The organism is Aureimonas glaciei (assembly GCF_014643375.1).
GTDB lineage: Bacteria > Pseudomonadota > Alphaproteobacteria > Rhizobiales > Rhizobiaceae > Plantimonas > Plantimonas glaciei.
The window spans coordinates 280,703-336,697 of record NZ_BMJJ01000001.1 but is presented as its reverse complement, the minus strand read 5'-3'; the positions used below and the strand labels follow the sequence as shown (position 1 = coordinate 336,697).

Genomic DNA, 55,995 nt, shown 5'->3' with positions numbered 1-55,995 from the left:
GGGCTATCTCCGCCAGAACGACATCTGGGGCGTCTATCCCGACGAGCGCCTGTAGGCGGCGCGATTGCGGCAGCGCCGAAAGGCGCGCGCTCTCTTCAAGACGGCAGAAACAAAAAAGGACGGACAAGCGCAGGCTTGTCCGTCCTTTTCATTGGTAGCCAGGTCATTCGTAGCCAGGTCATTCGCGGACGGGGCCATCGTCTCGGCCGGGTTCCCACCAACCCGAAACCGCCGTCCCTCGGTGGCCTCCCATGCAACAGCGATCAGGCGGCGGGGGCGGCAGCCTTGCGGCGCAGGCGCACGACGACGTCGACATTGACGATCTCCATGCCCTCGGGCGGCTCCGGCAGCTGATGAAGCCGCAGTCCCTCGCCGGGAATGTCGATCATCTGGTTTTCTTCCTCGATGAAGAAATGGTGATGATCGGACGTGTTGGTGTCGAAATAGGTGCGCTGGCCCTCGCCGGTCAGCGGCCGGATGATGCCGACATCGGTGAACTGGTGCAGCGTGTTGTAGACAGTGGCGAGCGACACGGGCTCGCCGGCGCGATGGGCCTCGGCGTAGAGCTCCTCGGCCGACAAATGCCGGTCGCCCGAACCGAAGATCAGGTTGCACAGCGCCACGCGCTGGCGCGTCGGACGCAAGCCCGCGGCGCGAAGGCGCTCAAAGACGCAATATGAATTCAACCGGGCCCGATTTTCCATCGTCTCCCCCACTCTACCGACCAACTGATCATCTCACTCCTTCTTTAACGGAATGACGAAGGTCCGTGCAAGACTTAGTGATGGGCGGTGCCGGTCGCAATGCCGCGGCCTCTAGGCGCCGCAGCCGCCGTCGAGGGCGGCGAGGGCCTTGCCCGAGCCGCGCAGCGGCAGGCGGTAGCGGCCGCGCGGCGTCGACACCTCCGCCACCGCCCCGCTCTTCAACGCCGCGATCAGCGGGGCAAAGGTCTCGAAGGCGGCGGTCCGCACGAGCGCCGCGTCGCCCCCATCGGCGGAACCCGGCCGTGCCACCCCGACGAAAGCGGTGTCGTCGACCGCGATGACGACGGTGTAGTCGCCGTCGCGCGGCAGCCCGGACCCGCCGGCCACGACCACCGCCAGCCGCCCGCCCCCCGCGCAGCGCAGCAGCAAGGCCGGCGTGCGGTCGCCCAGAAAATAGCCGGCGCCCCGCGCCGGACCGGTCTCGCCCGTCCAGCCCGCCGCCGCGCCGACGGCCGGCTGGATCAGGGCGCCGGCCAGAAGAAGGGCCAGCATCCCGACGCGCCTGGTGCTGATGATCATGGGCGGCCCCCGGCTAAAATCCGTGCCGCGGCGGCGGCGCAGGCTGACAATTCGGCACCGGGACCCTAGCTTTCCCCCCGGCGGGCGACAAGCACGGGTAGACCGAATGGCGACGCACGGGTTTGTCTCGGGCCCGACCCGTGCTAAGGGCGACGCCGAAACCGGCGGCGACCGGACGGGTTTGGATGATCATGGCACCTGGCAAAGCGCACTACGACTACGACGAACTGATCAGCTGCGGCCACGGCCAGCTGTTCGGCCCTGGCAACGCGCAGCTTCCGCTGCCGCCGATGCTGATGTTCAACCGCATCACCGAGGTGACCACCGACGGTGGCCAGTTCGGCAAGGGCTCGATCAAGGCCGAGTTCGACGTCGATCCCGATCTCTGGTTCTTCAAGTGCCATTTCGAGGGCGATCCGGTGATGCCGGGCTGCCTCGGGCTCGACGCGCTCTGGCAGCTCACCGGCTTCTATCTCGGCTGGCTCGGCGAGCCGGGCCGCGGCCGGGCGCTCGGCGTCGGCGAGGTGAAGTTCACCGGCCAGGTGACGCCGAAGGTCAAGCTCGTGGAATACGGCGTCGAGTTCAAGCGGGTGATGCGCTCGCGCCTGAAGCTCGGCATCGCCGAGGGCTGGATGAAAGCCGACGGCGAGGTCATCTATACGGCCAGCAGCCTGAGGGTCGGCCTGTTCTCGGACGAAGAGCCCGTCGTCGAATAAAGGCCGCGCGGGCAGCGCCAAACCCGCGGCCTGAGCCGCGGGAGCAAAATCTTTTGGAGGAAGTGCGATGAGACGTGTCGTGGTCACCGGAATGGGGATCGTGTCGTCGATCGGCAACGATGTCGGAGAAGTCCTGGAATCGCTGATGGAGGCCCGCTCGGGCGTCTCCTTCGCCGAGGACTATGCCAGCCATGGCTTCAAGTGCCAGGTGCAGGGCGAGCCGCGGCTCGATCCCTTCGCCGTGCTCGACCGCCGGACCGCGCGCTTCATGAGCAAGGGCACGGCCTGGAACTACATCGCCATGGACCAGGCGATCAAGGATTCCGGCCTCGAAGAGTCCGACATCGTCAATCCGCGCACCGGCATCATCATGGGCTCGGGCGGCCCGTCGACGCGCATCATCGTGGAAGCTGCCGCGATCACCGAAAAGGGCGGCCCGCGCCGCATCGGCCCGACGGCCGTGCCGAAGGCGATGAGCTCGACCGCCTCGGCCGTGCTCGCCACCCAGTTCAAGATCAAGGGCGTGAACTACTCGATCTCGTCGGCCTGCGCGACGTCGAACCATTGCATCGGCAATGCCTACGAGACGATCCAGATCGGCAAGCAGGACATCATCTTCGCCGGCGGCTCGGAAGATCTCGACTGGACCATGTCGAACCTCTTCGACGCGATGGGCGCCATGTCGTCGAACTTCAACGACAAGCCGACCTCCGCCAGCCGCGCCTACGACAAGGACCGCGACGGGTTTGTCATCGCCGGCGGCGCGGGCGTCCTCGTGCTCGAGGAATACGAGCACGCCAAGGCGCGCGGGGCGAAAATCCTCGCCGAGATCGTCGGCTACGGCGCGACCTCGGACGGCCACGACATGGTCGCCCCGTCGGGCGAGGGCGCGGCGCGCTGCATGCGCATGGCGCTCGAGACCGTCGACACCCCGATCGACTACATCAACCCGCATGCCACCTCGACGCCGGTCGGCGACAAGATGGAGATCCAGGCGATCCGCGAAGTGTTCGGCGACAAGATCCCGGCGATCTCGGCGACGAAGTCGCTGACCGGCCATTCGCTGGGCGCCACGGGCGTGCAGGAGGCGATCTACTCGATCCTGATGATGCAGAACGACTTCATCGTGAAGTCCGCCCACATCGACGAGATCGATCCGGAATTCGCCGACCTGCCGATCGCCCGGGAGCGCATCGACAATGCCGGCCTCAACACCGTCCTGTCGAACTCCTTCGGCTTCGGCGGCACGAATGCGACTCTCGTCTTCCGGCGGGTGAACGGCTGAGGCCACCGAAGCGGTAACAGCCCGATACATGACGTGTCATCAGCGGCTTGCCCGATATGCTATGGCCCGCAGACGAGGCGGGAAGCCATGACGGACAAGACAAGCGAAGGGAATGCTCGATGGGCGATCTGATGAAGGGCAAGCGCGGCCTGGTGATGGGCGTGGCCAACCACAACTCCATCGCCTGGGGCGCCGCCAAGGCCCTGTCGAACCAGGGCGCGGAGATCGCCCTGACCTATCAGGGCGAGGCTTTCGGCAAGCGGGTGAGACCGCTCGCCGAGGAGATCGGCTCGACGCTCTTGATGGACTGCGACGTCGAGGACATTGCCTCGGTCGACCGGGTGTTCGAGACGCTGAAGGCGGAATGGGGCACGATCGACTTCCTCGTCCACGCCCTCGCCTTCTCCGACAAGAACGAGCTGAAGGGCCTCTACGCCGACACCTCGCGCGACAATTTTGCGCGCACCATGCTGATCTCCTGCTTCTCCTTCACGGAAATCACGCGGCGGGCGACCGACATCATGACCTCGGGCGGCTCGCTCTTGACGCTGACCTATGGCGGCGCGACGCGCGTGATGCCGAACTACAACGTCATGGGCGTCGCCAAGGCGGCGCTGGAGGCCTCGGTGCGGTATCTCGCCGCCGACTACGGTCCGCGCAATATCCGCGTCAACGCCGTCTCGGCGGGCCCGGTGCGCACGCTCGCCGGTGCCGGCGTCTCGGATGCCAGGCTGATGCTGAACTACCAGCGCAAGAATGCGCCGCTCCGGCGCAGCGTCTCGGTCGACGAGGTCGGCGGCTCGATCCTCTATCTCCTGTCGGACCTCGCCAATGGCGTCACCGGCGAGATCCACTATGTCGATTCCGGCTACAGCATCATGTCAATGCCGGCGCTCGACGAATTGAAGACGCAGGAGCGGCGCGCAGCGAGCCTCGGCGACGATCCGCTCGCCGAAGCGGCGAAGTAGGCAGCGCGCCCTTCGCAACGGATGCGCGCGTCCTGGAGGCCCCCAGAGGGGCCCCGGCGGGCCGGTCGGCCGTATGGCGTGATCAGAGCGGCCTTTGGGCCGCCGTCTGCCGACGCGCGGCCCTGCGGCGGCGCATGCCCATCGCCCCGGCGATCCCGGCACCACTGGCCCAGCCAGCCGCAAAGCCCAAGACAGTCAGGAACAGGCCGTCGCCCGTGATCGGCAGCGCCGGCCTGAAATCCCCGAGGGTTCGCTTCAGCAGGGCCCCGTCGGGGCTGCCGAGCGCCAGGAAGGGCCGCAGGATCGGCGGATTGCGCGTCAGCGTGTCATAGCGCTCCCGCAGGTCCGCATACTGTGTGATGGTCGCCTCGGCATCCGCGCCCTGCCGCGCGACGAACGTGTCCGGCGCCTGGCGCAGGCGGGCGACGGCCGATTCGCGCGACAGGCCGGCGGCCGCCGCGCTCGCATCGAAGCGCTGCACGACCGCGGCGAGGGCATCCACGGCGCCGCCCAGCCGCTGCAGATATTGCTGCGTGAGTTCGCTGGCCTGGCTGACCATGCCGCCGAGGAAAAGCGCTGCGACGACGCGGAGCAGGAGCCCGGTCATACCGGCCGCGCCGGGTCATGGGGCGCCCCGCCGTCGCCGGCCGTCGGCGACCGGTGGCGGGCCAAGGCCCAGCCTGCGATCACAACCGTCATTTCCCCGACCCTCCCGCTGCGCCGCAACCTCGCATGCCCCTGTGGCGGAGAAAAGACGCGCAAGGCGCGCTCGGCGTTCCCACAAGGGCAGCCACCAACGCGGCAGGCCGCCCGAGCACCGGGCCTGCGAACCGCCCCGCGCAGGAGCGATCCGTCGCTTTGCCCGACGTGCCCAGCATGACCCCGAGGCGTCCCCGCGTCAGAGCTGCTCGACATGGTCGGGATGGACGATCTCGATCCGCCCCTCCAGCTTGTGCGGGGCGAGGCCGGCGCGCCAGGCGAGGAGATGCGGCGTGGCGAAATGCGCGTCGAGCGCCTCGCGGGTCTCCCACTGCTCGACGAAGACGAGCGTCTCCGGCTCCAGCACGCTGGCGAGAAGGTCGTAGCGCAGGCATCCCGCCTCCTGCCGCGTCGCATGGATGCACGGGGTCGCCGCGGCGACGACGGCCGCCTGCGAGCCGGGACGGATCTTCAGGGTCGCGATCAGGTAAATCAAATGGTCTCTCCCGTGGCGCTGTCGGTCCTCCCCGACGCGCGCCCTTCATGCCGTGCCGGCGGGTCCCGCGTCCAGCAGGGCCCATGAAAAAGGCGCGCCCCTTGCGGGAGCGCGCCTCGATCGATCGGCGGTGGAAGAAGACGCGTTACGCGGCTTCCTCGCCGCCCTTGATCTCTTCGCCGGTGGCCTGGTCGACGACCTTCATCGACAGGCGGACCTTGCCGCGCTCGTCGAAGCCCATCAGCTTGACCCAGACCTTCTGGCCTTCCTTGACGACGTCGGTCGTCTTGGAGACGCGCTCGGCGCCGAGCTGCGAGATGTGGACGAGGCCGTCGCGCGAACCGAAGAAGTTGACGAAGGCGCCGAACTCGACGGTCTTCACCACGGTGCCCTCGTAGATCACGCCGACTTCCGGCTCGGCGACGATGGAGTGGATCCACTTCTTCGCCGCTTCGATCTCCTTGGCCGAGGACGAGGCGATCTTGACCGTGCCGTCGTCCTCGATGTTGATCTTGGCGCCGGTCTTTTCGACGATCTCGCGGATGACCTTGCCGCCCGAACCGATGACGTCACGGATCTTGTCGGTCGGCACCATCATCACTTCGATGCGCGGCGCGAACTCGCCGAGCTCGGCGCGGTTGGTCGACAGGGCCTTCGCCATTTCGTCGAGGATGGTCAGGCGACCGCCCTTGGCCTGGTTGAGGGCGACCTTCATGATCTCCTCGGTGATGCCCTGGATCTTGATGTCCATCTGCAGCGAGGTGATGCCCTCGGAGGTGCCGGCGACCTTGAAGTCCATGTCGCCGAGGTGATCTTCGTCACCCAGGATGTCGGAAAGGACGGCAAAGCGCTCGTCTTCCTTGATCAGGCCCATGGCGATGCCCGCGACCGGACGGCCGAGCGGCACGCCCGCATCCATCAGCGCCAGCGAGGTGCCGCAGACGGTGGCCATCGAGGACGAGCCGTTCGACTCGGTCACTTCGGAGACGGCGCGGATCGTGTAGGGGAAGGTTTCCTTGCCGGGCAGCATCGGACGGATGGCGCGCCAGGCGAGCTTGCCATGGCCGATTTCGCGGCGGCCGGGCGAACCCATGCGGCCGGTCTCGCCGACCGAGTAGGGAGGAAAGTTGTAGTGGAGGAGGAAGCTCTCCTTGTAGGTGCCGGTCAGGGCGTCGACGAACTGCTCGTCCTCGCCGGTGCCGAGCGTGGCGACGACCAGCGCCTGGGTCTCGCCGCGAGTGAACAGCGCCGAGCCGTGGGTGCGCGGCAGGATGCCGGCCTCGGCGACGATCTGGCGGACCGTCGAGAGGTCACGGCCGTCGATGCGGCTGCCGGTGTCGAGGATGTTCCAGCGGACGATCTTCGCCTGCAGGTCCTTGAACACGGCGACGACGACTTCCTTGGGCGCCTTCGGGTCCTGGCCCTCGGGCAGGAAGTGCGCCATCACCTTCGTCTTCACCGCATCGACGGCGGCGTAGCGGGCCATCTTGTCGGTGTTCTTGTAGGCATCGCGCAGCTCGCCTTCGACGAGGGCGAGCATGTCCTTCTCGAGGCCGGAATTGTCGGCGGTGACGTGCTCGCGCGGCTCCTTGGCGGCGTGCTCGGCCAGCTGGATGATCGCGTCGATCACCGGCTGCAAGCCGCGATGGCCGAACATGACGGCGCCCAGCATGATGTCCTCGGACAGCTCGTGAGCCTCCGACTCCACCATCAGCACGGCGTCCTGCGTGCCGGCGACGACGAGGTCGAGCTCCGACTCCGGCATTTCGTCGACATGCGGGTTCAGCTTGTACTCGCCGTTGATGTAGCCGACGCGCGCGCCGCCGATCGGGCCCATGAAGGGCACGCCCGAGAGCGTCAGCGCGGCCGAGGCGGCGACCAGCGCGACCATGTCCGGATCGTTCTCGAGGTCATGCTGCAGGACAGTGAGGACGACCTGGGTGTCGTTCTTGTAGCCGGCGGCGAAGAGCGGGCGGATCGGCCGGTCGATGAGGCGCGAGGTCAGCGTCTCCTTCTCGGACGGACGACCTTCGCGCTTGAAGAAGCCGCCCGGGATCTTGCCGGCGGCGAACGTCTTTTCCTGGTAGTTGACCGTCAGCGGGAAGAAGTCGAAGCCGACCTTCGGCTTCTTTTCCGAGACGACGGTGGCGAGGACGACGGTCTCGCCATAGGTGGCGAGAACGGCGCCGTCGGCCTGGCGGGCGATCTTGCCGGTTTCCAGAGTGAGGGTACGACCCGCCCACTCGATCTCGACTTTGTGCGTATTGAACATAATGGTGTGCCTTTGGTGGGCGCCGCTGCCGGCCGAGGGCCAAAGCGGTCGCATTCGCTTGTCAGAAGCGTGTCATGGGCAAGACGACGGGGGGCTTCGCGAAAGGGCTGTCCCTTTCGGCACGATCGCGCCCGGACGGCGATGCCGTCGCGGGCCATGCCGGGAAGCCGCCGGCAATCCTGCCCCATGACCGTTTCGGTTCATCCCGGCGACTTTGCAGCCGCCGGAGGGGGCAGGGCCTCGCCGGGATCAGCGAGGCTCCTGATAGAGAACCGGCGGGATCGTCCCTCAGGACGCCCGCCGGGCAGTGATTTTCCTAGCGGCGCAGGCCGAGACGCGCGACGAGCGCGGTGTAACGCGGCTCTTCGACGCGCTTCAGGTAGTCGAGCAGGCTGCGGCGGGTCGCGACCATGCGCAGAAGGCCACGACGCGAGTGGTTGTCCTTCTTGTGCGACTTGAAATGGTCGGTCAGGTTGTTGATGCGCTCGGAGAGCAGCGCGACCTGGACTTCCGGCGAACCGCTGTCGCCTTCCTTGGTCGCGAATTCTTTGATGACTTCGGTCTTGCGCTCAGGCGTGATCGACATCGTCTAGCCCTTTCTGATGATGGGTTTGGGGTCGCCCGAAGCAGGGATGTCGTCCAGCCTGGGCCATGAAAGCGCGTTGACAGGGCGAAAAGCCCGTCGGCGCTGGCGCGGGTATAGTCCAATTCCACGGGGAATGCCAGTCTCGTGCCGGAAGCGGCCTCGAACCGCCGATGGGCGGTGCGCCGATCGCCTGCCGCCCGCTTCTTCCTCCCGCCCTGGCTTGGCCGCACGCTGCAGAACGCGCCCAGCCGCGCGCTCCCGCTCCTGCCGGGGGCGGAAAACTGGGGGCGCCGGCTTGAGGGATTCTTCAGACCGCGGGCGCTATCGAGGAGGGGAAAGTTGCCACGGGTCCCATGTCCAGCTCAGCGCTCATCTACCGTCAGGTGCTGTTGAAGTTTACCGTCCCGGTGGCGATCCTCCTGGCCGTGGTTCTGGCCGTTTCGCTGATCGCGGTCTTCGCCATCGCCGAGCAGGAGACCCGCGTGACGCGGGAGCATGAGGCCCGTCTCGCCGAAAGCGCCGTCGCGGTCCGCCGCCGGCAGATGGAAACGACGGTTCTCGACTATGGCGCCTGGGACGACGCCGTGGATCGCCTGGCCACCCGGCTCGATCCGGCCTGGGCCGATGCCAATATCGGTGCCTGGACCTTCCAGTCCCTCGGCTTCGACATGGCCTTCGTCATCGCCCCGGACGGCAGCACCCGCTATGCCTCGATCGACGGGAAGCGCTCTGACCGTGCGGTCAACGCGGCGCTCACGGCGGGCTTCGGCGCCCTCGTCGCCAGCCAGCGCGCCGGCGAGCGCGACAGCGCGGCGTCGGGACTGGTCCTGGCCGACGGGCTTCCGGCCATCGTCGCCGTCGCGCCGATCCGCTACTTCACGCCGGGCCGGGAGAGCCCCGGGCCGCCTTTGCTGTTGGTCGTTGTCGACCGCCTTCTCCCCGGCAAGCTCGATCAGATCGAAAAGGCCTATCTCCTGCCCGGCATGCACGCTGTGTCGGTCGGCCAGTTTGCCGAAGCCGAGGTCAAGCTGGTGACCGCCGGCGGCGTCGCGATCGGTGGGCTCAGCTGGGACGGCGAACAGCCGGGAAAGGCGTTGCTCCGGACGGTCCTGCCGATCTGGCTGGCCCTGACGGGGCTGTTCGTCCTGCTGGCGGTCATGATGCTGAAGCAGGCGCAGTCAGCCGCCACGATGATCGCCGAAAGCGAATGGCGCGCCAACCACGACGCCCTGACGCGCCTGCCCAACCGCGTGCTGTTCTTCAACTACCTTGACGCGGCCTCTCGCCTTGTCGCGGACGGCGGGCCCCGTTTCGCCCTGCTCTATCTCGATCTCGATGGCTTCAAGCTGATCAACGACGTGCACGGCCATCCGGCCGGCGACACCGTGCTGAAGGTCATTGCCGAACGGATGTCCGGCGAGGTCGGTCCGTCCGACATGGTGGCCCGCCTCGGCGGCGACGAGTTTGCCCTGGTCCTCGACGGCCACGAGCAGCCCGCGGCGATCCAGGCCATCGGTCAGCGGATGATCCGGGCCTTGCACATTCCGATCCGACTGGAATCCGGTCAGGACGTCACGGTCGGCGCCACCATCGGCGTCGCCATCGCCGAGGACGACAGCACCGACCCGCTCGTGCTGCTGCGCCAGGCCGACGAGGCCCTGTTCCTCGGCAAGCGCGCCGGCAAGGGCCAGGTTCGGTTCCACGCCGCGCTGGCGATGCAGCAGGCGGTTTGATCGAGGAGATCGACACAGGCGCGTTTCCGGCGCCGAGGATCTGGTAGAAGCACGTTCAAGGGGAAGAGGACGGCGACTCGGGGGAATCGCCGTCCTCAAAAGGACCGTCAGCCGCGGCCGCCGAACACCCGTTTCGGGCGGAACTCGCCCTCCTCGACGGCGCCGAGCGCCACGAGACGGCCGCCGCCGGTGGCATAGGCTTCCTCGCAGAAGGCCGGCGCGTCGCGGCCGCGCAGGAGGACGGGATTGCCGGAGCGCACCCTCCCCGCCTGCTCGTCGGTCAGCGGCACCTCGTAGAGGTCCGTCAGCGCCAGAGCGGGATCGAGGACATATTCGTCGAGACCGGAGAAATCGACGACGCGCGGCTTGGCGCCGGCCTCGACCTCTTCCTCGGTCAGCGTCTCGCGCCCCTCGTCGGCGGCCATTTCGAGATCCTCGAGCGTCACCATGTCGGCTTCGTCGAACGCGCCGACGACGATGCGCCGGAGATCGACGATGTGGCCGAAGCAGCCGAGATCGCGCCCCATGTCGCGGGCGATCGAGCGGACATAGGTGCCCTTGCCGCATTCGGCCTCGAACACGGTGGTGTCCTCGGTCATCTCGACGAGGTCGAGACTGTGCACGGTGACGGTGCGGGCGGCGATCTCGAAGACCTCGCCCTCGCGCGCCAGGTCATAGGCGCGGTTGCCGTCGATCTTGATCGCCGAGAACTGCGGCGGGACCTGGCTGATCTCGCCGGTATAGCGCGGCATCAGCGCCTCGACATCGGCGCGGCTCGGCCTTGTTGCGTCGGAGACGTTCACTGCCGTTCCCTCGGTGTCGTCGGTCGTCGTCTCGACGCCCCATCGCACTGCGAACTGGTAGACCTTGCGGCCGTCCATCACGTAGGGAACCGTCTTCGTCGCGTCGCCGAGCGCGATCGGCAGCATGCCGGAGGCCAGCGGGTCCAGCGTTCCCGCGTGACCCGCCTTCTGGGCGAAATACAGCCATTTGATCTTGGAGACGGCCTCGGTCGATCCCATGCCTCTCGGCTTGTCGAAGATCACCCAGCCGGAAACCGGCCGGCCCTTCGGCTTCTTGCCGCGTCGTGCTGTCATGCTACTCGGGTGCCCCCGGCCGCTTGACCATGACTTCCGCCGTCTTGGCGCGGCAGTCGGCCGGCAGCTTCTGCTTGCGTCCGACCTTCTGGTAGCCGCGCTGCATCATGCGCTCGGCCGAGATCCGGCCGGCAAAGGTGGTGGAGGAGTTGTGCGGGCCGTAATCGTCGCCGAGCGCCTGGATCAGCATGGGATCGAGGGCGGCCATCGGCGGCAGCTCGTTGCGGATCGCCTCTTCCATCGCCTTGGTGGCTTCGGCCGAATAGGCGATCTCGGCGACCTTGATCGAGATCGGATCGGGCACGCGCAGCGAGCGGTCGAGCGAATAGGGCAGGCCCGACTCCTCGATCATGGTGACGAGCGCGCGGGCGTCGTCGGAATCCATGGAACGGGCGTTCACATAGAGCTGGTGGCGCTCGCCGGGGGATTTCGCGCCCAGTTTCTCATCGGTCCAAATCATGGTCGTCGTCCTTTTCTCGTGTCTCATCAAGGTCCCTGGCGACTTCCGGCGAGCGCAAGAGCGCATCGATGCGGGCGTAGTTGTCAAAGGACGTGTCGGTCTTGAACCGGATGTCCGGCATGTATTTCATCGTCCGCAGCGCCGGGGTGATCCGGCCGCGGACGAATTTCGAATGGCGGTTCAGCGCCTCGACATAGGGCTCGACATCGGCCTGGCCGAGAACCGTGACAAAGGCGGTCGCCAGCTTTAGGTCGGTCGACATGCGCACTTCCGTCACCGAGATCACCGCTCGGTCGAGCAGCGGCTCGCTGAAGGATTCGCGCGCCAGCACCTCCGTCACCGCATGGCGGACCTTCTCGCCGATGCCGAGCTGGCGGTTGGTCGGGCCGCTGTCTTTTCTACCGGCCATGCTGACTGCGTCCCATGATGTTTCCTGTCTCTTCTGTTCCGTCCCGTTTTCCGGGTTGATGGCCAGCGGGGCCCTTGCGCCGGCAGCCCGTCCTGCCGCGATCGGCGATCGCGCAGGCGATCATGCCCTCGTCCGCCTTGGCGCGAGGACGATCCCGCCACACCCCGCTTCGAGGCACCACCGGGATGCCGGCAGGTGTCGCGCGGGCGGCCCGGCGGGCCGAATCCGAAAAACACCGGATTTCACAATAGGCAAACGGCCCGGACGGTTGATCCGGGCCGTTCGTATCTGCCGTTCGAAAAGGCCTAGAGCGTGCGGGCGAAATGCTCGACGCGGAAGCACTCGATGACGTCGCCCTGGCGCATGTCCTCGTACTTCTCGAAGGCCATGCCGCATTCCTGGCCCGACGGCACTTCCGACACTTCGTCCTTGAAGCGCTTGAGCGTCGACAGCTTGCCCTCGTGGATGACCACGCCGTCGCGGATGAGGCGGACGCCCGCGCCGCGCTCGACCTTGCCCTCGGTGACCCGGCAGCCGGCGACCTTGCCGACCTTGGTGATGTGGAAGACCTCGAGGATCTGCGCATTGCCGAGGAAGGTCTCGCGACGCTCCGGCGACAGCAGGCCCGACATCGCCTGTTTCACATCGTCCACGAGGTCGTAGATGATGTTGTAGTAGCGGATCTCGATGCCTTCGCGCTCGGAGGCCGTCCGCGCCTGGGCATTCGCCCGGACGTTGAAGCCGATGATCGCGGCATTAGACGAGGAGGCCAGCGTGATGTCGGACTCGGTGATCGCGCCGGCACCCGAATGGATGATGCGCGCCCGCACCTCGTCGGTGCCGAGCTTGTCGAGGGCGGAGATGATCGCCTCGACCGAACCCTGCACGTCGCCCTTGATGAGCAGCGGGAACTCCTTGAGCCCCGTATCCTGCAGCTGCGACATCATCTGCTCGAGCGAGCCGCGCTGGCCGGCGGACTTCGCCACCTGCTTCTCGCGCGTCAGGCGCTGACGGTATTCCGAGATCTCGCGGGCACGGGCCTCGTCGTTGACCACGGCGAAGCGATCGCCGGCCTGCGGGGTGCCCTGCATGCCCAGGACTTCCACCGGCATCGACGGCTCGGCCTTCTTCAGCTGCGCGCCCTTGTCGTTGACGATGGCGCGGACCTTGCCCCACATGTCGCCGGCGACGACGATGTCGCCGATGGCGAGCGTGCCGGACTGGACGAGCACGGTCGCGACCGGGCCGCGGCCCTTGTCGAGCTGCGCCTCGATGACGACGCCCTCGGCGGTGCGGTTCGGATCGGCCTGCAGTTCGAGCAGTTCCGCCTGCAGCTGGATGGCTTCCAGGAGCTTGTCGAGACCGAGGCCCGTCTTGGCGGAGACCTCGACGTCGAGAACCTCGCCGCCCATGGATTCGACGAAGACCTCGTGCTGCAGAAGCTGCGTGCGCACCTTCTGGGCATCGGCCGACGGCTTGTCGATCTTGTTGATCGCCACGATGATCGGAACGCCCGCCGCCTTGGCGTGGGAGATCGACTCGATCGTCTGCGGCATCACGCTGTCGTCGGCCGCGACCACGAGGATCGCGATGTCCGTCGCCTGCGCGCCACGGGCACGCATCGCCGTGAAGGCGGCGTGGCCCGGGGTGTCGATGAAGGTGATCGGGTAGCCCTCGTGGACGACCTGATAGGCACCGATGTGCTGGGTGATGCCGCCGGCCTCGCCGGTGACGACCTTGGTGTGGCGGATCGCGTCGAGCAGCGAGGTCTTGCCGTGATCGACATGGCCCATGATCGTGACGACCGGCGGCCGCGGCACGAGGTTCTCGACATTGTCGGCGACGTTGAAGATGCCTTCCTCGATGTCGGAGGCGGCGACGCGCTTCGGCTGATGACCGAATTCCGACGCGATGAGCTCGGCCAGATCGGCGTCGATGACGTCGCCCGGCTTCATCATCTGGCCCTGCGCCATCAAGAACTTGATGACGTCGACGGCCCGCTCCGACATGCGGTTGGCGAGTTCCTGGATGGTGATGGTTTCTGGGATGGTGACCTCACGCGCGATCTTCTCGCGCTGTTGATTCATTTGCGAACGCTTCAGCTTGTCCTGGCGGCGACGCATGGAGGACAGAGAGCGGCCACGGGCGCCCTCTTCCGACGTCAACGCCTTGTCCAGCGTCAGCTTGCCCTTGCGGCGATCTTCTTCGGTGCGGGCTCTTGTCGGCTTGGCGACCTCGACCTTGACCGGACGGCGGGCGCCAGCAGGGCCGCCGCGCGAACGGCCGGCGACTTCCTCGAGCTCGCCATCGGCACGGCGCGTGCCCTTGACGACTTCGCCGCGGGCCGGACGGACCAGCGGATCCTCGCCGGGGACATTGCTGACCGGCGGCTGGGCGATGTTGGCGGGACGGCGCGAGGCCTCTTCCTCGGCCTTGCGGCGAGCAGCCTGCTCGGCCTCGAGACGGGCGGCCTCCTCGGCCTGGCGACGCTCGCTCTCCTCGCGCTCGGCGCGGCGACGCTCGTCGTCGGCGATGCGGCGGGCTTCGTCGGCGAGGAACAGGCGACGCTCCTCGGCCTCGCGCTGCTTGGCAAGTTCGAGCGCCCGGCGACGGGCATCCATCTCACGCGACGACAGGTCGTTGAGGACGGCACCGCGAGGCTGGCGGCCGGTCGGCGCGGCCGTCGGACGCTGGCTCGGTGCGGCCGGACGAACCGGCTGGGCCGACGGGCCCGAGCGGTTGTTGCCGGCCTGCGGCTGACCGGAACGGCCGGCAGGCTGCGGCGCACCGGTGCGACCGGCGCCCTGGTAGCCCGTGGCGGGACGCGCCGGAGCCGGGGAGGAGGCAGCCGGACGTGGCGCCTCGACCCGCGGAGCGGGCGTTGCAGCGACCGGTGCGGCAGCTGCCGGGGCCGGCTTGGCCGCAACAACGTCGGCGGCTGCGACGGCGGGAGCCGGCGCGACGGCGGCGGGCGCCTCGACCTTGGCGGCAACGGGTGCCTCGGCCTTCGGCTCCTCGGCCTTGGCGGCGACGGGCGCTGCCACGACTTCGGGGGCCTTGACGGCTTCAGGCGCCTTGACGGCCTCGGCCGCCGGCTCGGCAGCGACGGGCGTCGCTGCAGCGGGGGCCGGGGTTGCGGCGGCAGCCGGCGCCGGCGCTGCCGGAGCGACAGCCTCGGTCACCGGCGCGGCCGGCTTCGGCGCCTCGGCGGCGGGCGCACTGGCAGCGGCCTGCAGCGAGGCGGCCAGGGCTGCGGCGCGATCGGCCGACAGGGGCGGCGTTGCCGCGTCCTTGGCGTCGTGCGGATTGACGACCCGGCGCTTCTTGGTTTCCACGACGACATTGTTCGTCCGGCCATGCGAGAAGCTCTGGCGGACGGTCGATTGCTCGACACCCGGGCGCTTCAGCGTCAGGGTCTTCTTCGTGTTCACGCTCAGCGTCTTGTCGTCGCCGGATTTCGTGTCGCTCATCTAGACTTCCGCTTCCTGTGCAGGTTCGACCCCGCACCCACCATCCATGCCGGGACCATCCGCCTGCGGATGGTCCGAATTCGTCTTCCTGGCGATCTCCCGGTCTGTCGGCTCTGGCGCCTGCGGGGAGTTCGCTTGGGTCCGGGGACCCCGATATGTCGACAGCGCTTCCAAACGCTTCAGAAGGGCCGCGCCCGCATCGCCGGCAAGGACGGCAGCATGTATCACATTCTCGCCGCCGAAGGCCAAACCCATTTCGTCCGAGGTAAACGAACGAAACACCGGGATCGGATCGGCATCCCCCAACGCCACTGCGGCGGTGCGGGCATTGTCCAGTTTGCGGATGCCGTCGGCAGCCGCGTCGGTCGCATGTACCACAGCAATCGCGCGGCCGGTGCGGATGGCGATATCCACCTTGGCCGCGCCGGTGACGAACTCGCCAGCCTTGCGGGCAAGCCCGAAAAAGCCGAGCGCGCTGCGCCGGAGCAATTCATCGACCTCGGCCCCCAGGGTCTCGGCCGCCTTCACGTCGCTTTTCAGCGCCCGCCCGAAGAGCTTGCGCTTCACCGCCAGATCCACCGCCTCGCGACGCGCCTCGACATGCGCGCCGCGGCCCGGAAGACGCCGGCGGAAGTCCGGAACGACCGAACCGTCCGGCGCCCCGACGAAGCGGATCAGGGCCTCGGGCTCGAAGGTCTGGCGCGACACGATGCACATGCGCGTGTTCACCTCGCCCCCCAGTTCGTCTTCCACCCCATCTGCCGTCGCCGGCATCCCGGCGGTGAGGTCGCCCTTTGCCGCCGTGCCGTTGCCGGTCACCGAAGAAATCCCGTCGCGCCCCTCAGACCGCAACCTCTTCTACAACCTCGTCTTCGTCGCCCGCAGGGCCGGCAAGTTCCTCCGCCGTCACCCAACCGGCCGCGACGCGGGCCTGCATGACCATGCGGTCGGCATCGACCCGGGTGATCTCGAAGGCCGAGAGCGCGCCGGGGAAACGCTTGGTCTCGCCGTCCTTGCGCTCGGTCCAGCCGATCAGATCGTCAGCGGCGCAGCCGGCGAAGTCTTCCATCGTCTTGACGCCGTCCTCACCGAGGGCGACCAGCATCGGCGTGGTCAGGCCGTCGATCTGACGCAGCGCGTCCTCGACGCCGAGTTCCTTGCGCTTGGCGTCGAATTCGCTCTCGCGGCGCTCCAGGTATTCCTGCGCCCGCGACTGGATCTCTTCCGCCGTGTCCTCGTCGAAGCCTTCGATCGCGGCCACTTCGTCGCGACCGACGAAGGCAACTTCCTCGACCGAGGTGAAGCCTTCGGAGGCCAGGAGCTGGCCGACCATTTCGTCGACGTTCAGCGCGTTCATGAAAAGATCTGACCGCTCGGCGAATTCCTTCTGCCGGCGCTCCGATTCTTCCTGCTCGGTCAGGATGTCGATATCCCAGCCGGTCAGCTGCGAGGCGAGGCGAACGTTCTGGCCGCGGCGACCGATCGCAAGAGACAATTGGTCATCCGGGACCACGACTTCAATACGCTCGGCGTCTTCGTCGAGCACGACCTTGGAGACTTCCGCCGGCTGCAACGCGTTGACGAGGAAGGAAGCGGCGTCCGGCGACCAGGGAATGATGTCGATCTTCTCGCCCTGCAATTCGGCGACGACGGCCTGCACTCGGCTGCCGCGCATGCCGACGCAGGCGCCGACCGGATCGACCGACGAGTCGCGGCTGACCACGGCGATCTTGGCGCGGGAACCCGGATCGCGGGCGACCGACTTGATCTCGATGATGCCGTCGTAGATTTCCGGCACTTCCATGGTGAAGAGCTTCGCCATGAACTGCGGATGCGTACGCGACAGGAAGATCTGCGGTCCGCGCGGCTCGCGGCGCACGTCGTAGACGAAGGCGCGGACGCGGTCGCCGTAGCGGAAGAGCTCGCGCGGGATCTGCTCGTCGCGGCGGATGATGCCTTCGCCCTTGCCCAGATCGACGATGACGTTGCCGTATTCGACGCGCTTGACCGTGCCGTTGACGATCTCGCCGAGCCGGTCCTTGTATTCCTCGAACTGCTTGTCGCGCTCGGCGTCGCGGACCTTCTGGACGATGACCTGCTTGGCCGACTGGGCGGCGATGCGGCCGAAATCCATCGGCGGCAGCTGCTCGGCAATGAAGTCGCCGGGCTCGGCGTCCGGGTTCTTGTCGCGGGCGAGGTCGAGATAGATCTGGGTGTTGGGGTCCTCGACCTCCTCCACCACTTCCAGGAGCCGCTGCAGCTTCATCTCACCGGTCTTGGTGTTGATGTCGACGCGGATGTTCGTCTCCTGGCCGTATTTCGACCGCGCAGCCTTCTGGATCGCCTCGGCCATCGCCTCGATGACGATTTCGCGGTCGATCGACTTTTCGCGCGCGACGGCATCTGCGATCTGCAGAAGCTCGAGCCGGTTCGCACTGACTGCCATCAAATCTCTCCTCAACCAAAGCCGCGTTCGGGCGCCGTGCGGGCAAAGCCTTCCGCGCCGCCGCGATTTTCGTTCGTGACGGGCGCCGCGCGCCCGCTATGCCTACTGGTCCTGCCCGGTGGCCGGATCGTTGTCGTTCTCGCCGCGTCCCTTGCGGGCCGCCTTGTCGGCCTTCAATGCCGCATCGATCAGTTCGTCCGTCAGGATCAGGCGGGCATCGCTGATCGCGTCGAGCGCGATCTCGACGACCAGCTCCTCTTCGGGATGCGCCTGGTCGCGCTCGAAGCGGATCGCGTCGCGCAACACCTCGACGATCTTACCACGAAAACGCTTGCGCCCGGAAACCAGGCGCGAGGTCTCGAGCTTGATCAGGTGATGCGTCCAGTTGGCGAAGTCGCCATGGCGCACCAGCGGGCGGTCGATGCCGGGCGAGGAAACCTCGAGATGGTACTCCTGCTCGATGGGATCCTCGACATCCAGCACCGGCGATACCGCCCGGCTGACCGCCTCGCAATCCTCGACCGCCATCGTGCCGTCGGCGCGCTCGGCCATGATCTGCAGGGTCATGCCGTTCAGCTGCGAGATCCGCACGCGCACCAGGCGATAGCCGAGCTGCGCGATCACCGGCTCGACGATTCCCGCGATCACCCCCTCGAGCCCGTCCTCGACGATGAGGCGTCGGGCATTGGCGGCTTCGGCTTCGGCATTGGCCTCGGAAGTCCCGTCGTCGTTCGTCACGCGCTCTCCGGCGTTGGGGCCGCTCGGCAGCCCTTTATGAGGTCACGCTGCCGCGCAAGGTCGATGGGAAAGCGGAGATCGTCCCCTCCCCGGGTCGGTGCGCCGTGCGAAACCGGACCCCGGTAACAAAAAAGAGCGGGACCGGCAGGCCCCACTCTCACGACGTCATCGCTGAGAATTTAAAAGCGATATAGGCCAATTTCGCCGCGGCATCAACCCGCCGCGTGCGCGACCCGTCGAAAGGCGAGATAGCGTGGGCGGCGGCCCTCGCGCAGCGCTTTCGCCTCGTAGCGCGTTCCCGGCCAACCCTCATAGGGGACGAGCCGGTCGGCGGGCGCGGCCGCGACCTCGTCGAACGCGGCATGGGCACCGCAATGCTTCAGCGTCCAGGCGACATAGGAATCGATGTCGGAGGCGAAACGGAAGAGGCCGCCGGGCACGAGCACCCGGGCGAAGCGATCGAGATTGGCCGCGCTGACGAAACGGCGCTTCCAGTGGCGCGGCTTCGGCCAGGGATCGGGATAGAGGAGATCGATGCCGGCGAGCGAGGCGTCCGGCAACCAGTCGAGGAGGCACGTCGCGTCGTCGGAGAAGAGCTTGACCCGGTCGCAGGGCTCGGCGTCCAGCGCCGCCACCATCTTCGCCATGCCGTTGACGAAAGGCTCGGCGCCGAGGAAGCCGGCGCGGGGAAAGCGCTGGAGCATCGACAGGAGATGCTCGCCGCCGCCAAAGCCGATTTCCAGCCGCACCGCCTCGACGGTGCCGGAAAAGACCTGCCGAAGATCGGCGGGGGCGGGCTCGACCAGGTCCAGGGCGAGCTGCGGCAGGAGGGTCTCGAGGCTGCGCGCCTGGCCCGGCCGCAGTGTCTTGCCGTGCAGCCGGCCGTAGAAGGCCTCCCGCAGCCTTCCCGGACGGCTCGTGTCGGATGGCGAGGCCGCGGCGGCCGAAGCCGGCCGCGGCAGGCCCTGTTCGTCAGCCGGCAAGAGCGGCCTTCAGCTTCGGCGCGAGGTCGGTCTTTTCCCAGGAGAAGGAGCCGTCGCGGCCGGGCTTGCGACCGAAATGGCCGTAGGCCGCGCTCTGCGCGTAGATCGGCTTCGACAGCTGCAGATGCTCGCGGATGCCGCGCGGGGTCAGGCTCATGACCTGGCGCAGGGCCGTCTCCATCTTGGCTTCGTCGACCTTGCCGGTGCCGTGCAGATCGACATAGACCGACAGGGGCTCGGCGACGCCGATGGCGTAGGAGAGCTGGATCGTGCAGCGGTCGGCATAGCCGGCGGCGACGACGTTCTTGGCGAGGTAGCGGGCGGCATAGGCGGCCGAGCGGTCGACCTTGGTCGGATCCTTGCCGGAGAAGGCACCGCCACCGTGCGGCGCGGCGCCACCATAGGTGTCGACGATGATCTTGCGCCCGGTGAGGCCGGCATCGCCGTCGGGACCGCCGATGACGAACTTGCCCGTCGGGTTGACGTGCCAGGCGCAGTCCTCGGCAATGGTGATATCGGCGAGCTGCTCGCGGATGAAAGGCTCGACGATGGCGCGGACATCGGTGGAGGAGAGGCTTTCGTCGAGATGCTGGGTCGACAGCACGATCGACACGACCTCGGTCGGCACGCCATTCACGTAGCGAACGGTCACCTGGCTCTTGGCGTCGGGGCCGAGCTTGCCGGCATCGCCTTCACCCGCCTTGCGGGCGCCGGCCAGGCGCTCGAGGATCTTGTGCGCGTAGTAGATCGGCGCCGGCATCAGGTCGGGCGTTTCGCGGCAGGCGTAACCGAACATGATGCCCTGGTCGCCCGCGCCCTCGTCCTTGTTGCCCGAGGCATCGACGCCCTGGGCGATGTCGGCCGACTGGGAGTGCAGCAGCACGTCGATCTTGGCATGCTTCCAGTGAAAGCCGTCCTGCTCGTAGCCGATCGCCTTCACCGCCTTGCGCGCCGCGGACTTGACCTTGGAGCGCATCGCCTTCTCGGTCATCGAGCAGCGGACCTCGCCGGCGATCACGATGCGGTTCGTCGTCGCCAGCGTCTCGCAGGCCACGCGCACCAGCGCCGGATCCATTCCGGACTTCTTGGCTTCCTTGAAGAACAGATCGACGATCTCGTCCGAAATCCGGTCGCAGACCTTGTCGGGATGTCCTTCTGAGACGCTTTCGCTCGTGAAAAGATATGCGTCGCGTGCCATGCTGATCCCTAGTCTGAGGGCCGCGAACCGCCTTGTGCAGCGGCGAGAAGCCCATCCATCACTTGCGTCGGTTGGAATTCAGTCGATCAGTGCCGCCAGCGCGTCGGCCGAAGCCGCCAGGCCGGCGGCCGGGGTTTGACGGCGGAATGGCCCGACGTCAAGCAAAAACAGCACGCCAGCCGGGGCCAAGGCGCCGGAGCGTCCGGCCCGGGCTAGCTGGCGGCCTCGCCCTCGGCGCTGTCACCGAGGGACCGGACGAGATCGATGATCCGGCGCCGCACTTTCGGGTCGCTGATCTTGACGAAGGCGCGGTTCAACTGCAGGCCTTCGGAGGTCGAGAGAAAATCCACGACATAGTCGGGCCCGGAGGGCTCGCTGAGGCCGCCCGGCCTGTCGGCCGAAGTTCCCGGAACGTCCTCGAAGAAGAACGAGACCGGCACGTTCAAGACCTCGGTGATCCGCTGCAGACGGCTGGCGCCGATGCGGTTCGAGCCCTTCTCGTATTTCTGGATCTGCTGGAAGGTGATGCCGAGCGCCTCGCCCAGCTTTTCCTGGCTCATGCCGAGCATGGTCCGGCGAAGACGCACGCGCGATCCGACATGCGTGTCGACGGGGTTGGGCTTCTTCTTATTCTCGATCATCGTCCGACCTTCGCCCTGCAGACCGGCCCAGGTTCGGCGACCGGAAAGGATGGCCCCATTTCACTTCAGCGAACGGGGATTGAACAAGAGAATGGATCTTTTGGCAAAAATTCCTCTTATCGGGTTATTCGTTGACATAATCCGCTGTCAATCAATCCCGCCGGGCATTGTTGACAACGCGCCAGCACAACAGTAACGAACCCATTGCGATTGCAGCCCAAAACAGCCCGTTGCCCCAGCGCGAAAAGACGGTGAACGGCACCTCTGCGGGCAGCAGCACCTCGATCGTTCCCGCCGAGCCGAGCGCCAGCCCGTCAACGACGCGGCCATAGGCGTCGTTGACGACCGAGACGCCGGTATTGGCGCTGCGCACCAGCGGCAGTCCGAGCGCGACGGCGGTCATTTCGGCGTGCCGGAGGTGCTGGTAGGGTCCGGGCGTCTGGCCGTACCAGGCGTCGTTGGTGACGTTGACGATGAAGCCCGGCCGCGCGGCGGGAGAGCGGTCGATCTCGTCCTGGAAGATGATCTCGTAGCAGATCAGCGGCAGGAAGGCCGGGATGTCCGGCAGGGCGACGGGGGAGCGGTCGGCGCCGGCGGAAAATCCGCCGGGCAAGGCGGCGAGCTGGCTGAATCCGAGGCTCTCGAGATAGGCCTGGAACGGCAGATATTCGCCGAAGGGGACGAGATGCGTCTTGTCGCGGGCGTCGACGATGACGCCCTCGTCGTCGATGACATAGACCGAATTGTAGTAGCGGGGCGCGGCGTCGTCGCGGCGCTCGGCCCGCGCGGCGCCGGCGACGAGGATCTCGCCCGGCTGGAGGGCCGTGGCCAGGCGACCGATGGCGTCGGGCCGGTCGGTCAGAAGGAAGGGCACCGAGGATTCCGGCCAGATGATCAGTGTCTTCGGCGCCAGCGGCGTCTCCGGCCGGGTCTCGGTCAGCTGCATCAGCCGGTCGAAATTGCGGTCGGCTTCCGCCGCGTCCCATTTTTCGGTCTGCGGAATGTTCGGCTGCAGGATGCGCAGAGCGAGCCCGGCCTCGGCTTCCCCCGTGGCGCTGGCCAGGCGAAAGGCGCCGAAGCCGACATGCGCCACGCAGAGCAAGGCCGCCAGGGCAAGCGCGGGCGCGCGTCCCCGTGGCGCCACACAGAGCGCCGGCGCGGCGAAGACGAAGACGGCGGCGAGCGTCAGCCCGTGCAGGCCGACGACGGACACCGACTGCATCAGCAGCGGCACGGGCGCGGCGAGGACGCCGATCTCGTTCCAGGAAAAGCCGGTGAAGAGCGTGCCGCGCAAGACTTCGAACAGGGAGAAGCTGACGGCGAGCGCCAGCAGCCGCAGCGGCCCCTCGACCCAGAAGGCGCGCGCCAAAGCGGCGGCGAGGCCGAAGTAAATCGATAGGATGGCCGGCAGGACGAAGACGGCGAGCGGGATCGCCCAGAGGAAGGCGTCGCCGCCGGTCAGCATGGCCGCGCCCAGCCACCACAGGCCGGCGACGAAATAGCCGAAGCCGAAGCACCAGCCGATCCGGAAGGCCGGGCCGAGGCGGCGCAGCATGCCGGCGGCCGGATTGCCGGCGGCGCCATCGAGCATCCAGACCAGAAGCGGAAAGCCGACGAAGCCGGCGGCGAAGAAGTCCACCGGCGCGAGACCGAGGGCAGTGAAGGCACCGGCGAACACGGCCAGCCCGGCGCGGCGCCAGCCGTCCATCAGCACGACCTTCGCCGCAAGCTTTCGCATCGCCAACAACCTCGTCTACCCGCCTCGTGCGGACGGCACCCACCGTCCACCGCTACCCATCCGGCCGCAACCTTTCGTCAGGCTCCCCTCGCCGTCGCCCGCGCGGGACGCCGCCGCGCCCGCGGGCACCTGCGGACAGGCCGGAGCCTTGCCGTTGCCTTTGCCTCAGGAAAGGGCGGCGCCGTCGCTGGCGGGGCTGTCGAGACGCACGATCCGCACCCGCCGCACCCGGCGCGGATCGGCGTCGAGGACATGGAACTCGAAGCCCGGGACCGCCGCGACCACTTCACCACGGGCCGGCACGCGGCCGAGGCGGGAGAACAGCAGTCCGCCGACGGTCTCGGCCTCCTCCTCGAAGTCGGAGAAGTCGAAGTCGTCGCCGATCATAATCCGGACATCGTGCAGGTCGGCCCGGGCATCGGCGACATAGACGCCGTCGCCGCGCGCCACGATCAGCGCGACCGCGTCGTCATGCTCGTCCTCGATGTTGCCGACGACCATCTCGATGATGTCTTCCAGCGAGACCAGGCCATCGGTGCCGCCATATTCGTCGATCACCAGCGCCATCTGCGTGCGCGTCGCCTGCATGCGCGCCATCAGGTTGGAGGCGAGCATCGACGGCGGCACGAACAGGACATCGCGCAGGAGGCCGAGCTCCTCGATGCTGCGGTCGAGATCGATGTGGCCGAGATCCAGCGGCGTCTCGGGCACCGGTCCGACGACCGTCTCGAGATCCGGCGCCGCCGGCGTGCCGGTCTGGGCGCAGCGGGTGATGTGTGCCAGGACGTCGCGGATGTGGATCATGCCGCGCGGATCGTCGAGATCCTCGCCGTAGACCGGCATGCGCGAATGGCCGCTGGCCTCGAACTCGCGCATCAGCTGGCCGAGGGTGACGGTGATCGCCACCGCCTCGACATCGGCCCGGGGGACCATCACGTCCTCGACGCGGACCTCGCGGAGCCTCAGAATGTTGTTCAGCATGGCGCGTTCTTCGGTGGAGAACACGCCGTCGCCGTTGCCGCGCAGGGCATCGGCGAGATCCTGGCGCAGCATGGCCGGAACCTTGGGCTTCAGGCGGGCCATGAAGCCGGACAGGAAACTCTGCCGGATGGGCGCCTGCGGCTTTTGCCGGGCGCCGGGACTTCGGTCTTCCGGCGTTCGCTCGGCCGCCGCTTCGTAACTCGTCCCGGCATGCCCGTCCTGCTCTCGGGGGATCTTCATCTGGCTCATCGTCACCGGTTCGCTTGGGTTCTGTCCGCCGTGCCGGCGGGGGCCATCATGGCATAGGGGTCGGCAATGCCGAGATCGGCGAGGATCGCGGTTTCCAGCTGTTCCATCGCCTCCGCGTCGTCGCTGTCGACATGGTCGAACCCGAGACAATGCAGGAAGCCATGCACGATCAGATGACAGAGATGGTCGTGCAGCGTCTTGTCCTCGGCGGCCGCCTCACGCTCGAGCGTCTCGCGGGCGAGGATTACGTCGCCGAGCATCGGACCGGGAAGGTCGCCCGGCTCCAGATCGACGAGCGGGAAGGACAGGACATTGGTCGGCTTGTCGATGCCGCGCCACTCGGCGTTGAGCGCCTGAACGGCGGCATCGTCGGCGAAGGTCGCGCCGAGCTCCGTGGCGAGGTCCTGCGGCAGCGACAGGCGCGCGGCCGATGCCGCGAGACACCGGAGAACCAGGGTCTCCAGATCGCCGAGGCCTTGGTCCAGCCAGGCCTCGTCGTCGACGGCGAGCGCCACGCTCAACCCGGAAAAGATCCCGGATGGGGCGGCCGCGCTCCGTGGCGGCGGCGCCGGCTGGGCGGCAGGCTGGCTCATTGTCGCTCGCTGGGCAGGACGGGGATGCGGTTGCGGGTGCTGTCGGCCTCATAGGCCTCGACGATCGCCTGGACCAGATGATGGCGGACGACGTCCTTGGCCTCGAAGCGCACGGTGACGACGTTCGGAATGTCGCCGAGCACGCGCATCGCCTCGACGAGACCGGACTTCTGGCCGGGCGGCAGATCGATCTGCGAGGGATCGCCGGTGACGACCATGCGGGCATTCTCGCCGAGCCGGGTCAGGAACATCTTCATCTGCATGGATGTGGTGTTCTGCGCCTCGTCGAGGATGACGCAGCAATTGGACAGGGTGCGGCCGCGCATGAAGGCGAGCGGGGCGATCTCGATGGCGCCGGCAGCCAGCGCCCGCTCGACCTTCTCGGCCGGCATCATGTCGTAGAGGGCGTCGTAGAGCGGCCGGAGATAGGGATCGACCTTTTCCTTCAGGTCGCCCGGCAGGAAGCCGAGCCGCTCGCCCGCTTCGACCGCGGGGCGCGACAGGACGATGCGGTCGACCTGGCCGCGCTCAAGCAGCATGGCGGCATGGGCGACGGCGAGATAGGTCTTGCCGGTGCCGGCCGGGCCGACGCCGAGCACCAGCTCGGCGCGCTCCAGCGCGCGCATGTAGGCGTCCTGCGTCGACGTGCGGGCGTGGATGGTCTTCTTGCGCGTCGAAATCTGCGCCAGCGACATGCGGCCCTTCTTCTCCAGCGTCGGCAGCACCAGCTGGTCGTCCTGAGCGATGGCCATGCGGATCGCGCCCTCGACATCCGACTTCTGGATCTCGGCACCGCCCTGCAGCCGGCCGTAGAGATGGTCGAGGGTGCGCCGCGCCTGTTCGCTCGCCATGGGATCGCCGCGCAGTTCGACCTGATTGCCGCGCGTGCGGGCATCGACGCCGAGCTTCTGCTCGATCACCGCCAGATTCTCGTCGAACTGTCCGAAGAGCGAGCTCGCCAACCGGTTGTCCTCGTAGCTGAGGACGATATGCGCCATGTCGGACGCACCGGACGAGGGAACCGCTCCACGAATGGCCTTCATGCGATCATCCTTAAAGGCTGCCTGTCCGGGGGATTGGCCCCCACGGCCACCAGCGAATTCGCGACGAGGCTGTCGATCCTGACCCTGACGACGTCGCCGATGGCGCCGGCCGAAAGGGGCAGAACGACGGGCTGCAGAAACGGCGAGCGTCCGACGAGCTGATGGGGATAGCGGCCGGGCTTCTCGACGAGAACCTCGATCTCCTGGCCGACGAGCGAGCCCATGAAGGCGAGGTTCTGTTCGCGCAGGAGCGCCTGCAGGCGCTCCAGCCGCTCCGACATCACCGCCTCCGGCACGTGGTCCGGCAGGTCGGCACCGGGCGTTCCCGGGCGGGGCGAATACCTGAAGGAATAGGCCGAGGCGTAGAAGACGGTACGCACCAGATCGAGCGTCGCCTGGAAATCCTCTTCGGTCTCGCCGGGAAAGCCGACGATGAAATCGCCCGACAAGGCGATGCCGGGGCGGCTGCGGCGGATCTTCTCGACCAGGCGCAGATAGTCCTCGGCCTTGTGGCGGCGGTTCATCGCCTTGAGAATGCGGTCGGAGCCCGACTGCACCGGCAGGTGCAGATAGGGCATCAGCGCCGGCAGGTCGCGGTGCGCCTCGATCAAATCGTCGCCCATGTCGCGCGGGTGCGAGGTCGTGTAGCGCAGCCGGGCGATGCCCGGGATTTCCGCCAGCCGGCGCAGGAGATCGCCGAGGCCGATGGGGACGCCATCCTCGCCGGCCCAGGCGTTGACGTTCTGGCCGAGCAGGGTGATCTCGCGCACGCCGGCCTCGGCCAGCCGCCTTGCTTCGCCGAGGATCTGCGCGGTCGGACGCGAAACCTCGGCGCCGCGGGTATAGGGCACGACGCAGAAGGTGCAGAACTTGTCGCAACCCTCCTGCACGGTGAGGAAGGCGGTGACGCCGCGGGCGAGGATCTGCCGCGGCTTGGCGTCGGGCAGATGGGCGAACTTGTCCTCGACGGCATAGTCGGTGTCGACGACGCGCTCGCCGGCGGCGACGCGGGCCAGCGCCTGCGGCAGGCGATGATAGGTCTGCGGCCCGATGACGAGGTCGACGACCTTCGCGCGGTCGAGAATCTCGCGCCCTTCCGCCTGCGCCACGCAGCCGGCCACGGCGACGCTGAGCGACTTGCCGACGGCGGCGCGCTCACGCTTCAGGACATTGATGCGCCCGAGCTCGGAATAGATCTTCTCGGCCGCCCGCTCGCGGATGTGGCAGGTGTTGAGGAGGATGAGGTCGGCTTCGTCGATCGCCTCTGTCGGCTCGTAGCCGTCGCCGGCCAGGGCGTCGCCCATGCGCTGCGAATCATAGACGTTCATCTGGCAGCCATAGGTCTTGATGAAGACCTTGCGGGGCGGGGCCGCAGCCGGCCCGGGTACCGTGGAGCCGCCTGTCCCTCTTAAACCATCGTCGTGACTTGAAGTCATGCGCCCTTCTGGAAGACCTGTCCTGCCAATCTCCTATATCGGCTCGGCAGGCATGGGACGCAAGCGGTGATTAACGTTTGCGGGCAAAGACTGCGGATCGGCCGCCGGACTGTGACCGGCGAGACTCTGGCCCATCAGCCGCCGCACCTCCGCCTCGGCCGCCCGGGCGACGGCCTTGCGGTCGCTGGTGGGGGTGAAGGGGATGGGCGTGCCGAAGGAAATCTCGACATCGATCGCCCCTTCCCTGAGGAAGCGGACGAGATGGGGCCCGAGCGTGACATCGCCCGGCCAGGCGGCGAGCGGCCGGTGGAAGCGGCCGAGCGGCAGGCCGTGGGCCCTGACATAGGCGATCGAGACCGGCTGCACCACGACGGCCTCGGCCCCCGACTGCTTCAGCGCCGTCTGCGCGGCGCCGAACAAAGCGGTCTTGAACGGCAGCACGGCATTGCCGTCGGAGGTCGTGCCTTCGGCAAACAGAACCATGGCGTCGCCGCGGCTGAGGCGTTCGGCGATGGCGTCGGCCTGCTCGCCGGTGCGCCGGCGCTCGTCGCGGGCGACGAAGACGGTGCGCTGCAGCCGGGCGAGTTGTCCGAAGGCCGGCCAGGTGCGGACCTCGGACTTGGCGATGAAGGAGAGCGGCACGATGCCGCCGAGCGCGATGATGTCGGCCCAGGACTGGTGGTTGGCGACGACCAGCATCGGGCGCCCTGTGGCCGGCGTGCCGTGGACGATGACCCTCAGACCCGCCAGCGGACAGGCGATGCGGTGCCAGAGCAGCGGCAGATAGCGGGCGATGGGCCATTTTAGCCAGATCGCCAGCGCCTGCAGCGGCAGCAGCACCAGCGTCGTCAGCGTCAGCACCACGATGAGGAGGGCGATGCGCAGCGAGGCCATCAAAGACGCAATCCGCGCGACCGGGCAACCGATCGCGTCAGGGCGACCAGACGGGCCGGCCGGAACAATCGACGGATCAGAGCAAGCAAGGGCATGGTATCGCTGAGGCCTCGCCGTGGAAAGACCCGCCGATGCTTACCCAAGCACCCGCTTGAGGACAAGCGCACTAGTCTTTCGCCCCCTATCATCGCTGTAGTAGGCGGGACGCCGGCCGACCTCGGCAAAGCGCAGGCGGCGATAGAGGGCGATCGCGGCGGCGTTCTCCTCGTCGACCTCGAGGAAGAGCGAGTCGGCCCTTTCCTGATGCAGGTGCTGCAGGACCTGGTCCATGAGCATGCGGCCGACCCCGCGGCCGCGAAATTTTGGCGAGACGGCGATGGTCAGGATTTCGGCCTCGCCGGCGACGAGCCTCGCCAGCACGAAGCCGGCCGGGGCGTTGCTCGGGGCCCCGACCCGCCGGGCGACGAAGCCGAAGGCTCCGGGCTGCGACAGGAGCGCGGCGAATTCGTCGCCGGACCAAGGGCGATCGAAGGCCTGGCTGTGGATGTCGGCGACGAAGTCGAGGTCTTCCGGCTGCATCGGCACGGCGACGAGCGGCAGCGTGCCGGCCCACTCGTTCCAGAAGGTCGCGGTCCAGACCCAAGGCAGATACCAGTACATCGCCTCTCCTCCCTGCTGCCGGAACCCGGCCATGCCATGGCAGGTCTTCGCCTGCTCTGGCTCAACATCGTAGCAGACGGGTCTTGCGACAAGGTTGCCGATCAGGCCGCCGACGGCGGCTCGGCGGCGTGCGAAATACCGGTCGGTGCGGCCGGCTTGGCGTCGGCGCCACGCAGATAGAGAAGGTGCAGCGGGCCCTCGGGCGCCCGCGCCGCCGCGAGACGTGTCAGGGCGTCCATGTCCGCCAGGCCTTCGGGATTGGCGATGCCGGTGAGCTGATCGCCGAGGACGTCGCGCGCGATCCCGGCGCCCGTGCCGACGGCGATCAGCGGCCTTTCGGCCAGGGTGCCGGCGACGAGCGCTGCGAGATTCCCGGGAGGCAAGGCCTGCGGCGGGGCCAGCACCGCTCCGTTCCGACCGTAGAGCGCGGCATAGACCTCGCCGCGCTTGGCGTCGCTGACGGCCAGCACGCGGCCCTCCCCGCCCCAGTGCGGTTCGGCGAGGACCTCCAGGCTGGACAGGCCGACCAGCGGCCTCGTCAGCGCCAGCGCCAGGCCCTTGGCGGCGGCGACGCCGACGCGCAGGCCGGTGAACGAGCCGGGGCCGACGACGACGGCGATCTTGGCGATGTCGGGATAGCCCGCGCCGGCCTCGCTAAGCACGTCCTCGATCAGCCCCATTAGAACTTCGGCATGGCCGCGGCCGATGTCGGGAGCGATGGCGGCGAGCCGCCGCGTGCCGCCTGCGTCATGGAGGGAGACGGCACAGCGCGGCCCTGATGTGTCGATGCACAGGAGGAGGTCGGTCATATCAGCCGGTTAGCTTCTCGCTCGCCCGGAGTCGAGGGCGGTCAGATTGCCTCGACGGATTCGACCTCGGGCACGAAGTGGCGCAGCAGGTTCTGGATGCCGTGCTTCAGCGTCGCCGTCGACGACGGGCAGCCGGCGCAGGAGCCGCGCATGTTGAGATAGACCGTGCCCTCGCGAAAGCCGCGGAAGGTGATGTCGCCGCCGTCCTGGGCGACGGCCGGGCGCACGCGGGTGTCGAGCAGTTCCTTGATCGTCGTGACGAGCGCGGCGTCGCCCTCCTCGAAGAACTCCTCGCCGCTGTCCGACACCGCGCCGGCCTGCGCCATGGTCGGCTGGTCCGACATGAAATGCTCCATCAGCCCGGCGAGGATCGCCGGCTTCAGGTGCTGCCATTCCGGGCCGTCCTTGGAAACGGTGACGAAGTCATAGCCGAAGAAGACGGCAGTGACGCCGGGCACCGCCATCAGCCGGGCGGCGAGCGGGGAACGCTCGGCCGCGTCGTCCGGGCTCAGGAACTCGGCCGTCCCCTCCTCGAGCACGACCCGGCCCGGCAGGAATTTCAGCGTGGCGGGATTGGGGGTGACTTCGGTCTGGATGAACATGGCGCGTCCTTTCGGGAGGCTTGCCGTCCGCAGGCGTGCGGAAGGCCCTTCCTGTCGAATGAGATCGGGCCTTGCGCCCGAGGACCGGCCCGGCAAACCGGTTCGGCTTCTGCCCCGTTATCTAGCGACGGCCGACGGGCAGCGAAAGGGGCAGCGGATCGAACACTGCGGTCGACGTTCAGCAGAGGCTTTCGATTTCCTCGTCGGTCAGCGTCGCCGGCACGATCGTCACCGGAATCGGGAAGGCGGCGCCCTTGCCGGCGATCGAGGAGACGAGCGGTCCCGGACCCTCGCTGGAATCGCCGGCGGCCAGGACCAGGATGGCGATCTCGCGGTCGGCCTCGATCAGCGCGGTGATCTCCTCAATGGTCTTGCCTTCGCGCACGACGAGTTCCGGCTCGACACCAACCGATTCGCGGATCTCCTCGGCGACCTTCGACAGGCGCGAATGCGCCTCCGCCTCGGCCTCGGCGCGCATGATCTTCTCGACCCCGAGCCAATGCTGGAAGTCGGCCGGCTCGATGATGTAGAGCAGCACCGCGCCGCCGCCGCTCGCCTTGGCGCGGCGCGCGGCATAGGAGGCCGCCCGCCCGCATTCGGGCGTCGCGTCGATGATCGCGAGGAATTTGCGCTTGCCGCCAGCGTCGCGGCCGATCCGTTTGGAAACCATGGCCGGACCATGGCAGGACGATCCGGGAAGGGCAAGACGTCAGCCCTTCGGCCAGCCGCCCTCCGGCCAGTCGCGACGTTGATGGACAAGGCGGATCACGACGACAGCCGCATCGGTTAGTTCGTATGCGATGGTGTAGGGCCTGCCGGTCACCGGCTTCTCAAAATAGCCTTCGGCACGGCTGCGCCTTCCAGTCGGATAATGCGCGAGACGTTCGAGGGTCGTCTTGATCTTCAATGCGAGAGCGTCGGCAGCAACTGGGTTCTGCTCGGACAGAAAGGCAAGAATCTTATCGAAGTCGTCCAGTGCCCTCGGGTCCCAGACAACCTTCCGGGTCATTCCGCGGCGGGCCTCCGCGCGCGATCTATGGTTGCCTTGAAACGTTGCACAGCTTCTTCATGCGGGATACCACCACCGCTCGCAACGCGGGCTGACGCCGCCTTCATCTCGCCGATGAGATGCAGTTCCCGCGCGGCATATTCCTCGATGATGTAGGCGGCATAAAACGTCTCGCTGCGCCCGGATGCAGCGGCAAGCTCGGCGAGTCTTTCCGCCGCCTTGCCCTCGATCGTCACCGTAGTCTTCGCCTTCGCCATGGCAGCCTCCGTCGCTCGCCGCATCCTACCGCGCGACGAGCGACGGGGCGAGTCAATCGGCGAGGAGGCCGACGATCTTCTTCACCTCGGCCATGTTCTTCGCCGCGATCTCGCGGGCGCGCGCCGCGCCCTTCGACAGCACCTGGTCGATCGCGCCGGGATCGGCGAGGATGCGGCGCATCTCCGCCGTGATCGGCCCGAGCTTGGCGACCGCCACCTCGGCCAGTGCCGGCTTGAAGGCCGAGAACTGCTGGCCGCCGAAATCCTTGAGGACGTCGGCCTTGGTGCGTCCGGCAAGGGCGGCAAAGATGCCGACGAGGTTGTCGGCCTCGGCCCGGCCGGCAAGGCCGGCGACCTCGGACGGCAGCGCGTCGGGATCGGTCTTGGCCTTGCGGATCTTGCGGGCGATGGCGTCGGCGTCGTCGGTGAGGTTGATGCGCGAGAGGTCCGAGGGGTCGGACTTCGACATCTTCTTGGTGCCGTCCTTCAGGCTCATCACCCGCGTCGCCGGACCGTCGATCAGCGGCTCGGTCATCGGGAAATAGCCCTGCGTCGCCCCCTCGGCGGCGTCCTCGCCGGTGGCGGCCACGCCGAGGCCGAGTTCGGCGATCCGGGCGGAAAAGTCGTTGTTGAATTTTGCCGCGATGTCGCGGGTCAGTTCGAGGTGCTGCTTCTGGTCCTCGCCGACGGGCACGTGGGTCGCGCGGTACAGCAAAATGTCGGCCGCCATCAGCGCGGGATAGACGAAGAGCCCGGCCGAAGCGTTCTCGCGGTCCTTGCCGGCCTTGTCCTTGAACTGCGTCATGCGGCTCAGCCAGCCCATGCGCGCCGTGCAGTTGAACACCCAGGCAAGTTCGGCGTGCTCGGCGACGCGGCTCTGGTTGAAGACGATGTGGCGCTCGGGGTCGATGCCGGAGGCGATGAAGGCCGCTGTGACCTCGCGCGTCGAGCGCATGAGCTCGGCCGGCTCCTGCCAGACGGTGATGGCGTGCATGTCGACGACGCAGAACACGCAAGGATGCGTGTCCTGCAGCTCGACGAAGCGGCGGATGGCGCCGAGATAGTTGCCGAGATGCAGGTTGCCCGTCGGCTGCACGCCGGAAAACACCCGCGGTTCGAACCCGCTCTGACCCGCTACCGGCATGCCACTCGCCCTTCATCGCGCCCCCGGCGACGGACCGGGAATCGCCGGCTATATGCACGGCGGTCCAGCGACGATCAAGCGGCGCGTCCGCGGCGGCCGGCGGGAATGCCCGTCAGGCGGCTATCCGGAGCGGTTCGGGCGGCAGCGCGGCGGCCGGCACCAGCGGTGCCGGTGCCGGGATCGGCGCCGGCACGGCGACGGCACGACGCCGCTGGACGCCGCAGGCCAGAGCGAGCGGGGCGGGCAGGCGGCGGGCAAGCTCGAAGAAGAGCAGGCAGCCGACGACCGTCGCCGCGACCACGAGCGCAAAGGTCGACCACAGTCCGAGACCTTGCGGCAGGAGATAAGAGAGGGCCGCCACGACGAGGGTCTGGTGGATGACATAGAAGGCGAAGACGCCGTCGCTGCAATAGCGCACGACACGGTTGGGCGCGCCGATGTGGCGGGCGGCAAAGCCGAGGAGCGTGAGGATCATCGACCAGGCGAGCGCCAGCGTCAGCGCCTTGAAGGGCACGGTCATCGCCTCGTAGCCGCCGATCGACCAGGCGCTGTCCGGCCCCCAGGCGAAGGCGAAGAGCAGCCCCGACAGGGCGGCGGCCATGCTCGCGCTGGTCCAGCGGCGGGCGATGACGCCGCCGATCAGCGCCTGGTGCGATCGCGCGAAGAGGTAGCCGAAGCCGAACCAGCTCGCCCAGACGGCGAACCAGGCGCCGTCGTTGTAGAGCGCATTCGTCTCACGCGGAAACCAGGGCGACAGCGCCAGATTGGCGGCGAGCGGCAGGAGGAAGAGCGCGTAGATCCAGGGCGTGTCGAACAGCCGTTCGACGGTGCGGGAAAGCGGCGCGAGGGCCGGCCGGTCGAGGAGCTTCAGGACCGGCAGGACCGTGACGACGAGCGCGATCAGATAGGCGACGAACCACATATGCGCCCAGGTGATGTTGCCGTCCGGGTATTTGCCTTCCGTAAAATAGCGGGTCAGCCAGAAGGTCGCGAGCGAGCCCTGGTAGCCCTCCTCCAACACCCGCTCGCACCAGACCTGTGGCACGATGAACAGCGCCATCGCCGCGGCGAGCGGCAGGCCGAGCCGAACCAGCCGCTGGCGGACGAAGGCGCCGAGCGCGACATGGCGCGCGGCCAGAGCGACGCCCATGCCGGAGACGAAGAAGAGAAGCGCAAGGCGCCAGGCGCGCGGATGGTTCATCACCACCTCCAGCCCCAGGCTCTTGGCAGGGCTCTCGACCAGCCAGTGCAGGCTGGGAAAGAAGGCGACGGAGGCGTGATAGAGGATCAACAGCGCGAAGGCCGAGACGCGCAAGGCGTCGATGTAATGCAGCCTTGCCCTGTCCTGCATCGCCCGGCCCTCCCTTCCTGCTTTTCACCAAAGCACAGGGAGCTAAACAAACCGCTGAGAGGAGAGGTTACGAAAACCCTAAGGACGCCGGCAAAAATCCCCCGTCAGCCGCGCTGTCGTTTGACGAGGCGCATCACCAGGCCGCGGTCGACGGCGCCGGTGGCCAGCGCCAGGACGAAATAGACCGCCATGGCGACGCCGACGAGGACGAGGATCGCGGCGATCTGCGCCAGCAGGCCGGAGGACGGCTGCATCCAGGGGGCGAGCCAGAATTCCAGCGCCACGATCGCGCCGCCCATCAGAAGGGCCGAGACGAGGACGAGCGCGCCGCGTTTCAGGAGCGGCCGGTCGAGATGCCAGAGCCCCTTGCGGCGCAGTCCCTCGAACAGCAGCAGCGCATTCAGCCAGCCGGCGAGCGTCGTCGCCAGGGCGATGCCGCGCTCGGCATAGAGGTTGAAGAGGATCAGCGACAGGATGATGTTGGCGATCGCCGAGGCGCCGGTGATCATCATCGGCGTGCGCGTGTCCTCCCGGGCGAAATAGCCGGGCGAGAAGACCTTGATGAGGACGAAGGCCGGCAGACCGAGCGCGTAGAGGCCGAGCACCGCCGCCACCGCCGTGGTCGTTGCGGCATCGAAGGCGCCGCGCTCGTAGATCAGGCGGATGATCGGCTCGGGGATCAGGAACAGCGCGACCGCCGCCGGCACCGTCAGGAACAGCGCGAACTCCAGGCTGCGGTTCTGGGTGTGCTGCGCCTCTTCGAGGCGCCCGGCCTTCAGCGCGCGGGCGAGCTCCGGCAGGAGAACGACGCCGATGGCCACGCCCACCATGCCGAGCGGCAGCTGGTAGGGCCGGTCGGCATATTGCAGGATCGATACCGCGCCCGGCTTGTAGGAGGCGATCGCCTGGCCGACGAAGAGGTTGATCTGGGTGATGCCGCCGATCAGCGCCGCGGGACCGGCGAGGATCAGGAGGCGCTTCAGCCCCTTGGTCCAGCGCGGTCGCTGCAGCGAGACGCCGAAGTCGGCCATGCGCATGGCCACCGTCACCATGGCGAGCTGGGCGATGCCGGCAAACAAGACGCCCCAGCTCATCCACAGGCCGATCGTCGTGGTGTCGGCCTCGGTCCAGAAGCACCAGGCGAGCACGCCGATCAGCACGAAGTTCAGGATCGTCGGCGCCACCGCGGCGGCAAAGAAGCGGCGGAAGGCGTTGAGGATGCCCGACACCATCGCCATCAGCGACATCGAGGCAAGATAAGGGAACATGATGCGCGAGAAGGCGACAGTGATGTCGAAGCGCTCGCCGCAGGAGATCGCCGTCCCCGCGGGATCGTCGACGCAGGCGGCAAGACCGGGCGCGATGATCGTCGACACCAGGAGGGGCATGAAGACCAGCGCCAGGATCGTCAGCCCGGTCAGGACGACGAAGAGCGTCGAGAAGATTTCCGAGGCGAAGGCCCGCGCGCCGTCCTCGCCGTCTTCCTCGAGCGAGCGGGAGAACAGCGGGATGAAGGCGGCGTTGAAGGCGCCCTCGGCAAACAGCCGGCGAAACAGGTTCGGGAAGCGGAAGGCGAGGTTGAAGGCGTCGGCGACCGGGCCGATGCCCAGCGCCGAGGCCATCATCATCTCGCGGCCGAAGCCGAAGATGCGCGAGAACAGCGTCGCGCCGCCGACGGTGGCAAACTTTCCGATGAGGCTCATTTGGCGGGAATGCCGAAGGCCTGCGGCGACGGCATGGTCCCGCGCGAGGAAATCTCGCCTTCCGGGCTGTCGAAGACCGAGGTCAGCCGGCTTTCGATGCGCTCCGTTCGGCTCGGGCTGACGATCTTCATGCCGGTGAGGTCGGTGACGTAGAAGACGTCGACGGCCCGCTCGCCATAGGTGGCGATGTGCGCCGAGCGGATGTCGAGGCTGAGGTCGGAGAGCGCGCCGGTGAGATCGGAGAGGAGGCCCGGACGATCGAGGCCCTCGACCTCGACCACAGTGAACTGGTTCGACAGCGCGTTGTCGATGAAGACGCGCGGCCGCACGGCGAACATTTTTGCGCCGCGCCCGACCTTTCGCTGCGCCATCATGTCCGGCATGTGCTGGCGGCCCTGCAGGAGGTCGCGGATGTGCCGGCCGATACGCTCGGCCCGCCGCCGCTCGTCGTCGTCGCTCTGGAATTCGCGGTTGATGGTGACGATGTCGAGGGCCCTGCCGTCGGTCATGGTGAAGATCTGCGCGTCGGCGATGTTGGCGCCGGTGGCGGCGCAGCCGCCGGCGATCATCGACAGAAGGCGCGGATGGTCGGGGGCGAGGATGGTGATCTCGGTGATCGCCTGGAAGGCGTCGGTGAGGACCATGGTCGCCAGCGGGTCGCCGCCGGCCGAGGCCTTGCGGATGAAGTCGGCGTGCCTTCGCTGCTCCTCGAGCGGCACGGTGAGAAAGTAGTTCTGGTAGTGCAGGTCGATATAGGCGTCGCGCTCGGCTTCCGGCCAGTCGGACAGGCGTTCGGCCAGATGCGCCCGGGCCTGGGTGAAGCGCTGCTTGCGCGAGGACTGCGAGAAGCCGCCGGTGATCACCGGTTCGGTCTCGTAATAGAGGTTGCGGATCAGCTGGCCCTTCCAGCCGTTCCAGACGCCGGGGCCGACGGCGCGGATATCGCAGACGGTGAGGATGGTCAGGAGCTTCAGCCGCTCCAGCGTCTGCACCTTGTCGGCGAAGTCGAGGATCGTCTTGCGGTCGTTGAGGTCGCGCTGCTGCGCCGTCATCGACATCACCAGGTGATCCTCGACCAGCCAGACGACGAGATCGGTCTGGCGCTCGTCGAGGCCGAGCCGCGGGCACAGCGTCCGCGCGATGCGGGCGCCGGCGACCGAATGGTCCTCGGGGCGGCCCTTGGCGATGTCGTGCAGGAGCAGCGCGACATAGAGCGGCACCCGGTCGTTCAGCGTCTTGACGAGGTCGCTCGAGGCCGGATGGTCGTCGAGGAGCTCGCCGCGCTCGATCCGCGACAGGATGGCGATGGAGCGCAGGAGGTGCTCGTCGACGGTGTAGTGGTGGTACATGTTGAACTGCATCATCGCGACGATGCGGCCGAATTCGGGGATGAAGCGCCCGAGCACGCCGGCCTCGTTCATGCGCCGCAGATGCAGCTCCGGATCGGTGCGGTCGGTCAGGACGTCGAGGAACAGGCTGTTGGCCTCGGGATTGTCGCGCAGCTCGGCGTTCACCAGCCGCAGCGAGCGGCGGATCAGCTTCAGCGCGTCCGGGTGGTATTCGAGGTTCAGCGCGGCCGCGAGCTTGAAGATCCGGAGAAGATTGACCGGGTCCTTCTGGAAGACGTCCCGGGCGGTGACGTTGATGCGGTTGTTGTCGATGTGGAAGTCGAGCGTGCCGGGAATCTTCTTGGCGCGGTGGCGCAGGCCCCGGACGAACCCCTTCAGGCCGGGAACATCCTTGGCCTGCTCCTCCTCCAGCGCCGCGCAGAAGATGCCGGTGAGATCGCCGACGTCCTTGGCGATGAGGAAGTAGTGCTTCATGAAGCGCTCGACGTCCTTCATGCCGGGATGGGCATTGTAGCCGAGGCGGGCGGCGATCTCCGGCTGCAGGTCGAAGGACAGGCGCTCCTCGGCCTTGCCGGTGAGGAAATGCATCTGGCAGCGCACCGCCCAGAGAAAGTCCTCCGCCTTGTGGAAGAGCCGCGCCTCGCGTCGCGAGAACACGCCGGCGGCCACGAGCTGCTCGGAGGTCTCGACGCGGTAGTGGTATTTGGCGATCCAGAACAGCGTGTTGAGGTCGCGCAGGCCGCCCTTGCCCTCCTTGACGTTGGGCTCGACGAGATAGCGCGTGTCGCCGCTCTTGGTGTGGCGGACGTCGCGCTCGGCGAGCTTGGCGGCGATGAATTCCTGGCCGGTGCCCTCCACCACTTCCTTGTCGAAGCGCGCCGACAGTTCCGCGAACAGCTGCGGCTCGCCGACGATCAGCCGGCGCTCCAGGAGGGCGGTGCGGATGGTGAAATCCTCGCCGGCGAGGCGCACGCATTCCTCGACCGAGCGCGTGGCGTGGCCGACCTTGAATCCGAGGTCCCAGAGCAGATAGAGCAGATACTCCACCAGCTGCTCGCCCAGCACGGTCTGCTTGTAGGGCAGGAGGAACAAGAGATCGATGTCCGAGCCCGGCGCCAGCGTGCCGCGGCCATAGCCGCCGACGGCGATCACCGACATCCGCTCGCCCGTCGACAGGTTGGCGGCGACGAAGACATGCTCGAGGGCGAAACGGTAGACCGCCCGGATCACCTCGTCCTGCAGGGCCGAGAGGCGGGCGGCGCACAAAAGGCCGCTGCCGTCGTCGAACAGCATGGTCTCGGCCGCCTTGCGGCCGATCGCGATCCTTTCCTTGAGGAGCGCGAGCACCCTGTCGCGCACCGCGGCCGGCGCGCCGTCGCCGGGCGCCTTGCCGGCGAGCGCGGCGAGATCCCGGGCAAGCGCCTCGGCGTCGATGATCTCGGCAAAGCGGAAACCCGGCTCGGCGACGGAGGCGATCGGGAGGATGGCGGCTTTCGGCGATTGCAGCAGCATGGCTTCTGTCCTGACGGCGCCGTCCAGCGGCGACCCGGGCGCGCTGGCCGGCCCGAAAACAAGGGAGCGGCGCCGGGCCTTTCGGCCGCGACGGCCGTCGGCCCTCCCCCGCACCGGGGCGTCATAGCCCATTTGCGGCAAAGGCACTATCGGCAGCCGGCAAGCCTCAGGCTCGGCGCAAGGTTCGCCGGCGCGTTTCACGTGAATCGCCCGCGGCCTGCCGGCTTCCCGCTCGCCAGACCCTAGCTCGCCGGCGACGCATCCCGCCCCGCGGCCCGCCTCAGTGGGCCGGGGTCACCAGCCCCTTCAGCCGGTACAGGGCCTCGAGCGCCTCGCGCGGGCTCAGGGCGTCGGGGTCCAGATCGCGCAGCGCCAAGAGCGCCGGGTCGGCCGCGTCCTTCACCGGCGCCTCGGCCTCGGCGCGGCTGCGGCGCACGGCGGCGGAAAACAGCGGCAGGTCGTCGATGAAGGCGGTGCGCTTCTCGCCCTGCTCGCCCTTTTCCAGTTCGGCGAGAACCTGCCGGGCGCGCTCGACGACCGAGGGCGGCAGGCCGGCGAGCTTGGCCACCTGCACGCCATAGGAACGGTCGGCGACGCCGGGCCTCACCTCGTGCAGAAAAATCACCTCGCCCTCCCATTCCTTCACCCGCATGGTGGCGTTCTTCAGCCGGCCGAGCCGGGCGGAAAGCGCCGTCATCTCGTGGAAATGCGTGGCGAACAGCGCCCGGCAGCGGTTCACCTCGTGCAGGTGCTCGACCGAGGCGAAGGCGATCGACAGACCGTCATAGGTCGAGGTCCCCCGGCCGATCTCGTCGAGGATGACGAGCGTCGTCGGTCCGGCCTGGTTGAGGATCGCCGCCGTCTCGACCATCTCGACCATGAAGGTCGATCGCCCTTCGGCGAGATCGTCGGAGGCGCCGACGCGCGAGAACAGCCGTTCGACGACGCCGATATGGGCCGAGGCCGCGGGAACGTAGGCGCCGGCCTGGGCCAGCACGGCGATGAGCGCGTTCTGGCGCAGGAAGGTCGACTTGCCGCCCATGTTCGGCCCGGTCAGGAGCCAGATCGCCCCGGCCTTGCCGGCGGCGCCGGACGGCGGCGACAGGTCGCAGTCGTTGGCGACGAAGGGCGTGCCGGAGCCCGCCTTCAAGGCCGCCTCGACCACGGGATGGCGGCCGCCTTCGATGGTGAAAGCGAGGCTGTCGTCGACCTCGGGCCGCGACCAGTCCTCCGCCACCGCCAGTTCCGCCAGCGCGGCGGCGACGTCGAGCACGGCCAGCGCCGCCGCGCCCGCCTGCATCGCGCCGGCCGCCGAAACCACCGCGGCGGCGGCGGTCTCGAAGGCGCCGAGCTCCAGCGCCAGCGCGTCGCTCGCCGCCCCGGCGATGCGGCTTTCCAGACCCGACAGCTCCAGCGTCGAGAAGCGCATGCAGTTCGACATGGTCTGACGGTGCTGGAAGCACGCGCGGGCCGCCTCGCTGCCCGTGAGCGCCGCCGCCTGGCCTTCCGCCACCTCGACGAAATAGCCGAGCACGTTGTTGTGCTTGATCCGGAGATTGCGCACGCCCGTCTCGGCGACGTAGCGCGCCTGCAGCTCGGCGATCACCTGGCGCGAATGGTCGCGCAGAGCGCGCGCCGCATCCAGCGCCTCGATCGCCCCGTCGCGCACGAAGCCACCGTCGCGCTTCAGGAGGGGCGCGGGATCGGCGAGGAGGGCCGTCAGTTCCGCCGCCATGGCCATGGGCAGAGCCCGCAGGCCGGCGACCGCCTCGGCCAGCTCCGCCGGCAGTTCGGCGCCGGCCAGGAGCGCGTCGATCTCGGCGGCCACCATCAGGCCGTCGCGGATGGCGGCGAGATCGCGCGGGCCGCCGCGCCCGAGCGACAGACGCGACAGCGCCCGCTCGGTATCGGGCAGCCGCTTCAGGCGCTGGCGCAACCCGTCGCGCAGCGGCCCGTCGGCGACGAAACAGGCGACGGCGTCGTGCCGGCGGCGGATCGCGGCCGTCGCGGTCAGCGGGCTGGCGATGCGCTGCGCCAGGAGGCGCGAGCCGGCGCCGGTGGCGGTGCGGTCGATGGTGCCGAGCAGGCTGCCCTTGCGCTGCCCGTCGCCGGTGCGCGTCAGTTCGAGGCTCGCCCGCGTCGCCGGATCGATCAGCATGGCCGCACCGCTCTCCAGCCGCTCGGGGCGGGCGAGCGCCGGACGGGCGGCGAACTGCGTCTTGGTGAGGTAGGAGAGGAGCGCCGCGGCCGCGGAAAGCTCCGCCCGGCCAAAACCGCCAAAACCGTCGAGCGTGGCAACGTCGTAGAAACGGCAAAGCCGGGCGGCGGCCGTCGCGCCGTCGAAGAGCACCGCCGGCTCCGGCCGCGCCAGCGCGCCGAGCCGCTGGAAGATCGGCTTCAGCACGGCATCGTGGAACACCGTGTCGGCGACGACGATCTCGGACGGCTCGATCGCCTGGATGTCGGTCAGGATCTGGTCGGCGGCGGTCACCTTGACGCAGAACTGGCCGGTCGACAGATCCGCCCAGGCCAGCGCGAATTCGGCCTGCGGGCTCGACCCGCCGAGCCGCGACAGGCTCATCAGGAAGTTCGGCTTGCCCGGATCGAGCAGCCGCTCCTCGGTGATCGTGCCGGGGGTGACGAGGCGCACGACGTCGCGGCGCACCGGCGACTTGCCGCCGCGCTTCTTGGCCTCCGCCGGATCCTCGATCTGCTCGCAGACGGCGACGCGGTGGCCGAGGCCGATCAGCTTCTGCAGATAGTCGTCGGCGGCGACCACGGGCACGCCGGCCATCGGGATGTCCTCGCCCAGATGCTTGCCGCGCCGGGTCAGCGTGATGCCGAGCGCCCGCGAGGCGACGGCCGCGTCGTCGAAGAACAGCTCGTAGAAGTCGCCCATCCGGTAGAACAGGAGGCAATCGGGATTGGCCGCCTTGATCTCGATATATTGCGCCATCATCGGCGTCGGGCCGCTCTCCGGCTCTCCCCTCATCGCAGCGATCGACCGTCTCCCTCTTGTCCCCGGTGCCGCGCGAGGGCGCCCGGCTGGCCGAGTATCGGCATAGCGGCAGCGGCCGCCGCGGAAAAGGGGTCGCCGCCCCTGTCCACCGGCGAGGCGTCCTCCCGGCCGATGCCGGGTTGCAACAGTGGTCGCGCAATCGGCCGGCGCGAAGCACAATTGCGAAACGGCCGAAAATTTGGCATTACATCGGGGGTATCGCATGCCCATGTCTGCGGTGGACGCTTTCGGCCGGTCCGGCCGGAGGTCCGAATGCGAGGATTGCATGAACTTTTCCCGGTCGCGGCCCCTTTTCTCGGCGGCGCTTCTGATCGCCGCCTGTCTCGCACCCGGCGTTTCGGCCATCGCTGCCGATGCCGCCGTCAACGTGTACCAGTTCGCCATCGACAACCCGGTCGACGACTCCCGGCTCCCGGTCGCCCCGACGCTCGGCGAGACCGTGCCGCAGTCGATCAGCCTGGTGCCGCTGCAGGACGAGGCGACCTATGCCTATTTCTACTACAATGGCCGCCCGGTGATCGTCGACACGAGCACCCGCAGCGTGGTGCGCGTCGACAAATAAAGCTGGCGTCCTCCCCATGGCGGGGCTGGCAGGTCCTGCGCATCCTTCGGATCGTCGGGGATAAAAGCGGCGACGGCGTGACGACCCGCGACAGGGTCGCCACGTGCCGACGCACCTCGTGAATCACCTGACGTCTGCCTCTGAGGGTCCAACGTCCCTTAGCCCGGCGCCGTCTGGATCCGGGAAGGCCTCGACATGGATCTCGGCGGTGCGCCCCACAGAGAGGGCGCGGCGGCCGGGGAAGGACGCGACATAGCCGGCGCAGCCGGTCGAAGCCGCCTTTTCGCAGAAGACCTGTAGGTGCTGCCGGGACCTCAGCGAAGATGCCCACGCGGCGCTGCCGAACGACCCGGAGACGACCGGGCGCTCCGCCTGCCGCGCCCGGCCCGACGACCCGCCCCGCCGGCCCTCAGGCGACGAAGCGCGAATCCGCCCCGTAATATTCGACGTAGCGCGGGTGGATGTTGCTCACCGGGACGACCACGAGCACGTCCGTCGTGCCGAACTGGTAGTCGACGACGGCGTCGGCGCCGATATAGCCGCCGATCCTCAGATAGCCCTTCAGGAGGGGCGGCAGCGCCGCCAGAGCGCGGCGCGGGTCGGCCTCGCCGTCAACGTCCTCGCCGCGCAGAACCCCCTTGCGCGGCTGCGCGCGGACCTGCCATTCGGCCGGCGCGGCGGCATGGGTCTTGAGGAAGGCGAGCGGCAGTTCCAAGGCCTTGAGATCTGTCCCGGCGAGCGAGGCGCAGCCGAACAAAACGTCGATGCGGTGCTGCTGGACATAGGCCCAGATCCCCTGCCAGAGCAGTTCGACGCTGCGCTTGCCGCGATATTCCTTAAGCACGCAGGAGCGGCCGAGCTCGAGGAAGCGCTTGCCGGGGTGCCGGGCCAGAAGCGGGCCGATCTCGAATTCCTGGGCGGTATAGAAGCTGCCGGCCATCTCGGCGCCCTCCTGCCGCATCAGGCGATAGGTGCCGACGATCTGGTTGGCGAGCGAGCCGCCTCTCGCGCCGTCGATCACCAGGAGATGGTCGCAATAGCGGTCGAAGCCGTCCTTGTCGCGCCGCGTCAGCTTCTGCAGCCGCGACGGCTGCGCCGACATTTCCTCGTAGAACACGCGGTAGCGCAGCTGCTGGGCCGCCTTCACCTCGTCGCGCGAACGCGCCAGGCGCACTTCGAGCGGGCCGAGACGGCCGAGCACGCGGCCGTTGACGTCGAAGCGACCCTTCATGCGCCGGACGGGCGCGGGAACGAAGGCCTTGACCACGGCGCCGAAGGGACTGGGGGCGCGGCCGACTGGTGCCGGCGCCAATTCGGCCATCCTCGATAGGTTCATGAACCCTCCTCGCGCCCGACGCATGCGACACGCCGTCATGCTACCGGAATTATAAGGTTTGCGCGACGCTTTCGTGACGCGCGGCCGGCCCGGCCACCCGTCGCGCGCCGCAGCGCCGTCCTCTACATGGTGACGACGAGCCGGCCGCGCACCTTGCCGTCGACGATTCGGTGCGCCGCCGCGACGATGTCGTCGAAGCCGATTTCGGTGGTCAGCGCGGCCAGCCGCTCGCGGTCGAGGTCCTCGGCGAGGCGGCACCAGGCGGCGAGGCGACGCGGTTTCGGCGCCATCACCGAATCGATGCCGACGAGTGAAACGCCGCGCAGGATGAAGGGCGCGACCGAGGCCGGCAGGTCCATGCCCTGGGCGAGGCCACAGCAGGCGACAGCGCCGTGATAGCGCGTCTGGGCGAGGACGTTGGCCAGCGTATGGCTGCCGACGGCGTCGATTCCAGCGGCCCAGCGCTCCTTGCCGAGCGGCTTGCCCGGCGCCGAGAGCTCGGCCCGGTCGATCACCTCGGCGGCGCCGAGATCCTTCAGATAGCTCGCCTCTTCCGCCCGTCCGGTCGAGGCGACGACGTGCCAGCCGAGCTTGGCGAGGAGCGCCACCGCGACCGAGCCGACGCCGCCGGCCGCGCCCGTGACGATCACCGGCCCGTCGGCCGGCGTCACGCCTGCCGCCTCGATCGCCATCACGCTCATCATCGCGGTATAGCCGGCGGTGCCGATGGCCATCGCTTCCCCGGCCGAGAAGACCTCCGGCAGCGGCACCAGCCAGTCGCCGCTGACGCGCGCCCTTCCGGCATAGGCGCCGTAATGGACCTCGCCGACGCCCCAGCCGTTCAGCACCACCTTGTCGCCGGCACGCCAGTCGGCATGGGTCGAGGAAATTACCGTGCCGGCGAGGTCGACGCCGGGGATCATCGGCCAGCGGCGCACGACAGGGGCCTTACCGGTGATCGCCAGGCCGTCCTTGTAGTTCACCGTCGTCGCCTCGACCGCGATGTCGACGTCGCCGTCCATGAGGTCGCCGGGCGTCATCGTGACGGTCTCGACGCTCTGCCGCTTGTCGGCATCGCGGGAAATCAGGATCGCCCTGAAGGTCTCGCTCATCGCTGGATTCTCCCCTCGCTGTCCGGCGCCGACCATCGCCGACGCTCAGTCCGTCCCCGGCCCGGGCTTTCCGGGCATGGTCTCGTCGGGCGCCTTGGCCCCGTCGGCCTTGGCACCCTTCTCCTCGCGCCGGCCGAGCAGGAACTCGTCGACGACGATCGCCACGGCGCCGACGGAAATGCAGGCATCGGCGAGGTTGAACACGGCAAACGACCAGACGGGCGTGTGGAAGAGGACATAGTCGACGACGTAGCCGAGGCGGACGCGGTCGATCAGATTGCCGATCGCCCCGCCGACGATGATGGCGAAGGCGACATGCGTCAACCGCCGGTCGGCCGGCGTCTTCCACCAGAGCCAGAAGACGAAGCCGAGGACGACGACGGCCATCAAGGCCAGGCCGAGATCGCCGAAGCCGGCGAACATCGAGAAGGCGATGCCGTCGTTGCGGGCATGGTAGAGCGCCAGGAACGGCAGGAGCTCGACCGAGCCGCCCAGCGCCATGGTCGCCACGACCACGGCCTTGATCGCCTGGTCGGCGACGACGGTGAGGAGGATCACCAGGGCGGCGGCCCCTCGGGTCACAGGACGAGCGCCTTGCGCCGGACCTCGAACAGCATAACGCCGGTGGCGATGGCGAGGTTCAGGCTGTCGGCACGGCCGGCCTGGGGAATGCGCAGGAGGACGTCGCAGGCCTTGGCCAGCGGCTCCGACAGGCCGGCCTGCTCGTTGCCCATCATCAGGAGCGTCGGCTTGCCCGCATAGTCGGGCGCGCGGTAGTCGGTCGTGCCCGACATGTGCGTGCCGGCGACGAGGCCGCGGAATTTCGTGCGCCAGCCGAGCAGCTGCCCCTCGCTGGCGCGCACGATCGGCACGGCGAAGATCGAGCCCATGGTGGCGCGCACCGTCTCCAGCGAAAACGGATCGACGCAGTCGCCGACGAGCACGACGCCCTTCGCGCCGACGGCGTCGGCGGTGCGCAGGATGGTGCCGAGATTGCCGGGATCGCGGACGCGGTCGAGGACGACGACGACGCCGTCCTTGCCGAGGTCGAGCTTGTCGAGCGACGTGGTCTTCTGGCGGAAGACGCCGATGGCGCTCTGCGGATTGTCGCGCCGCGTGATGACGCCGAGCACCTTTTCCGAGGCCTCGACGACGTCGGCGCCGAGCGCGACGGTGCGGGCGGCGGTCTGGGTCAAAAGCGGGTTGTGCAGCTGTGACTTCGCCACTACCAGCGTCTCGATCGCCCAGCCGGCGTCGAGCGCGTCGATGACGAGCTTCAGCCCCTCGGCGATGAAGAGGCCCGTCTCTTCGCGGTGCTTCTTCAGGCCGAGCGCGCGGATGTCCTTGATGATCGGGTTGGAGACGCTGGAGAGGTCCTTGACCCGGCCGGGGGCGGACAGATCCGGGCGCCTGGCGGGACGGGCATTCTTGTCGTCGAAATCGTCGGCCATGTCAGGGAATCCAGCGCGAGAAGAGCGAGGTCGAGAGGCATCGGGCGTCCTCGCCGGCCTCGCGGATGATCAGTTCGCCCGATTCCACCGTGCCGCCCATGCCGCGCAGCGTCTCGGTCATCAGCGCCTGCAGCGAATAGAAGGAGGAGCGGATGGAATAGGCGGTGAGGATCAGCGCCAGCGGCTTGTCCGACATTAGGCTGCGGCAGAGGTCGAGGAGATAGGGCAGATCGTCGAGCAGCTGCCAGACCTCGCCCTTCGGGCCGCGGCCGAAACGCGGCGGATCCAAGAGCACGATGTCGTAGCGGCTGCCGCGCTTCACCTCGCGCTCGGCATAGCGCACCGCATCCTCGCAGATCCAGCGGATCGGCGCCTCGGTAAGGCCGGCGAGTTCCTGGTTCTCCCGCGCCCAGAGGATCGCCTTCTTCGAAGCGTCGACATGCGTCACCTCGGCGCCGGCCCGGGCGGCGAGCAGCGAGGCGAGGCCGGTGTAGCCGAAGAGATTCAGCACCTTCACCGGTCGTTTCGCCGCCGCGATGGCGTCGGTGACGAAGGCCCAATGGCCAGCCTGCTCGGGAAAGACGCCGGTATGGCGATAGGAGGTGAAGCGGCCGAGATAGGACAGGCCCTTGTGCTCCAGCGGCCAGGTCTCACCGAGCGGCACTTTCGGAAAGCGCCAGCGGCCGAGGCCCTCCTCGTCGGTGTCGCCGGTGAAGATCGCGTCGGCCGCCTCCCAGGCGGGATCGGCGAGGCGCTTGCCCCAGATCGCCTGGTTCTCCGGGCGGCGCACGGTCAGGGGACCGTAGCGCTCGAGCTTTTCGCCGGCGCCCGAATCGAGGAGGGCGTAGTCGGCGTCCGGCTCGACCGTCAGGATCACCGGCAGGCGCTCGGCCGGCCGGGCGCCCGGGCGCTTCGGTGGGGCCGGGCGCGGGCCTGCGGCGGGCGCGGCCGCTTCGGCGGCGGGACGCGGCGTCTCGCCCGAAGCCGAAGCGGGGCGGGGCAAGGAATCCTTGCGGGGGCGGCGCGGTCCGCTCAACGGGGTGGCTCCTGGCCGATCGTGTCTGTCATGCCCGCTCCTGTATCGGTTTGGTTTGCGCTTGGCAAAACCCCGAAAATCCTGAAGGTGACGTCGGACACACCGGAAGCGTCCGGGTGGCCGCGACATCGGGAGGACAGACATGGATCTCAAAGGCGAATACCGGCTGCCGGCCCCCCGGCAGAAGGTCTGGGAAGCGCTCAACGACCCCGCCGTTCTCAAGGCCTGCATCCCCGGCTGCGAGAGCCTCGAAATGACCGGCGACAACGCCATGGCCGCGACCGTCGTCGCCAAGGTCGGCCCGGTCAAGGCGAAGTTCAACGGCGAGGTCCGGCTCGAAAACGTCAACGCGCCGGAAAGCTATTCGATCGTCGGCGAGGGCAAGGGCGGCATTGCGGGCTTTGCCAAGGGCGGCGCCGACGTGCATCTGGCCGAGGAAGGCGCGGAGACGATCCTGACCTACACCGTCGACGCGCAGGTCGGCGGCAAGATCGCCCAGCTCGGCGGCCGTCTGATCGAATCCTCGACCAAGAAACTCGCCGGCCAGTTCTTCGACAATTTCGCGGCGCATCTTTCCGGCGGCGAAGCCACAGGCGCAACGGGGACGACGGAAGCCGTCTGAACCGCCGGCAAGGAAGCGGGCGCAACGGCAACGCGCCTTCCTCGCCCCTCCGGGGAGAGGTGGCCGGCAGGCCGGAGAGGGGGTGGCGGCAGGCCGCCAGGACGCCGCGCTCCCCCTCATCCCGCTGCCGCGACCTTCTCCCCGGAGGGAGAAGAAGCCGCTTTGGCGTGGCTGGATTAAGCCGCGCGCGGCGCCGCGAGAGCGGTCGAGGGCGGCGTCGCCGTCTTTTCCTCGCGCAGCAGGCGCAGGCTGGCCTTGGCCTCCTCGGCCTCGCGGCGCAGCCGCTCGACTTCGTTGCGGCGCTTCCAGGCCTTGCGGCGGTAGTGCGACTGCGTCAGCCAGGTGCCGAGGCCGCCGAGGATCACGCCGGTAATGATCGCCCCCATCATGACGATGAACAGCGGCAGGGAGTAGGTGAACTGCGGCATGGTGCCGAAGGGATCCAGCGAGACGGTGACCGGCGCCCGGTTGGCGACGCAGAACACCACGAGCAGGATGGCCAGCGGCACGAGGATCACGAAGGACAGGATTCTGGAGATCATCGTCGGGCCCTTGACTGGCTTTGCCCGGATGACCCGGGCGCGTTCAACGTGCGTCACGTCTTCGATATGGCGGCGCCGGGCCCCGGGTCAATCGCGCCAGCGGGCGATTGCGGCGCGCCGCGCCTTTCGGTCCGCCCGCCTTCGCCCTCGACTGTCAGCCCCGGACACGGTCCGAAACGTCGCCCGCCGGGCGCCATCGCGTCGCGCGGCGGCAAGCGCGTGGCGTCAGCTGGGCTCGTTCAGGCGCTCGCGCAGCTCCTTGCCAGCCTTGAAGAAGGGCACCCACTTCTCCTCGACCTCGACCGATTCGCCGGTGCGCGGGTTGCGGCCGGCGCGCGGCGGACGATTCTTCACCGAAAAGGCGCCGAAGCCGCGCAACTCGACGCGGTTGCTCTCGCACAGCGCATCGGTGATCTCGTCGAAGATCGCGTTGACGATGGTCTCGACGTCGCGCTGGTAGAGATGCGGATTGCGGCTCGCGATGATCTGCACGAGTTCGGATTTGATCACGGGTGGGCTCCGTTCGGGTCTGGGCGATCGTCGCATTCGCCGGTGGGCCCGCCACCCGGCACGACAGGATCGTGCGCGGCTGAGGGGCGGACGGGTTCACGTACAAGGTCTTGGGTCGGCTAGGGTCTTGGGTCGGCGAAGTGTAAGGGCAGGTGGGCCGTCAGATCAATATCCCGACGCTCCGGGAACGAGATTGGCTGAAACGCTCACGGCGCCCTGCCCCCCAGCTGCGGCTCCCAGATCGACACCAGGCCGCCGGCGTGGCCGCTGCCGCGCAGCAGCGCCTCGGGGAGCGTCTCGGCACGGGGATCGAGCCCGAGGCTGGCGAAGACGAAGGAACGGGCTCTGGCGAAGATCGACCAGCCCAGCCCCTCCTCCTCGTCCGGCTTGCGCTCGACGATCGGCAGGCCAGGCGTCAGCTGGCGCTCTTCCTCGAGCCAGCGGCGGATCTCGGGCTCGCCGCCGAGCCCGTCGATCAGGCGGTTGGCGAGCGCCTGCCGGCCGCTGAACACCGAGCCGTCGGCCAGCCGCCGCGCCTCGGCGCCATCGAAGGGACGGCGCGCATCGACCAGCGTGACGAACCAGTCATAGGTGTCCATCACCAGCCGGCGGATCATGTCCTTGGCCGCCTCGGGCGCCGGGCTGAAGGGCGAAGGCTCGGCCTTCAGCGGCGAGGACTTGATCGCGTCGACCTTGACGCCGACCGTGTCGAGCAGGACCGAGGCATCGACATACTGGAAAAGGACGCCGATCGAGCCGACGATCGAGGTTTCGTGCGCGACGATGTGATCGGCGGCGACGGCGATCATGTAGCCGGCGGAAGCGGCGAGCGTGCCGACACCGGCGGCCAGCGGCTTCACCTCGGCGATCGACCTTGCGGCATTATAGAGCGTTTCGCCACCGACCGTGGTGCCGCCGGGACTGTCGATCTGCAGGATCACCGCCTTGACCGACGCGTCGTCCTTGAGGTCGGCGAGGAGGTCGAGAAGCTTGTCGTCCTCGGTGATGAGGCCCTCGACCCGGACCATGGCGATGCTGTCGCGGGCCGATCCCCGCCCATCGGCCGACCACAGCGCCAGGGAGACCCCGACCACGGCGAGCCCGACGAGGAAGAGGGCGGCGCCACGCCAGAAGCCGAGCTTCCGGCGCAGGCGTCGACGGTCGATCAGGTCCTGCGCATTGGCCATTTCGGATCCACCGTCATGATTTGCTAACCACCGGACGGATAGACTCTCGACCGGGTCTTGCCAAGCGCGGCATCGCCCGCGGGGAAGGCCACCTTTTCCCGCGGCGAAATTTCTCCATATTAGGCGGGTGAAACAAGAAGCCCGCAAGCGGCTGACGGCTTCGCCCGATCGGCGGGGTCCGCTCCGCCGGGTCCGGTGTCGTCCCGTCCACCGGCGCCTGCCCCAGACCATCGACGTCGTGCAGCATCAGGCCAACCAGATCAGGACCAGCGTTTGACCGAGACGACAGGACACATGGATCGGGCGGTGCGTGCGGGGGCTCTCGCCAGCCTGACCGACAACCGACGCTCCGACAAGGAGTTCGCCCGCGCGCGCCGACACTCCCGGCTGGTCGCCCTTTTGAAGATCGGCTTGCCGGCCATGGCGGCTCTCATCGTCGTCGGCGGCATCGCGGTGACGTGGCTCGCCCGGGCCCTGCCGGACAATGTCTCGGTCTCGGCGGCCGGCCTGCAGGACGGACGCATCGTCATGGAAGACCCGCGCATGTCGGGCTATGACAAGAACCAGCGCCCCTATTCGATGGTGGCGCAGCGTGCCATCCAGGCGCTCGATGGCAGCGGGATCGAACTGGAGGACGTCAAGGCGAACATCACCATTTCCGACAGCGCCACTGCCGACGTGCTCGCCGCCCGCGGTCACTACGAACAAAAGAGCCAGCAATTGCGCCTCTACGACGACGTCAGGGTCGACACCAGCAGCGGCATGTCGATCCGGCTCAGCGACGCGCGGATCGATATGGCCAATGGCAGCATGATCGGCGCCGGCCCCGTCACCATCAACACGCCGAACCAGACCATCGAAGCCGGCAGTCTCGACGTCAAGGAAGGCGGCAAGGTCCTGGGCTTCGGCGGCCCGGTGAAGATGACCCTCCTGCCCAGCCCGGGCGACATGCCCGCCACCAGCCCTACCGGAAAGCAACCGAGCCCATGAATGCACGCCAGTCCTTCGGCTTCGCCCCCTGCCTCCTCGTCGCGACGCTGCTCTGCGCGGTCGCGCCGCCCGCGTCTGCCCAGGCGCCGGGAACCTTCACCGGCCTGAAGGTCGGCGGCGACCAGCCGATCGCGATTGAATCCGACCAGCTCGACGTCGACGATTCCAAGGCCGTCGCGACCTTCACCGGCAATGTCTCCGTCGCCCAGGGTCCGACGCTGATGAAGTCGGGCAAGCTCGTCGTGTACTATATCAAGGCGGCGGCCGACGGTGCGGCGGCCCCGAAGCCGGCCGCGGGCGCCATGCCGGGCGGCAACAACCAGATCGACCGGCTGGAGGCGAGCGGCAAGGTCTACATCAAGTCCGAGGATCAGGTCGCCACGGCCGAGACCGCCAATTTCGACATGAAGACGCAGATCGCCGTGCTGGATGGCAACGTCGTCCTGACCCAGGGCGAGAACATCGCCCGCGGTCCGAGCCTCACCATCCACATGGATACCGGCGTCGCCCAGTTCAGCGGCGGACGCGTCAAGATGCTCATGGCACCGCAGAGCGATCAGCCCCAGCAGTAAGCATACCGGCCGTCGGCAGCGCGCCGCTGCCCGGCCGGCCGGCCGGACCGCAGGCCCGGCGCCGGGCGGCCGCCCCATGGATCAGAGACGGATGAGCATGACCGAGACGACCTTCGACTACGGCACCGGCGACGCGTCGCTGACCTTGCCTGCCGGGCTGGCCTCCGGGGCGGTGGACCCCACCGCCTCGACGGCCGGGACCCTGGTCGCCCGCGGCATCACCAAGGCCTATCGCGGCCGACGGGTGGTCGACGGCGTCGACGTGCATGTCCGGCGCGGCGAGGCGGTCGGCCTGCTCGGGCCGAACGGCGCCGGCAAGACCACCTGCTTCTACATGATCACCGGGCTCGTGCCGGTCGACAGCGGTCGCATCGAACTCGACGGCCACGACATCACGCAGATCCCGATGTACCGGCGGGCGCGCCTGGGCATCGGCTATCTGCCGCAGGAGGCCTCGATCTTTCGCGGCCTCACGGTCGAGCAGAACATCCGGGCCGTGCTCGAAGTGGTGGAGAAGGACAAGCGCGCGCGCGAGGACCAGCTGACCGCGCTGCTTGAGGAATTCCACATCGAGCACCTGCGCAAATCGCCGGCCACGGCGCTGTCGGGCGGCGAGCGGCGGCGCTGCGAGATCGCGCGGGCGCTGGCCTCGCGGCCGACCTTCATGCTGCTCGACGAACCCTTCGCCGGCATCGATCCCATCGCGGTGGCCGACATCCAGGGCCTGGTGCGCCACCTGACCCAGCGCGGCATCGGTGTCCTGATCACCGACCACAACGTCCGCGAGACGCTCGGGCTCATCGACCGCGCCTACATCATGCATGCCGGCACCGTTCTGACGCACGGCAATCCGCAGGAAATCGTCGACCATGTCGACGTCCGGCGCTTCTATCTCGGCGACCAGTTCACCTTCTGAAACGACGGTTTGGAACTGCCAACAAAATGGGCAGAGCGAGACCGGGCGCATTGACAAGCAAGTTACGGACCAGCTTTGATGCGCTGTCGCCGGCCGTGTATTAGCCGGCCATCCTTTCCGGGGATCGGTTCGTAGGGCGTCCGCCATCATGCTTTCCGCCAAGCTCCAGATGCGCCAGAGCCAGTCGCTGGTGATGACGCCGCAGCTTCTTCAGTCGATCCGGCTGCTGCAGTTCTCGCATCTCGAACTGCAGACCTTCATCGAAGGCGAGATGGAGAAGAATCCGCTCCTCTCCGTCGCCGAGACCCGCCCGGACGATCCCCGCGCCGAGCACCAGGCGCCGGCGCTCGTGCCGGACCTCGACGACGCCGCTCTCGACCAGGCCGGCGAGCGGGCCGAGATCGCCGGCTTCGACGACGGCTTCGATCCGCCCGCGGCGCGAGCCACGCCGGAGGAGGGGCGCCCGCTGCCGTCGCAACTCCCCTCTTCGGGGATCGGCGGCCAGGAGGGCGAATCCTTCATCGAGGCCCTCGCCGATACAAAGCCCTCGCTGTTTGCCCACGCGCTCAGCGAGATCCGCCAGGCGATCGTCGATCCGGCCGACCGCCGGATCGCGGAGATCCTCGCCGAGCAGCTCGACGAGGGCGGCTATCTCCGGCTCGACATCGCGGCCGCCGCGGCGGAGCTCGGCATCGACGCCCGGCGCGCCACTTCCATCCTCGACCGGCTGAAGAACGAGGCCGAGCCGGCCGGCCTGTTCGCACAGGACCTTGCCGACTGCCTCGCCATTCAGCTGCGCCGCCGCAACCGTCTCGACCCGGTCATGCAGATCGTCCTCGACAATCTCGACCTTCTCGCCCGCCGCGATTTTCAGGCGCTGAGGCGCCTCACCGGCGAGGACGAGAGCGGCCTGATGGACATGCTGGCGGAAATCCGCCGGCTCGATCCCAAGCCCGGCCAGGACTACGGCTCGGCCGTGGCCGACGTGGTGGTGCCGGACGTCATCGTCGAGGCCGCCGTCGACGGCGGCTGGCGCATCGAGCTCAATCCCGCGGCCCTGCCGCGGGTCCTGGTGGAATCGGACTATGTCCGCCGCATCGCCACGGGGCGGCTCGACAAGCAGGAACAGGCCTTCATCTCCGACTGCCACGCCTCGGCGAACTGGCTGGTGCGCTCGCTCGACCAGCGGGCCCGGACGATCCTCAAGGTCGCCACCGAGATCGTGAAGCACCAGGACGGTTTCCTGTGCGAGGGCATCACCGCCTTGCGGCCGCTGACGCTGATGACGGTGGCGGAAGCCGTCGGCATGCACGAATCGACGATCAGCCGGGTGACCGCCAACAAATACATCGCCACGCCGCGCGGCACGTTCGAGCTGAAATTCTTCTTCACCGTGGCGATCCCCGCCACGGGCGGCGGCGAGGCGCATTCGGCCGAGACCGTCAAACACCGGATCCGCTCCATGGTCGACGGCGAGAGCGCGGGCTGCGTCCTGTCCGACGACGACATCGCCGAAAGGCTGAAGCGCGAGGGCGTCGACCTCGCCCGCCGCACCGTGGCGAAATACCGCGAGGGCCTGGGCATCCGCTCCTCGATCCAGCGGCGGCGCGAAATGAAAGCGCGCCAGCTCGCCTGCTGAACCGGCCGGCCGCCGAACCCCGCCGGCGCCGGGACTTCGGGGCTCGCCGAGGGCCCGCGGCGCGCCGAAGCACCCTTCAATGGCCCGGCCGGTGGATACGCAGGCGGGGGCTTCGCGTTGACAGAGGCATCGTTCGTTTTTAGAAGGCCACACCCGACGGCCAGCGGTTCATGTCGACCAGCCGGAAACATCGTACGACGAACGATGCTGCGATTTTTCGGCCAAGACTTGCCGGTGGGTGTATCAAGCAGAGGACAGATTCGCAGAAATCGTGCGGATCGATCGTCCGAGGGAGCTTTAGTCAGATGGGTGTTCGGGTATCGGGCAGGCACATGGATGTCGGCGAGGCCTTCCGCACGCGGATCGAGGATCGCCTCGGTCAGTCGGTCGGAAAATACTACGACGGTAACTTCAGTGGCACCGTGGTCGTCTCCAAGGAGGGACCGCGGTTCGAAACCGATTGCACGCTGCATCTGGATACGGGCGTCATCTTCCAGGCCGCCGGGACCGCACACGACCCGGAGGCCTCCTTCTCAGACGCCGCCGAACGGATCGACAAGCGGCTGCGGCGCTACAAGCGGCGCCTGAAGGACCACTACGCCAACGGCAACGGCCAGCAGCGCGACGTCGCCTACACGGTGATGGCCGCGCCCTCGCCCGAGTCGGACGAGCTCGACGAAATGCCGGAGGACTATGCGCCGGCCATCATCGCCGAGACCTCGCTAAAGGTGGGGGTGATGTCCGTCGCCCATGCCGTGATGGAGCTCGACCGGCGCGACAGCCCGGTGATCGTCTTCCGCAATGCCGGCAATGGCGAGGTGAACATCGTCTACCGCCGCGCCGACGGCAATTTCGGCTGGGTCGATCCTTCGTCCTTCAAGCCGGAAAGCTGACTCATGTGGAGGGGGGGCAGGCCGCAACCTGACGGCGCGTCCTCCTTCTGCCCCGCGAAGAACTCGCCGCCCGCCTCTTCCGGCCAATCATCGGCAGGCCGGCCCGGACACGGATTTCGGCATTTATGACTTCCAGCCAGACCCTCAAGAACAGCCCCGCGGATCTCGGCAGCCTGATCGACCTGGAGTCGATCCTGCCCGCCATGAAGGCGAGTTCCAAGAAGCAGGTCCTGCAAGAACTGGCGGAGAGGGCGGCCCAGCGCACCGGTCTTTCGGAGCGCGAGATCTTCGACAAGGTGATGCAGCGCGAGCGGCTCGGATCCACCGGCGTCGGCAACGGCATCGCCATCCCGCACGGCAAGATCGAGAACCTGACGGGCCTCGTCGGCGTCTTCGGCCGGCTCTACCATCCGGTCGAGTTCGACGCCCTCGACGATCAGCCGGTGGATCTGGTCTTCCTGCTGCTGGCGCCGGAGGATGCCGGCGCCGATCATTTGAAGGCGCTGTCGAAGATCGCCCGCATGCTGCGCAATGGCGAGACGGTCACCCGCCTGCGGGCGGCGCGCGACGCCGACACCCTCTATGCCGTCATGACCGAGGCCAAGGCCGCCGGCACCTGAGCGGCCTTCGCCGCCCCTGAGGCCACAGGCCTCAGTGGATGCTGACGGTGGTGAGGGCGTTCTGCGAGGCGCTGGCCAGGATGCTGCCGCGATCGTCGGAGACGGCCAGCGGCGTGCCATCGGCGGCAAACAGAGCCCAGAGGTCGATGCCGGGCTGGATTTCCTTCGCTGCCGGGAA

At 68.2% G+C, this 55,995-nt stretch carries 53 protein-coding genes and 3 pseudogenes (2 of these 56 only partly in view); 13 read left to right on the top strand and 43 right to left on the bottom strand.

From position 1 onward, the window contains the following. Positions 1-55: the 3' end of an SH3 domain-containing protein gene (locus IEX88_RS01550; protein WP_244639807.1), read on the top strand. 410 nt of this gene lie to the left of the window's left edge; 55 of the gene's 465 nt are visible here — the last part of the coding sequence; its start codon lies off the left edge, out of view; it ends in the stop codon at positions 53-55. Between the two features lie 208 nt (positions 56-263). Here the strand turns inward: IEX88_RS01550 and irrA are convergent, their stop codons facing one another. Then, positions 264-704: an iron response transcriptional regulator IrrA gene (gene irrA, locus IEX88_RS01545; protein ID WP_188848794.1), complete on the bottom strand. Its 441-nt coding sequence runs from the start codon at positions 702-704 to the stop codon at positions 264-266. 111 nt (positions 705-815) lie between these two features. Continuing rightward, complete coding sequence (locus tag IEX88_RS01540; protein ID WP_188848793.1) at positions 816-1,283, bottom strand: hypothetical protein; 468 nt, start codon at positions 1,281-1,283, stop codon at positions 816-818. 191 nt (positions 1,284-1,474) lie between these two features. On the opposite strand from IEX88_RS01540, the gene fabA reads away from it, so the two are divergent. From fabA to fabI, 3 genes are all read left to right on the top strand, one after another. Beyond that, entirely contained in the window at positions 1,475-1,999 is a 525-nt protein-coding gene (gene fabA / locus IEX88_RS01535) for a 3-hydroxyacyl-[acyl-carrier-protein] dehydratase FabA (protein ID WP_188848792.1), read from the top strand. 67 nt (positions 2,000-2,066) lie between these two features. Further along, positions 2,067-3,284 (top strand): beta-ketoacyl-ACP synthase I, encoded by a 1,218-nt coding sequence (gene fabB / locus IEX88_RS01530; protein WP_188848791.1) that lies wholly within the window; start codon positions 2,067-2,069, stop codon positions 3,282-3,284. A 119-nt stretch (positions 3,285-3,403) separates the two neighbouring features. Continuing rightward, positions 3,404-4,252 carry an enoyl-ACP reductase FabI gene (fabI, locus tag IEX88_RS01525; RefSeq protein ID WP_188848790.1) on the top strand — a complete coding sequence of 283 codons (849 nt, stop codon included), beginning with the start codon at positions 3,404-3,406 and terminating at the stop codon, positions 4,250-4,252. An 82-nt stretch (positions 4,253-4,334) separates the two neighbouring features. Here fabI and IEX88_RS01520 read toward each other — a convergent pair whose 3' ends face one another. The 4 genes from IEX88_RS01520 to rpsO all read right to left on the bottom strand — a co-directional run bounded on the left by IEX88_RS01520 (position 4,335) and on the right by rpsO (position 8,305). Beyond that, positions 4,335-4,859 carry a DUF2937 family protein gene (locus IEX88_RS01520; RefSeq protein WP_188848789.1) on the bottom strand — a complete coding sequence of 175 codons (525 nt, stop codon included), beginning with the start codon at positions 4,857-4,859 and terminating at the stop codon, positions 4,335-4,337. A gap of 291 nt (positions 4,860-5,150) precedes the next feature. Further along, positions 5,151-5,447 (bottom strand): putative quinol monooxygenase, encoded by a 297-nt coding sequence (locus IEX88_RS01515; protein WP_188848788.1) that lies wholly within the window; start codon positions 5,445-5,447, stop codon positions 5,151-5,153. Between the two features lie 145 nt (positions 5,448-5,592). Continuing rightward, on the bottom strand, positions 5,593-7,719 hold the full coding sequence (gene pnp, locus IEX88_RS01510; RefSeq protein WP_188848787.1) for a polyribonucleotide nucleotidyltransferase: 2,127 nt from the start codon (positions 7,717-7,719) through the stop codon (positions 5,593-5,595). 316 nt (positions 7,720-8,035) lie between these two features. Then, positions 8,036-8,305 carry a 30S ribosomal protein S15 gene (gene rpsO / locus IEX88_RS01505; protein WP_188848786.1) on the bottom strand — a complete coding sequence of 90 codons (270 nt, stop codon included), beginning with the start codon at positions 8,303-8,305 and terminating at the stop codon, positions 8,036-8,038. 353 nt (positions 8,306-8,658) lie between these two features. Here rpsO and IEX88_RS01500 point away from each other — a divergent pair, with 353 nt between their 5' ends. Continuing rightward, on the top strand, positions 8,659-10,038 hold the full coding sequence (locus IEX88_RS01500) for a diguanylate cyclase domain-containing protein (protein WP_188848785.1): 1,380 nt from the start codon (positions 8,659-8,661) through the stop codon (positions 10,036-10,038). Positions 10,039-10,145: 107 nt separating this feature from the next. Here the strand turns inward: IEX88_RS01500 and truB are convergent, their stop codons facing one another. The 28 genes and pseudogenes from truB to mutS form a co-directional block, all read right to left on the bottom strand. Next, on the bottom strand, positions 10,146-11,135 hold the full coding sequence (gene truB / locus IEX88_RS01495) for a tRNA pseudouridine(55) synthase TruB (RefSeq protein ID WP_188848784.1): 990 nt from the start codon (positions 11,133-11,135) through the stop codon (positions 10,146-10,148). 1 nt (position 11,136) lies between these two features. Beyond that, positions 11,137-11,595, bottom strand: coding sequence for a hypothetical protein (locus tag IEX88_RS01490; protein WP_188848783.1), 459 nt, complete (start codon positions 11,593-11,595; stop codon positions 11,137-11,139). Then, positions 11,579-12,004, bottom strand: coding sequence for a 30S ribosome-binding factor RbfA (rbfA, locus tag IEX88_RS01485; protein WP_188848782.1), 426 nt, complete (start codon positions 12,002-12,004; stop codon positions 11,579-11,581). The genes IEX88_RS01490 and rbfA overlap by 17 nt, the downstream gene beginning before the upstream one ends. 305 nt (positions 12,005-12,309) lie before the next feature. After that, complete coding sequence (infB, locus tag IEX88_RS01480; protein ID WP_308423822.1) at positions 12,310-15,048, bottom strand: translation initiation factor IF-2; 2,739 nt, start codon at positions 15,046-15,048, stop codon at positions 12,310-12,312. A 315-nt stretch (positions 15,049-15,363) separates the two neighbouring features. Then, positions 15,364-15,474: pseudogene (locus IEX88_RS27165) on the bottom strand (hypothetical protein); the annotation flags it as partial. A 114-nt stretch (positions 15,475-15,588) separates the two neighbouring features. Next, positions 15,589-16,248, bottom strand: a pseudogene (locus IEX88_RS01475) (RNA-binding protein); the annotation flags it as partial. Between the two features lie 67 nt (positions 16,249-16,315). Further along, positions 16,316-17,920, bottom strand: a complete 1,605-nt coding sequence (gene nusA, locus IEX88_RS01470) for a transcription termination factor NusA (protein WP_188848780.1) — start codon at positions 17,918-17,920, stop codon at positions 16,316-16,318. 102 nt (positions 17,921-18,022) lie between these two features. After that, positions 18,023-18,658, bottom strand: a complete 636-nt coding sequence (gene rimP, locus IEX88_RS01465; protein WP_188848779.1) for a ribosome maturation factor RimP — start codon at positions 18,656-18,658, stop codon at positions 18,023-18,025. A 212-nt stretch (positions 18,659-18,870) separates the two neighbouring features. Then, positions 18,871-19,620, bottom strand: a complete 750-nt coding sequence (gene trmB, locus IEX88_RS01460) for a tRNA (guanine(46)-N(7))-methyltransferase TrmB (RefSeq protein WP_373289542.1) — start codon at positions 19,618-19,620, stop codon at positions 18,871-18,873. A gap of 10 nt (positions 19,621-19,630) precedes the next feature. After that, entirely contained in the window at positions 19,631-20,839 is a 1,209-nt protein-coding gene (gene metK, locus IEX88_RS01455; protein ID WP_188848778.1) for a methionine adenosyltransferase, read from the bottom strand. A 212-nt stretch (positions 20,840-21,051) separates the two neighbouring features. After that, positions 21,052-21,480: a helix-turn-helix domain-containing protein gene (locus tag IEX88_RS01450; protein ID WP_188848777.1), complete on the bottom strand. Its 429-nt coding sequence runs from the start codon at positions 21,478-21,480 to the stop codon at positions 21,052-21,054. Between the two features lie 151 nt (positions 21,481-21,631). After that, positions 21,632-23,218 carry an apolipoprotein N-acyltransferase gene (gene lnt, locus IEX88_RS01445; protein ID WP_188848776.1) on the bottom strand — a complete coding sequence of 529 codons (1,587 nt, stop codon included), beginning with the start codon at positions 23,216-23,218 and terminating at the stop codon, positions 21,632-21,634. A 52-nt stretch (positions 23,219-23,270) separates the two neighbouring features. Beyond that, positions 23,271-24,439 (bottom strand): annotated as a pseudogene (locus IEX88_RS01440) (hemolysin family protein). Between the two features lie 11 nt (positions 24,440-24,450). Continuing rightward, entirely contained in the window at positions 24,451-25,041 is a 591-nt protein-coding gene (gene ybeY, locus IEX88_RS01435) for an rRNA maturation RNase YbeY (protein ID WP_188848774.1), read from the bottom strand. Further along, on the bottom strand, positions 25,038-26,084 hold the full coding sequence (locus IEX88_RS01430; RefSeq protein ID WP_188848773.1) for a PhoH family protein: 1,047 nt from the start codon (positions 26,082-26,084) through the stop codon (positions 25,038-25,040). Before IEX88_RS01430 ends, ybeY begins: the two co-directional genes overlap by 4 nt. Further along, positions 26,081-27,520 carry a tRNA (N6-isopentenyl adenosine(37)-C2)-methylthiotransferase MiaB gene (miaB, locus tag IEX88_RS01425; RefSeq protein ID WP_188848772.1) on the bottom strand — a complete coding sequence of 480 codons (1,440 nt, stop codon included), beginning with the start codon at positions 27,518-27,520 and terminating at the stop codon, positions 26,081-26,083. Before miaB ends, IEX88_RS01430 begins: the two co-directional genes overlap by 4 nt. A gap of 33 nt (positions 27,521-27,553) precedes the next feature. Further along, positions 27,554-28,417, bottom strand: coding sequence for a lyso-ornithine lipid O-acyltransferase (gene olsA, locus IEX88_RS01420; RefSeq protein ID WP_188848771.1), 864 nt, complete (start codon positions 28,415-28,417; stop codon positions 27,554-27,556). A 132-nt stretch (positions 28,418-28,549) separates the two neighbouring features. After that, positions 28,550-28,993: a ribosomal protein S18-alanine N-acetyltransferase gene (gene rimI / locus IEX88_RS01415; RefSeq protein WP_244639805.1), complete on the bottom strand. Its 444-nt coding sequence runs from the start codon at positions 28,991-28,993 to the stop codon at positions 28,550-28,552. A 182-nt stretch (positions 28,994-29,175) separates the two neighbouring features. After that, on the bottom strand, positions 29,176-29,883 hold the full coding sequence (gene tsaB / locus IEX88_RS01410) for a tRNA (adenosine(37)-N6)-threonylcarbamoyltransferase complex dimerization subunit type 1 TsaB (RefSeq protein WP_188848769.1): 708 nt from the start codon (positions 29,881-29,883) through the stop codon (positions 29,176-29,178). Positions 29,884-29,924: 41 nt separating this feature from the next. Continuing rightward, entirely contained in the window at positions 29,925-30,485 is a 561-nt protein-coding gene (locus tag IEX88_RS01405; RefSeq protein WP_188848768.1) for a NifU family protein, read from the bottom strand. A gap of 178 nt (positions 30,486-30,663) precedes the next feature. Further along, positions 30,664-31,155: a universal stress protein gene (locus IEX88_RS01400; RefSeq protein WP_188848767.1), complete on the bottom strand. Its 492-nt coding sequence runs from the start codon at positions 31,153-31,155 to the stop codon at positions 30,664-30,666. Positions 31,156-31,194: 39 nt separating this feature from the next. After that, a complete protein-coding gene (locus IEX88_RS01395) occupies positions 31,195-31,494 on the bottom strand; it encodes a type II toxin-antitoxin system RelE/ParE family toxin (protein ID WP_188848766.1) in 300 nt (99 codons plus the stop codon). Then, positions 31,491-31,751: a hypothetical protein gene (locus IEX88_RS01390; RefSeq protein WP_188848765.1), complete on the bottom strand. Its 261-nt coding sequence runs from the start codon at positions 31,749-31,751 to the stop codon at positions 31,491-31,493. Before IEX88_RS01390 ends, IEX88_RS01395 begins: the two co-directional genes overlap by 4 nt. A 52-nt stretch (positions 31,752-31,803) precedes the next feature. Continuing rightward, entirely contained in the window at positions 31,804-32,895 is a 1,092-nt protein-coding gene (gene trpS, locus IEX88_RS01385; RefSeq protein ID WP_188848764.1) for a tryptophan--tRNA ligase, read from the bottom strand. 112 nt (positions 32,896-33,007) lie between these two features. Next, positions 33,008-34,246, bottom strand: coding sequence for an acyltransferase family protein (locus IEX88_RS01380; protein WP_188848763.1), 1,239 nt, complete (start codon positions 34,244-34,246; stop codon positions 33,008-33,010). 104 nt (positions 34,247-34,350) lie between these two features. Further along, positions 34,351-35,949 carry a murein biosynthesis integral membrane protein MurJ gene (gene murJ, locus IEX88_RS01375; protein WP_188848762.1) on the bottom strand — a complete coding sequence of 533 codons (1,599 nt, stop codon included), beginning with the start codon at positions 35,947-35,949 and terminating at the stop codon, positions 34,351-34,353. Next, positions 35,946-38,810 carry a [protein-PII] uridylyltransferase gene (locus tag IEX88_RS01370; RefSeq protein WP_188848761.1) on the bottom strand — a complete coding sequence of 955 codons (2,865 nt, stop codon included), beginning with the start codon at positions 38,808-38,810 and terminating at the stop codon, positions 35,946-35,948. Before IEX88_RS01370 ends, murJ begins: the two co-directional genes overlap by 4 nt. 280 nt (positions 38,811-39,090) lie before the next feature. Then, the gene (gene mutS, locus IEX88_RS01365; protein WP_244639759.1) at positions 39,091-41,802 is read right to left on the bottom strand and encodes a DNA mismatch repair protein MutS; all 2,712 of its coding nucleotides are present in this window, start codon (positions 41,800-41,802) and stop codon (positions 39,091-39,093) included. Between the two features lie 292 nt (positions 41,803-42,094). Here mutS and IEX88_RS01360 point away from each other — a divergent pair, with 292 nt between their 5' ends. After that, entirely contained in the window at positions 42,095-42,391 is a 297-nt protein-coding gene (locus IEX88_RS01360) for a DUF1236 domain-containing protein (RefSeq protein ID WP_188848760.1), read from the top strand. A gap of 409 nt (positions 42,392-42,800) precedes the next feature. On the opposite strand, the gene olsB is transcribed toward IEX88_RS01360, so the two are convergent. The 5 genes from olsB to IEX88_RS01335 all read right to left on the bottom strand — a co-directional run bounded on the left by olsB (position 42,801) and on the right by IEX88_RS01335 (position 47,455). Continuing rightward, complete coding sequence (gene olsB, locus IEX88_RS01355) at positions 42,801-43,727, bottom strand: l-ornithine N(alpha)-acyltransferase (RefSeq protein WP_188848759.1); 927 nt, start codon at positions 43,725-43,727, stop codon at positions 42,801-42,803. A gap of 122 nt (positions 43,728-43,849) precedes the next feature. Next, positions 43,850-44,839, bottom strand: a complete 990-nt coding sequence (gene acuI / locus IEX88_RS01350; RefSeq protein WP_188848758.1) for an acrylyl-CoA reductase (NADPH) — start codon at positions 44,837-44,839, stop codon at positions 43,850-43,852. A 45-nt stretch (positions 44,840-44,884) separates the two neighbouring features. Further along, a complete protein-coding gene (lspA, locus tag IEX88_RS01345; RefSeq protein WP_188848757.1) occupies positions 44,885-45,421 on the bottom strand; it encodes a signal peptidase II in 537 nt (178 codons plus the stop codon). Further along, a complete protein-coding gene (locus IEX88_RS01340; RefSeq protein WP_188848756.1) occupies positions 45,418-46,290 on the bottom strand; it encodes a TrmH family RNA methyltransferase in 873 nt (290 codons plus the stop codon). The genes lspA and IEX88_RS01340 overlap by 4 nt, the downstream gene beginning before the upstream one ends. Before the next feature lies 1 nt (position 46,291). Next, complete coding sequence (locus tag IEX88_RS01335) at positions 46,292-47,455, bottom strand: class I SAM-dependent methyltransferase (RefSeq protein WP_188849271.1); 1,164 nt, start codon at positions 47,453-47,455, stop codon at positions 46,292-46,294. Positions 47,456-47,468: 13 nt separating this feature from the next. On the opposite strand from IEX88_RS01335, the gene IEX88_RS01330 reads away from it, so the two are divergent. Beyond that, positions 47,469-47,948, top strand: coding sequence for an SRPBCC family protein (locus IEX88_RS01330; RefSeq protein WP_188848755.1), 480 nt, complete (start codon positions 47,469-47,471; stop codon positions 47,946-47,948). A 176-nt stretch (positions 47,949-48,124) separates the two neighbouring features. Here IEX88_RS01330 and IEX88_RS01325 read toward each other — a convergent pair whose 3' ends face one another. From IEX88_RS01325 to sppA, 3 genes are all read right to left on the bottom strand, one after another. Then, the gene (locus tag IEX88_RS01325; protein ID WP_188848754.1) at positions 48,125-48,490 is read right to left on the bottom strand and encodes a LapA family protein; all 366 of its coding nucleotides are present in this window, start codon (positions 48,488-48,490) and stop codon (positions 48,125-48,127) included. Positions 48,491-48,715: 225 nt separating this feature from the next. After that, complete coding sequence (locus IEX88_RS01320; RefSeq protein WP_188848753.1) at positions 48,716-49,000, bottom strand: integration host factor subunit beta; 285 nt, start codon at positions 48,998-49,000, stop codon at positions 48,716-48,718. A gap of 206 nt (positions 49,001-49,206) precedes the next feature. After that, a complete protein-coding gene (sppA, locus tag IEX88_RS01315) occupies positions 49,207-50,187 on the bottom strand; it encodes a signal peptide peptidase SppA (RefSeq protein ID WP_188848752.1) in 981 nt (326 codons plus the stop codon). A 273-nt stretch (positions 50,188-50,460) separates the two neighbouring features. On the opposite strand from sppA, the gene lptC reads away from it, so the two are divergent. The 6 genes from lptC (at position 50,461) to ptsN (ending at position 55,817) form a co-directional block, all read left to right on the top strand. Then, the gene (lptC, locus tag IEX88_RS01310; RefSeq protein WP_188848751.1) at positions 50,461-51,177 is read left to right on the top strand and encodes an LPS export ABC transporter periplasmic protein LptC; all 717 of its coding nucleotides are present in this window, start codon (positions 50,461-50,463) and stop codon (positions 51,175-51,177) included. After that, positions 51,174-51,749: an LptA/OstA family protein gene (locus IEX88_RS01305; RefSeq protein ID WP_188848750.1), complete on the top strand. Its 576-nt coding sequence runs from the start codon at positions 51,174-51,176 to the stop codon at positions 51,747-51,749. The genes lptC and IEX88_RS01305 overlap by 4 nt, the downstream gene beginning before the upstream one ends. A 97-nt stretch (positions 51,750-51,846) precedes the next feature. After that, the gene (lptB, locus tag IEX88_RS01300; protein ID WP_188848749.1) at positions 51,847-52,665 is read left to right on the top strand and encodes an LPS export ABC transporter ATP-binding protein; all 819 of its coding nucleotides are present in this window, start codon (positions 51,847-51,849) and stop codon (positions 52,663-52,665) included. A 145-nt stretch (positions 52,666-52,810) separates the two neighbouring features. Further along, positions 52,811-54,304 carry an RNA polymerase factor sigma-54 gene (gene rpoN / locus IEX88_RS01295; RefSeq protein ID WP_188849270.1) on the top strand — a complete coding sequence of 498 codons (1,494 nt, stop codon included), beginning with the start codon at positions 52,811-52,813 and terminating at the stop codon, positions 54,302-54,304. Positions 54,305-54,609: 305 nt separating this feature from the next. Then, positions 54,610-55,197, top strand: a complete 588-nt coding sequence (hpf, locus tag IEX88_RS01290; RefSeq protein ID WP_188848748.1) for a ribosome hibernation-promoting factor, HPF/YfiA family — start codon at positions 54,610-54,612, stop codon at positions 55,195-55,197. Between the two features lie 125 nt (positions 55,198-55,322). Further along, a complete protein-coding gene (gene ptsN, locus IEX88_RS01285; RefSeq protein WP_188848747.1) occupies positions 55,323-55,817 on the top strand; it encodes a PTS IIA-like nitrogen regulatory protein PtsN in 495 nt (164 codons plus the stop codon). Between the two features lie 31 nt (positions 55,818-55,848). On the opposite strand, the gene IEX88_RS01280 is transcribed toward ptsN, so the two are convergent. Further along, on the bottom strand, positions 55,849-55,995 hold the 3' portion of the coding sequence (locus tag IEX88_RS01280; RefSeq protein WP_188848746.1) for a BQ00720 family protein. Its footprint extends 108 nt past the window's final position; the window shows 147 of its 255 coding nt (coding positions 109-255); its start codon lies off the right edge, out of view; its stop codon occupies positions 55,849-55,851.

What these genes read in the sequence shown, in the direction of transcription:
- irrA (WP_188848794.1), bottom strand. Translation starts at nt 704, where the DNA reads ATGGAAAATCGGGCCCGGTTGAATTCATATTGCGTCTTTGAGCGCCTT.
- IEX88_RS01540 (WP_188848793.1), bottom strand. Translation starts at nt 1,283, where the DNA reads ATGATCATCAGCACCAGGCGCGTCGGGATGCTGGCCCTTCTTCTGGCC.
- fabA (WP_188848792.1), top strand. Translation starts at nt 1,475, where the DNA reads ATGGCACCTGGCAAAGCGCACTACGACTACGACGAACTGATCAGCTGC.
- fabB (WP_188848791.1), top strand. Translation starts at nt 2,067, where the DNA reads ATGAGACGTGTCGTGGTCACCGGAATGGGGATCGTGTCGTCGATCGGC.
- fabI (WP_188848790.1), top strand. Translation starts at nt 3,404, where the DNA reads ATGGGCGATCTGATGAAGGGCAAGCGCGGCCTGGTGATGGGCGTGGCC.
- IEX88_RS01520 (WP_188848789.1), bottom strand. Translation starts at nt 4,859, where the DNA reads ATGACCGGGCTCCTGCTCCGCGTCGTCGCAGCGCTTTTCCTCGGCGGC.
- pnp (WP_188848787.1), bottom strand. Translation starts at nt 7,719, where the DNA reads ATGTTCAATACGCACAAAGTCGAGATCGAGTGGGCGGGTCGTACCCTC.
- rpsO (WP_188848786.1), bottom strand. Translation starts at nt 8,305, where the DNA reads ATGTCGATCACGCCTGAGCGCAAGACCGAAGTCATCAAAGAATTCGCG.
- IEX88_RS01500 (WP_188848785.1), top strand. Translation starts at nt 8,659, where the DNA reads ATGTCCAGCTCAGCGCTCATCTACCGTCAGGTGCTGTTGAAGTTTACC.
- truB (WP_188848784.1), bottom strand. Translation starts at nt 11,135, where the DNA reads ATGACAGCACGACGCGGCAAGAAGCCGAAGGGCCGGCCGGTTTCCGGC.
- IEX88_RS01490 (WP_188848783.1), bottom strand. Translation starts at nt 11,595, where the DNA reads ATGATTTGGACCGATGAGAAACTGGGCGCGAAATCCCCCGGCGAGCGC.
- rbfA (WP_188848782.1), bottom strand. Translation starts at nt 12,004, where the DNA reads ATGGCCGGTAGAAAAGACAGCGGCCCGACCAACCGCCAGCTCGGCATC.
- nusA (WP_188848780.1), bottom strand. Translation starts at nt 17,920, where the DNA reads ATGGCAGTCAGTGCGAACCGGCTCGAGCTTCTGCAGATCGCAGATGCC.
- metK (WP_188848778.1), bottom strand. Translation starts at nt 20,839, where the DNA reads ATGGCACGCGACGCATATCTTTTCACGAGCGAAAGCGTCTCAGAAGGA.
- IEX88_RS01450 (WP_188848777.1), bottom strand. Translation starts at nt 21,480, where the DNA reads ATGATCGAGAATAAGAAGAAGCCCAACCCCGTCGACACGCATGTCGGA.
- lnt (WP_188848776.1), bottom strand. Translation starts at nt 23,218, where the DNA reads ATGCGAAAGCTTGCGGCGAAGGTCGTGCTGATGGACGGCTGGCGCCGC.
- ybeY (WP_188848774.1), bottom strand. Translation starts at nt 25,041, where the DNA reads ATGAGCCAGCCTGCCGCCCAGCCGGCGCCGCCGCCACGGAGCGCGGCC.
- IEX88_RS01430 (WP_188848773.1), bottom strand. Translation starts at nt 26,084, where the DNA reads ATGAAGGCCATTCGTGGAGCGGTTCCCTCGTCCGGTGCGTCCGACATG.
- miaB (WP_188848772.1), bottom strand. Translation starts at nt 27,520, where the DNA reads ATGACTTCAAGTCACGACGATGGTTTAAGAGGGACAGGCGGCTCCACG.
- rimI (WP_244639805.1), bottom strand. Translation starts at nt 28,993, where the DNA reads ATGCAGCCGGAAGACCTCGACTTCGTCGCCGACATCCACAGCCAGGCC.
- tsaB (WP_188848769.1), bottom strand. Translation starts at nt 29,883, where the DNA reads ATGACCGACCTCCTCCTGTGCATCGACACATCAGGGCCGCGCTGTGCC.
- IEX88_RS01405 (WP_188848768.1), bottom strand. Translation starts at nt 30,485, where the DNA reads ATGTTCATCCAGACCGAAGTCACCCCCAATCCCGCCACGCTGAAATTC.
- IEX88_RS01400 (WP_188848767.1), bottom strand. Translation starts at nt 31,155, where the DNA reads ATGGTTTCCAAACGGATCGGCCGCGACGCTGGCGGCAAGCGCAAATTC.
- IEX88_RS01395 (WP_188848766.1), bottom strand. Translation starts at nt 31,494, where the DNA reads ATGACCCGGAAGGTTGTCTGGGACCCGAGGGCACTGGACGACTTCGAT.
- IEX88_RS01390 (WP_188848765.1), bottom strand. Translation starts at nt 31,751, where the DNA reads ATGGCGAAGGCGAAGACTACGGTGACGATCGAGGGCAAGGCGGCGGAA.
- trpS (WP_188848764.1), bottom strand. Translation starts at nt 32,895, where the DNA reads ATGCCGGTAGCGGGTCAGAGCGGGTTCGAACCGCGGGTGTTTTCCGGC.
- IEX88_RS01380 (WP_188848763.1), bottom strand. Translation starts at nt 34,246, where the DNA reads ATGCAGGACAGGGCAAGGCTGCATTACATCGACGCCTTGCGCGTCTCG.
- murJ (WP_188848762.1), bottom strand. Translation starts at nt 35,949, where the DNA reads ATGAGCCTCATCGGAAAGTTTGCCACCGTCGGCGGCGCGACGCTGTTC.
- IEX88_RS01370 (WP_188848761.1), bottom strand. Translation starts at nt 38,810, where the DNA reads ATGCTGCTGCAATCGCCGAAAGCCGCCATCCTCCCGATCGCCTCCGTC.
- mutS (WP_244639759.1), bottom strand. Translation starts at nt 41,802, where the DNA reads ATGAGGGGAGAGCCGGAGAGCGGCCCGACGCCGATGATGGCGCAATAT.
- IEX88_RS01360 (WP_188848760.1), top strand. Translation starts at nt 42,095, where the DNA reads ATGAACTTTTCCCGGTCGCGGCCCCTTTTCTCGGCGGCGCTTCTGATC.
- olsB (WP_188848759.1), bottom strand. Translation starts at nt 43,727, where the DNA reads ATGAACCTATCGAGGATGGCCGAATTGGCGCCGGCACCAGTCGGCCGC.
- acuI (WP_188848758.1), bottom strand. Translation starts at nt 44,839, where the DNA reads ATGAGCGAGACCTTCAGGGCGATCCTGATTTCCCGCGATGCCGACAAG.
- IEX88_RS01340 (WP_188848756.1), bottom strand. Translation starts at nt 46,290, where the DNA reads ATGGCCGACGATTTCGACGACAAGAATGCCCGTCCCGCCAGGCGCCCG.
- IEX88_RS01335 (WP_188849271.1), bottom strand. Translation starts at nt 47,455, where the DNA reads ATGTCGCGGCCACCCGGACGCTTCCGGTGTGTCCGACGTCACCTTCAG.
- IEX88_RS01330 (WP_188848755.1), top strand. Translation starts at nt 47,469, where the DNA reads ATGGATCTCAAAGGCGAATACCGGCTGCCGGCCCCCCGGCAGAAGGTC.
- IEX88_RS01325 (WP_188848754.1), bottom strand. Translation starts at nt 48,490, where the DNA reads ATGATCTCCAGAATCCTGTCCTTCGTGATCCTCGTGCCGCTGGCCATC.
- sppA (WP_188848752.1), bottom strand. Translation starts at nt 50,187, where the DNA reads ATGGCCAATGCGCAGGACCTGATCGACCGTCGACGCCTGCGCCGGAAG.
- IEX88_RS01305 (WP_188848750.1), top strand. Translation starts at nt 51,174, where the DNA reads ATGAATGCACGCCAGTCCTTCGGCTTCGCCCCCTGCCTCCTCGTCGCG.
- lptB (WP_188848749.1), top strand. Translation starts at nt 51,847, where the DNA reads ATGACCGAGACGACCTTCGACTACGGCACCGGCGACGCGTCGCTGACC.
- hpf (WP_188848748.1), top strand. Translation starts at nt 54,610, where the DNA reads ATGGGTGTTCGGGTATCGGGCAGGCACATGGATGTCGGCGAGGCCTTC.
- ptsN (WP_188848747.1), top strand. Translation starts at nt 55,323, where the DNA reads ATGACTTCCAGCCAGACCCTCAAGAACAGCCCCGCGGATCTCGGCAGC.